At 68.8% G+C, this 56335-nt stretch carries 49 protein-coding genes (1 of these 49 running past the window's edge); 19 read left to right on the top strand and 30 right to left on the bottom strand.

All coding sequences use genetic code 11. The annotated features are described in order from the left end of the window. Positions 1 to 173 precede the first annotated feature (173 nt). The gene (locus ACT54L_RS04205) at positions 174 to 1670 is read right to left on the bottom strand and encodes a CoA-acylating methylmalonate-semialdehyde dehydrogenase (protein ID WP_476084272.1); all 1497 of its coding nucleotides are present in this window, start codon (positions 1668 to 1670) and stop codon (positions 174 to 176) included. A 130-nt stretch (positions 1671 to 1800) separates the two neighbouring features. Between ACT54L_RS04205 and ACT54L_RS04210 the strand changes: the two genes are divergently transcribed. Continuing rightward, on the top strand, positions 1801 to 2724 hold the full coding sequence (locus tag ACT54L_RS04210) for a LysR family transcriptional regulator (RefSeq protein ID WP_476084273.1): 924 nt from the start codon (positions 1801 to 1803) through the stop codon (positions 2722 to 2724). Here the strand turns inward: ACT54L_RS04210 and ACT54L_RS04215 are convergent. Next, entirely contained in the window at positions 2657 to 3313 is a 657-nt protein-coding gene (locus ACT54L_RS04215; RefSeq protein WP_476084274.1) for a TetR/AcrR family transcriptional regulator, read from the bottom strand. The two genes, ACT54L_RS04210 and ACT54L_RS04215, sit on opposite strands and share 68 nt — an antisense overlap. 111 nt (positions 3314 to 3424) lie before the next feature. Between ACT54L_RS04215 and ACT54L_RS04220 the strand changes: the two genes are divergently transcribed. The 3 genes from ACT54L_RS04220 to ACT54L_RS04230 all read left to right on the top strand — a co-directional run bounded on the left by ACT54L_RS04220 (position 3425) and on the right by ACT54L_RS04230 (position 5244). Next, on the top strand, positions 3425 to 4177 hold the full coding sequence (locus tag ACT54L_RS04220) for an SDR family NAD(P)-dependent oxidoreductase (RefSeq protein WP_476084275.1): 753 nt from the start codon (positions 3425 to 3427) through the stop codon (positions 4175 to 4177). Between the two features lie 171 nt (positions 4178 to 4348). After that, positions 4349 to 4648: a 50S ribosomal protein L28 gene (gene rpmB / locus ACT54L_RS04225; protein ID WP_476084276.1), complete on the top strand. Its 300-nt coding sequence runs from the start codon at positions 4349 to 4351 to the stop codon at positions 4646 to 4648. Positions 4649 to 4716: 68 nt separating this feature from the next. After that, positions 4717 to 5244: a queuosine precursor transporter gene (locus tag ACT54L_RS04230; protein ID WP_476084277.1), complete on the top strand. Its 528-nt coding sequence runs from the start codon at positions 4717 to 4719 to the stop codon at positions 5242 to 5244. Positions 5245 to 5248: 4 nt separating this feature from the next. On the opposite strand, the gene ACT54L_RS04235 is transcribed toward ACT54L_RS04230, so the two are convergent. The 3 genes from ACT54L_RS04235 to ACT54L_RS04245 all read right to left on the bottom strand — a co-directional run bounded on the left by ACT54L_RS04235 (position 5249) and on the right by ACT54L_RS04245 (position 10235). Next, complete coding sequence (locus ACT54L_RS04235) at positions 5249 to 6823, bottom strand: AMP-binding protein (RefSeq protein ID WP_476084278.1); 1575 nt, start codon at positions 6821 to 6823, stop codon at positions 5249 to 5251. A 192-nt stretch (positions 6824 to 7015) separates the two neighbouring features. After that, positions 7016 to 7543 (bottom strand): CAP domain-containing protein, encoded by a 528-nt coding sequence (locus tag ACT54L_RS04240; protein ID WP_476084279.1) that lies wholly within the window; start codon positions 7541 to 7543, stop codon positions 7016 to 7018. A 61-nt stretch (positions 7544 to 7604) separates the two neighbouring features. Beyond that, positions 7605 to 10235 carry a DUF3772 domain-containing protein gene (locus tag ACT54L_RS04245; protein ID WP_476084280.1) on the bottom strand — a complete coding sequence of 877 codons (2631 nt, stop codon included), beginning with the start codon at positions 10233 to 10235 and terminating at the stop codon, positions 7605 to 7607. A 130-nt stretch (positions 10236 to 10365) separates the two neighbouring features. Between ACT54L_RS04245 and dapE the strand changes: the two genes are divergently transcribed. The 3 genes from dapE to ACT54L_RS04260 are packed head-to-tail and all read left to right on the top strand — an operon-like array spanning position 10366 to position 12831. Next, the gene (dapE, locus tag ACT54L_RS04250) at positions 10366 to 11553 is read left to right on the top strand and encodes a succinyl-diaminopimelate desuccinylase (protein ID WP_476084281.1); all 1188 of its coding nucleotides are present in this window, start codon (positions 10366 to 10368) and stop codon (positions 11551 to 11553) included. 15 nt (positions 11554 to 11568) lie between these two features. Further along, positions 11569 to 12342 (top strand): alpha/beta hydrolase, encoded by a 774-nt coding sequence (locus ACT54L_RS04255; protein WP_476084282.1) that lies wholly within the window; start codon positions 11569 to 11571, stop codon positions 12340 to 12342. Positions 12343 to 12381: 39 nt separating this feature from the next. Next, positions 12382 to 12831, top strand: a complete 450-nt coding sequence (locus tag ACT54L_RS04260) for a DNA polymerase III subunit chi (RefSeq protein ID WP_476084283.1) — start codon at positions 12382 to 12384, stop codon at positions 12829 to 12831. Between the two features lie 15 nt (positions 12832 to 12846). Here ACT54L_RS04260 and ACT54L_RS04265 read toward each other — a convergent pair whose 3' ends face one another. After that, the gene (locus ACT54L_RS04265) at positions 12847 to 13308 is read right to left on the bottom strand and encodes a phage holin family protein (RefSeq protein WP_476084284.1); all 462 of its coding nucleotides are present in this window, start codon (positions 13306 to 13308) and stop codon (positions 12847 to 12849) included. Continuing rightward, positions 13305 to 13649, bottom strand: coding sequence for a hypothetical protein (locus ACT54L_RS04270; RefSeq protein ID WP_476084285.1), 345 nt, complete (start codon positions 13647 to 13649; stop codon positions 13305 to 13307). The genes ACT54L_RS04265 and ACT54L_RS04270 overlap by 4 nt, the downstream gene beginning before the upstream one ends. Before the next feature lie 373 nt (positions 13650 to 14022). On the opposite strand from ACT54L_RS04270, the gene ACT54L_RS04275 reads away from it, so the two are divergent. Together ACT54L_RS04275 and ACT54L_RS04280 are read left to right on the top strand one after the other, a co-directional pair. Next, entirely contained in the window at positions 14023 to 14652 is a 630-nt protein-coding gene (locus ACT54L_RS04275) for a DsbA family protein (protein ID WP_476084286.1), read from the top strand. Between the two features lie 95 nt (positions 14653 to 14747). Further along, the gene (locus tag ACT54L_RS04280) at positions 14748 to 15230 is read left to right on the top strand and encodes a hypothetical protein (protein WP_476084287.1); all 483 of its coding nucleotides are present in this window, start codon (positions 14748 to 14750) and stop codon (positions 15228 to 15230) included. A gap of 8 nt (positions 15231 to 15238) precedes the next feature. Here the strand turns inward: ACT54L_RS04280 and ACT54L_RS04285 are convergent, their stop codons facing one another. Continuing rightward, positions 15239 to 16189, bottom strand: a complete 951-nt coding sequence (locus ACT54L_RS04285) for an alpha/beta hydrolase (RefSeq protein WP_476084288.1) — start codon at positions 16187 to 16189, stop codon at positions 15239 to 15241. Between the two features lie 94 nt (positions 16190 to 16283). Between ACT54L_RS04285 and ACT54L_RS04290 the strand changes: the two genes are divergently transcribed. From ACT54L_RS04290 to ACT54L_RS04300, 3 genes are all read left to right on the top strand, one after another. Beyond that, positions 16284 to 16754, top strand: a complete 471-nt coding sequence (locus tag ACT54L_RS04290) for a secondary thiamine-phosphate synthase enzyme YjbQ (protein ID WP_476084289.1) — start codon at positions 16284 to 16286, stop codon at positions 16752 to 16754. A gap of 87 nt (positions 16755 to 16841) precedes the next feature. After that, the gene (locus ACT54L_RS04295) at positions 16842 to 17516 is read left to right on the top strand and encodes a response regulator transcription factor (protein WP_476084290.1); all 675 of its coding nucleotides are present in this window, start codon (positions 16842 to 16844) and stop codon (positions 17514 to 17516) included. 142 nt (positions 17517 to 17658) lie between these two features. Continuing rightward, entirely contained in the window at positions 17659 to 19014 is a 1356-nt protein-coding gene (locus tag ACT54L_RS04300) for an AmpG family muropeptide MFS transporter (RefSeq protein ID WP_476084291.1), read from the top strand. A 21-nt stretch (positions 19015 to 19035) separates the two neighbouring features. Here the strand turns inward: ACT54L_RS04300 and ACT54L_RS04305 are convergent, their stop codons facing one another. From ACT54L_RS04305 to leuS, 4 genes are all read right to left on the bottom strand, one after another. Beyond that, positions 19036 to 19488 (bottom strand): hypothetical protein, encoded by a 453-nt coding sequence (locus ACT54L_RS04305; RefSeq protein WP_476084292.1) that lies wholly within the window; start codon positions 19486 to 19488, stop codon positions 19036 to 19038. A gap of 145 nt (positions 19489 to 19633) precedes the next feature. Next, positions 19634 to 20659, bottom strand: a complete 1026-nt coding sequence (gene holA, locus ACT54L_RS04310) for a DNA polymerase III subunit delta (RefSeq protein ID WP_476084293.1) — start codon at positions 20657 to 20659, stop codon at positions 19634 to 19636. 5 nt (positions 20660 to 20664) lie between these two features. Continuing rightward, complete coding sequence (locus ACT54L_RS04315; protein ID WP_476084294.1) at positions 20665 to 21210, bottom strand: hypothetical protein; 546 nt, start codon at positions 21208 to 21210, stop codon at positions 20665 to 20667. Further along, complete coding sequence (leuS, locus tag ACT54L_RS04320) at positions 21197 to 23815, bottom strand: leucine--tRNA ligase (protein WP_476084295.1); 2619 nt, start codon at positions 23813 to 23815, stop codon at positions 21197 to 21199. Before leuS ends, ACT54L_RS04315 begins: the two co-directional genes overlap by 14 nt. Before the next feature lie 197 nt (positions 23816 to 24012). Between leuS and ACT54L_RS04325 the strand changes: the two genes are divergently transcribed. After that, positions 24013 to 25431 carry a sodium:proton antiporter gene (locus ACT54L_RS04325; protein ID WP_476084296.1) on the top strand — a complete coding sequence of 473 codons (1419 nt, stop codon included), beginning with the start codon at positions 24013 to 24015 and terminating at the stop codon, positions 25429 to 25431. Positions 25432 to 25519: 88 nt separating this feature from the next. Here the strand turns inward: ACT54L_RS04325 and ACT54L_RS04330 are convergent, their stop codons facing one another. The 4 genes from ACT54L_RS04330 to aztA all read right to left on the bottom strand — a co-directional run bounded on the left by ACT54L_RS04330 (position 25520) and on the right by aztA (position 29423). Next, positions 25520 to 26590, bottom strand: a complete 1071-nt coding sequence (locus ACT54L_RS04330; protein ID WP_476084297.1) for a CobW family GTP-binding protein — start codon at positions 26588 to 26590, stop codon at positions 25520 to 25522. A 102-nt stretch (positions 26591 to 26692) separates the two neighbouring features. Next, the gene (locus ACT54L_RS04335) at positions 26693 to 27655 is read right to left on the bottom strand and encodes a metal ABC transporter substrate-binding protein (protein ID WP_476084298.1); all 963 of its coding nucleotides are present in this window, start codon (positions 27653 to 27655) and stop codon (positions 26693 to 26695) included. A gap of 108 nt (positions 27656 to 27763) precedes the next feature. Beyond that, positions 27764 to 28636: a metal ABC transporter permease gene (locus tag ACT54L_RS04340; protein WP_476084299.1), complete on the bottom strand. Its 873-nt coding sequence runs from the start codon at positions 28634 to 28636 to the stop codon at positions 27764 to 27766. A 46-nt stretch (positions 28637 to 28682) separates the two neighbouring features. Further along, positions 28683 to 29423, bottom strand: coding sequence for a zinc ABC transporter ATP-binding protein AztA (gene aztA, locus ACT54L_RS04345; protein WP_476084300.1), 741 nt, complete (start codon positions 29421 to 29423; stop codon positions 28683 to 28685). Between the two features lie 524 nt (positions 29424 to 29947). Between aztA and eda the strand changes: the two genes are divergently transcribed. Continuing rightward, on the top strand, positions 29948 to 30595 hold the full coding sequence (gene eda, locus ACT54L_RS04350) for a bifunctional 4-hydroxy-2-oxoglutarate aldolase/2-dehydro-3-deoxy-phosphogluconate aldolase (protein WP_476084301.1): 648 nt from the start codon (positions 29948 to 29950) through the stop codon (positions 30593 to 30595). Between the two features lie 35 nt (positions 30596 to 30630). Here eda and ACT54L_RS04355 read toward each other — a convergent pair whose 3' ends face one another. The 6 genes from ACT54L_RS04355 to ACT54L_RS04380 form a co-directional block, all read right to left on the bottom strand. Beyond that, complete coding sequence (locus tag ACT54L_RS04355) at positions 30631 to 31554, bottom strand: sugar kinase (protein WP_476084302.1); 924 nt, start codon at positions 31552 to 31554, stop codon at positions 30631 to 30633. A gap of 150 nt (positions 31555 to 31704) precedes the next feature. Beyond that, a complete protein-coding gene (locus ACT54L_RS04360) occupies positions 31705 to 32367 on the bottom strand; it encodes a lysozyme inhibitor LprI family protein (protein ID WP_476084303.1) in 663 nt (220 codons plus the stop codon). A 109-nt stretch (positions 32368 to 32476) separates the two neighbouring features. After that, on the bottom strand, positions 32477 to 33661 hold the full coding sequence (locus ACT54L_RS04365) for a pyridoxal phosphate-dependent aminotransferase (protein WP_476084304.1): 1185 nt from the start codon (positions 33659 to 33661) through the stop codon (positions 32477 to 32479). Between the two features lie 64 nt (positions 33662 to 33725). Then, positions 33726 to 34136 carry a PIN-like domain-containing protein gene (locus ACT54L_RS04370; RefSeq protein ID WP_476084414.1) on the bottom strand — a complete coding sequence of 137 codons (411 nt, stop codon included), beginning with the start codon at positions 34134 to 34136 and terminating at the stop codon, positions 33726 to 33728. A gap of 5 nt (positions 34137 to 34141) precedes the next feature. Then, complete coding sequence (locus ACT54L_RS04375) at positions 34142 to 34837, bottom strand: hypothetical protein (protein ID WP_476084305.1); 696 nt, start codon at positions 34835 to 34837, stop codon at positions 34142 to 34144. A gap of 95 nt (positions 34838 to 34932) precedes the next feature. Next, entirely contained in the window at positions 34933 to 35655 is a 723-nt protein-coding gene (locus tag ACT54L_RS04380; protein WP_476084306.1) for a GntR family transcriptional regulator, read from the bottom strand. A gap of 133 nt (positions 35656 to 35788) precedes the next feature. On the opposite strand from ACT54L_RS04380, the gene ACT54L_RS04385 reads away from it, so the two are divergent. The 3 genes from ACT54L_RS04385 (at position 35789) to ACT54L_RS04395 (ending at position 39405) form a co-directional block, all read left to right on the top strand. Beyond that, a complete protein-coding gene (locus ACT54L_RS04385) occupies positions 35789 to 36775 on the top strand; it encodes a Bug family tripartite tricarboxylate transporter substrate binding protein (RefSeq protein ID WP_476084307.1) in 987 nt (328 codons plus the stop codon). A 93-nt stretch (positions 36776 to 36868) separates the two neighbouring features. Continuing rightward, positions 36869 to 38608 (top strand): L-arabinonate dehydratase, encoded by a 1740-nt coding sequence (araD, locus tag ACT54L_RS04390; RefSeq protein WP_476084308.1) that lies wholly within the window; start codon positions 36869 to 36871, stop codon positions 38606 to 38608. A 29-nt stretch (positions 38609 to 38637) separates the two neighbouring features. Continuing rightward, positions 38638 to 39405: an aldolase/citrate lyase family protein gene (locus ACT54L_RS04395; protein WP_476084309.1), complete on the top strand. Its 768-nt coding sequence runs from the start codon at positions 38638 to 38640 to the stop codon at positions 39403 to 39405. An 81-nt stretch (positions 39406 to 39486) separates the two neighbouring features. Here the strand turns inward: ACT54L_RS04395 and ACT54L_RS04400 are convergent, their stop codons facing one another. From ACT54L_RS04400 to wecB, 3 genes are all read right to left on the bottom strand, one after another. Further along, on the bottom strand, positions 39487 to 41598 hold the full coding sequence (locus ACT54L_RS04400) for a glycosyl transferase family protein (RefSeq protein WP_476084310.1): 2112 nt from the start codon (positions 41596 to 41598) through the stop codon (positions 39487 to 39489). Between the two features lie 115 nt (positions 41599 to 41713). After that, positions 41714 to 44083 carry a hypothetical protein gene (locus tag ACT54L_RS04405; RefSeq protein WP_476084311.1) on the bottom strand — a complete coding sequence of 790 codons (2370 nt, stop codon included), beginning with the start codon at positions 44081 to 44083 and terminating at the stop codon, positions 41714 to 41716. 122 nt (positions 44084 to 44205) lie between these two features. Then, a complete protein-coding gene (wecB, locus tag ACT54L_RS04410; protein ID WP_476084312.1) occupies positions 44206 to 45351 on the bottom strand; it encodes a non-hydrolyzing UDP-N-acetylglucosamine 2-epimerase in 1146 nt (381 codons plus the stop codon). Positions 45352 to 45418: 67 nt separating this feature from the next. Between wecB and ACT54L_RS04415 the strand changes: the two genes are divergently transcribed. Continuing rightward, positions 45419 to 46435 (top strand): DUF4434 domain-containing protein, encoded by a 1017-nt coding sequence (locus tag ACT54L_RS04415; protein WP_476084313.1) that lies wholly within the window; start codon positions 45419 to 45421, stop codon positions 46433 to 46435. On the opposite strand, the gene ACT54L_RS04420 is transcribed toward ACT54L_RS04415, so the two are convergent. The 4 genes from ACT54L_RS04420 to ACT54L_RS04435 all read right to left on the bottom strand — a co-directional run bounded on the left by ACT54L_RS04420 (position 46429) and on the right by ACT54L_RS04435 (position 53906). Next, a complete protein-coding gene (locus ACT54L_RS04420) occupies positions 46429 to 48831 on the bottom strand; it encodes an NfrA family protein (RefSeq protein ID WP_476084314.1) in 2403 nt (800 codons plus the stop codon). The genes ACT54L_RS04415 and ACT54L_RS04420 overlap by 7 nt on opposite strands. 137 nt (positions 48832 to 48968) lie before the next feature. Continuing rightward, a complete protein-coding gene (locus tag ACT54L_RS04425; protein WP_476084315.1) occupies positions 48969 to 50681 on the bottom strand; it encodes a peptidoglycan L,D-endopeptidase MepK in 1713 nt (570 codons plus the stop codon). A 314-nt stretch (positions 50682 to 50995) separates the two neighbouring features. Then, the gene (locus ACT54L_RS04430) at positions 50996 to 52990 is read right to left on the bottom strand and encodes a L,D-transpeptidase family protein (protein ID WP_476084316.1); all 1995 of its coding nucleotides are present in this window, start codon (positions 52988 to 52990) and stop codon (positions 50996 to 50998) included. A 247-nt stretch (positions 52991 to 53237) separates the two neighbouring features. Beyond that, on the bottom strand, positions 53238 to 53906 hold the full coding sequence (locus ACT54L_RS04435) for a response regulator (RefSeq protein ID WP_476084317.1): 669 nt from the start codon (positions 53904 to 53906) through the stop codon (positions 53238 to 53240). 200 nt (positions 53907 to 54106) lie between these two features. On the opposite strand from ACT54L_RS04435, the gene ACT54L_RS04440 reads away from it, so the two are divergent. After that, positions 54107 to 55954: a M3 family oligoendopeptidase gene (locus ACT54L_RS04440; RefSeq protein WP_476084318.1), complete on the top strand. Its 1848-nt coding sequence runs from the start codon at positions 54107 to 54109 to the stop codon at positions 55952 to 55954. A gap of 96 nt (positions 55955 to 56050) precedes the next feature. On the opposite strand, the gene ACT54L_RS04445 is transcribed toward ACT54L_RS04440, so the two are convergent. Further along, on the bottom strand, positions 56051 to 56335 hold the 3' end of the coding sequence (locus ACT54L_RS04445) for an invasion associated locus B family protein (protein ID WP_476084319.1). It continues 396 nt past the right edge of the window; 285 of the gene's 681 nt are visible here — the last part of the coding sequence; its start codon lies off the right edge, out of view; its stop codon occupies positions 56051 to 56053.

Below are 56335 nucleotides of genomic sequence, written 5' to 3' on the forward strand. Positions count from 1 at the left end.
CCCTGGGGTTTTACTTCGCGGGAAAAATGGTTGCCGCCCGGTCCGGGACGTTGTTTGGTGTTGGGGGCCTGGGGGGGGGGCGCGCCCGATTCTCTGGGCGGCGGGCGCGCTCGGGGCCTTGCCGCGCCCGGGGGCGGCCCCGCACCGCGATTGTCCGTCTCCGAAGGAGACCGTCAGTTCATGGTGGGGATGACGAACTCCGCCCCGTCCTTCACGCCGGAGGGCCAGCGCGAGGTCACGGTCTTGGTCTTGGTGTAGAAGCGCACGCCATCCGGGCCATGCTGGTTGAGATCGCCGAAGCCCGAGCGCTTCCAGCCGCCGAAGGTGTGGTAGGCGATCGGAACCGGGATCGGCACATTGATACCCACCATGCCCACCTGCACCTTGGAGGCGAAGTCGCGGGCGGCATCGCCGTCACGGGTGAAGATGGCGACGCCATTGCCATATTCATGCTCGGTGGGCAGGCGCAGCGCTTCCTTATAGTCCTTGGCGCGGACCACCGAGAGCACCGGGCCGAAGATCTCTTCCTTGTAGATGCGCATGTCCGGCGTCACATGGTCGAACAGGCAGCCGCCCAGGTAGAAGCCATTCTCATAGCCCTGGAGCTTGAAGCCACGGCCGTCCACCAGGAGCTTGGCGCCTTCCTGGACACCGATGTCGACATACTTGGTCACGCGCTCCAGCGCCTCGCGGGTGACGAGGGGGCCGAAGTCGGCGGTCACGTCGGTGGAGGGGCCGATCTTGAGGCTCTCCACGCGGGGCACCAGCTTCTCGATCAGCCGGTCGGCCGCCTCCTGGCCCACGGGCACCGCCACCGAGATGGCCATGCAGCGCTCGCCGGCGGAGCCGTAGCCGGCGCCGATGAGGGCGTCCACGGCCTGGTCCATGTCCGCGTCGGGCATGATGATCATGTGGTTCTTGGCGCCACCGAAGCCCTGGCAGCGCTTACCCGTCGCGGCAGCACGGGAATAGATGTACTGGGCGATGGAGGACGAGCCCACGAAGCCCACCGCCTGGATGTCCGGATCGTCCAGGATGGCGTCGACCGCTTCCTTGTCGCCGTTCACCACGTTCAGCACGCCCGCCGGCAGGCCGGCCTCGATCATCAGTTCGGCGAGGCGCATGGGCACGCCGGGGTCGCGCTCGGAGGGCTTCAGGATGAAGGCGTTGCCGCAGGCGATGGCGGGGCCGAACTTCCACATGGGAATCATGGCGGGGAAGTTGAACGGCGTGATGCCGGCCACAACGCCCAGCGGCTGGCGCATGGAATAGACGTCGATGCCGGGGCCGGCACCGTCGGTGAACTCGCCCTTCAGCAAATGCGGGATGCCGCAGGCGAACTCGATGACTTCCAGGCCGCGCTGAATGTCGCCCTTGGCGTCGGGAACGGTCTTGCCATGCTCGCGGGCCAGCAGGTCGGCCAGCGCGTCATAGTCGCGCTGCACCAGTTCCAGGAACTTCATGAGCACGCGGGCGCGGCGCTGGGGATTGGTGTTGGCCCAGCCCACCTGGGCGGCCTTGGCGTTCTCAACGGCGGCGCGCATCTCGGCGGTGGAGGCCAGCGCGACGCGGCCCACCACTTCGCCCGTCATGGGCTGCCACACATCCGCATAGCGTCCGGACGTGCCGGGCACATGCTTGCCGTTGATGAAATGTCCGATCTCGCGCATGGGCGCCTCCTAAGGGGTTCTTGATTACGGTCCGCTTGTTGGCCGGCACAATGGCTTATGGTTTTTTGCACATAAAGGCGAATTCGCGCACCATGCGCGTGCATTTTTTCGCACATCGGAGCCCTCCCCCATGGCCGCTGGCGAGTTCGAGTGGTCGGACCTGCGCTATTTTCTCGCCGTCGCCCGCGCCGGCAAGCTCACTGTGGCGGCGCGGCAGATCGGCGTCGAGCATTCCACGGTCGGCCGGCGCATCGGCGCGCTGGAACAGAGGCTGGGCGCGAAGCTGTTCGACCGCCAACCGCAGGGCTATGTGCTCACCGCCCCGGGGGAACGCCTGCTGGGCACGGCCGAAGCCATGGAGACGCTCGCCTCCGCCGCCCAGCAGGAGATTGGCGGGGCGGACCTGGGGGTTGCCGGCACCGTGCGCATCGGCGCGCCGGATGGCTTCGGCACCTTCTTCCTCGCCCCGCGCATGGGGCGGCTGGCGGCGGGGCATCCGGAATTGGAGGTGCAGTTCCTGGCCATGCCGCGGGTGTTCAACCTCACCAAGCGCGAGGCGGACATCGCCATCTCCCTGAGCCGGCCGAAGCAGGGGCGGCTTCACGCCCGCAAGCTCACCGACTATCGCCTGCGCCTTTATGCCTCGCGCGACTACCTCTCGGCCCACGGCCCCATCGAGACGCGGGCGGCGCTGCTGCGGCACACCTTCATCTCCTATGTGGACGAGCTGCTCTATGCGCCCGAGCTGGACTATGCCCCGCTGGTGGCCAAGGACTTGCGGCCGCGCGTGCGCTCTTCTTCTCTCGTGGCCCAGTTCATGGCGGTGAAGGCGGGCGCCGGCATCGCCGTGCTGCCGCGCTTCATGGCGGATGGGGAGGACGACCTGCTCCCGCTACTTGCCGACGAGGTGGAAATCACCCGCACCTTCTGGCTCATCACCCATGCGGACACCCGCACCCTGGCGCGCATCCGCGTGGCGGCGGACTTCATCGTGCGGGAGGTGCAGGAGGCGCGCACCCTGTTCCTGCCGGAGGAGCCACGCCCCCGCCGGTGAGCACCGGCCAGGCGGACAAGGCGCAGCGGGCGATGGCCTCGAGCTTTTGACGATCGGCACCGTCGCGCGCCTCGATGGACATGCCATGCTGGACGCAGGCGTAGAAAGCAGCGAGGGCGGCAATGTCGCAGCCCGGCGAGAGCTCCCCCTCCGCGACAGCACGGCGCAGGCGCGCCGCAATCATGGTCTCGCCCTCTGCCCGCGCCTGCGCCACCACTTCGCCCAGCCGCGCACAGCCTTCCTGGCCGGCGGTGGAGAGCGTCACCATGCAGCCGGGCGGCCGGTCCGCACCCGACAGGTTGGCGGCCGACGCCATCAAAAGGCCGGTGATGCTCTCCCGCGCGGTGGGAGCGGCCTCGAACGCGCCCCAGATGAGCGGCGATGCGGCGTGGGAATAATGCTGAAGCGCCGCCTCATAGAGCGCCTCCTTGCTGCCGAAGGCGGCATAGAGACTGGGCGCATTGATGCCCATGGCGGTGCAGAGGTCGGCCATGGAGGTGGCGAAGAAGCCCTTGCGCCAGAACAGCTCCATGGCGGCCTGCAAGGCCACGTCCCGATCAAAGCCCCTGGGCCGCCCGCGCGCCGCCATGTCCGGCTCCCGCTCCTCTTTCTGTATCGTCCATTAAATAATGCCTTGACGGCTGTTTGCGAGTCTATTTATGTAACGATCATTATATTAATCCTCCCACAGGAGAGCCCCATGCAGCACAACGGACAGGATCTCGCCGGCAAGAAAGCCCTTGTCACCGGCGCCAGCCGCGGCATTGGCGCCGCCATCGCCTTGACCCTCGCCAAGGCCGGCGCGGACGTGGCCATCACCTATGAGCGCTCCGCCGACCGCGCCGCCGAGGTGGTCAAGCAGATCGAGGCGCTCGGCCGGCACGGCCAGGCCATCCAGGCGGATGCCGCCAATGGCGCGGCGGCGGAGGCGGCCGTGAAAGAGGCCGCGAGCACGCTCGGCGGCCTGGACATTCTCGTAAACAATGCTGGCATCGGTCGCGGCGGCCCGCTGGAGACCATGAGCCTGGAGGACATCGACGCCCTCATCGGCGTGAATGTGCGTGGCGTGGTGCTCACCACCCGGGCGGCCATCCCGCTCCTCTCCGAGGGCGGGCGCATCATCAATATCGGCTCGTGCCTGGGCGAGCGCGTCGCCATGCCCGGCATCTCCGTCTATTCCATGACCAAGTCGGCCCTCGTCTCCTTCACGCGCGGCCTCGCCCGCGATCTGGGAGAGCGCAAGATCACCGTGAACGTGGTCCAGCCCGGCTCCACGAACACGGACATGAACCCCGCCGACGGCCCCGGCAGCGCGGTGCAGCTCGCCTCCATGGCGCTGAAGCAGTTCGGCACCCCGCAGGACATTGCCGACATGGTGACCTTCCTCGCCGGCCCCTCGGGCCGCCAGATCACCGGCGCCAGCTTCACTGTGGACGGCGGCGCCAATGCGTGAGACGAGGCGATGACGGAGCGCGTGCCGCCGCACGCAAGCGGCGCGCGCACCTTGACGATGGTCTCTTAGCCGCTTATACGAGCGCCTTCCCGATAAGACGGGTGGGCGACGAAGGGCCTTTCGGCCCTGGACACCCTCGTCTTCGCGCAACGAATTTGAAGGACTTCTGCCATGTCCCGGCGGTGTGACCTGACCGGCAAGGCGGTTCTGACCGGCCACCTCGTGAGCCACTCGAACCGCAAGACCAAGCGCCGGTTCCTGCCGAACCTGTGCAACGTGACGCTCCAGAGCGAGACGTTGAACCGTTCCGTGCGCATGCGCGTCAGCGCCAATGCGCTCAAGAGCGTGGATCACCGCGGCGGCCTCGATGCCTTCCTCAAGAAGGCCCGCGCCGAGGAGCTCTCTCCCCTCGCGCTCGAGCTGAAGCGTCAGATCGCCAAGGCTCAGGCTGAGGCCAGCGCGGCCGCCTGACCGGCGTGTCCAGGCTGATCTTCGCCAAAGGTTCTGAACCGCGGGCGTTCGCGCTCGCGGTTTTCTGCATGTGCACGGCGGTTCTTGCCGCCAATATCCTCGTGCAGTTTCCGTTCGAGCCGTTCGGCCTTGCGGACTATTTGACCTACGGCGCCTTCACCTATCCCGTCACCTTCCTGGTGAACGATCTGACCAACCGCCGGCTGGGTCCCAGCCGCACGCGGCGCGTGGTCTATGTGGGCTTTGCCCTGGCGGTGCTCCTGTCCATCGCCTTTGCGAGCCCGCGCATCGCCTTTGCCTCGGGCACGGCGTTCCTGTGCGCCCAATTGCTGGACGTGGCGGTGTTCGACCGGCTGCGCCGGCGCGCCTGGTGGCTGCCCCCGCTCATGTCCGGCTTCGTGTCGAGCGCGGTGGACACGGTGCTGTTCTTTTCCCTGGCCTTCGCCGGCACGGACCTGCCCTGGCAGAATTGGGCCCTGTGCGACTATGCGGTGAAGCTGGCCATGATCGCCCTGTTCCTGGGGCCCTACCGGGTGCTGATCGCCCGCATGCCGATCTGGCAGCCGCGCCTCAACGGGGCGACCGCCTCATTCTGAAGGATCAGCCGCGCGCGCGCAGCTGCCGGCGGATGACCTTGCCGGTGGTGGTGAGCGGCAATTCCTCCACGAAGGCCACCTCGCGCGGATATTCGTAGCCGGCGAGCGCATTGCGCACCAAGTCCTGAAGCTCGCCCACAAGGCCCTCGCTCGGCGCGGCGCCCGGCACCAGCACGATGAAGGCCTTCACGATTTCCGTGCGGACCGGGTCGGGCTTGCCCACCACCGCCGCCAAGGCCACGCTGGGATGGCGCAGCAGGCAATCCTCGATCTCACTCGGTCCGATACGATAGCCCGCCGAGGTGATGACATCATCATCCCGCCCGAGGAAATGGATGAAGCCGTCGCCATCCCGCCGGGCCAGATCCCCGGTGAGCATCCAGGGGCCGCGAAACTTGTCGGCGGTCGCCTCCGGGCGGTTCCAATAGCACAGGAAAAGGGAAGGATCGGGCGTGCGCACGGCGATCTGGCCCATCTCGTCCACGTCAGCCGCGCTGCCATCCTCGCGCAGAACCGCCACCTCATGGCCGGGCACCGCCTTGCCGGTGGCGCCGGCGCGGGCGACGCCCAGGCGGGCATTGGAGCCGATGACATAGTTGCATTCGGTCTGGCCGTAGAATTCGTTCACCGGCACGCCCAGCGCCTCCCGCCCCCATGCGAAGGTCTCGGCGCCCAGCGCCTCGCCGGCCGAGCCGACGGTGCGCAGCGAAAAGCCGAACCGCTCACGGGGCCGCGCCACCGCCCGCATCATCTTCAGCGCGGTCGGGGGAATGAAGACGTTGCGGACCTCCGCCTCCGCCAGAAGCGCGAAGGCGGCCTCGGGGTCGAACTTGCCGGGCGGCTGCACCACCACCGGCACGCCATGGGCCAGCGCCGGCAGCACGGTGTTCAGGAGCCCGCCGGCCCAAGCCCAGTCCGATGGCGTCCACATGCGGTCGCCCGGCTGGGGCAGGTCGTCATGGGTGAAGACCTGTCCGGCCACGTGCGGGATCAGCACCCGATGGGCGTGAAGCGCCCCCTTGGGCTGGCCCGTGGTACCGGAGGTGTAGATCATCAGCGCCGGATCGTCCGGGCCGGTGGTGATGTCGAGCGGGGCCGGGCTCGCGTCCGCCACCAACGCGTCGAAGCCTTCCAGTCCGCCGCCCGCACCGTCCATGCAGATGCGAACCTCAAGGCCAGGCAGCCCCTCCCCCACCTTGGCGAAGCCTGCCGCGTCGGCGATCAGGCCCTTGGCGCCGGAATCGGTGAGGCGATAGGCAATGGCGTCGGAGCCGAACACGGCCGCCAGGGGCACCGCGATGGCGCCAAGCTTGTAAAGTGCGAAATGGCTGATGAGCACCTGCGGACATTGCGGTGCAAGAATGCCCACCCGGTCACCAGCGCCGATGCCGCGGGCCGCCAGGGCGCGGGCCAGGGCATTGGAGCGGGCCGCCAGGGTGCCGTAGCTCAAGGGGGAAAACCCATCCCGCCCCTTCAACAGCAGCGCCGGGCGCTCGGGCTCACGCGCCGCCCAGCCGTCGCAGGCATGGACGGCCATGTTGTAGCGGGCGGGAATCTGCCAGCGGAACGCTGCGCGCATCCGCTCATAAGGGTCCGAGGCGGGAAACGCGGTGAGAAGCAATCCGGCATGTCCTGCTTAAAGCTTAGGCAGGAAACAAGCTAGATCGCGCGCGCGCCCTCGTCCACTTCATTTCGCGCGTGCGAGATGAAGGTAACACGCTTTTTGCGGTGCCGAGCACCGGTGCAGCCCCGGGGGCCGCACCGGCGGACCTCAGCGCGACTTCTCGTCGGGCTGGGCCAGGACCAGCGCCCAATAGACCTTGTACTTGGACTTGGGCGCAAAGGCGGTGGCGATCCCCATGCGGGTCACGCCGGGGGTCAGCATGTTCTTGTTGTGGGGCGGGGAATCGCGCCAGCCGGAGAAGGCCTCGGCCAGGGTGTGATAGCCCGCGCCCACATTCTCCACCGCGATGGCCGGGGAATAGCCCGCCGCCTTCACGCGGGTGACGAAGGTGCGCCCGCCCACCTCGTGGGAGAGGGTATCGGCGGCGGCCATGGCATTGGCCTGGTCCTGCGCGATGCGCGTCAGCGTCGGGTCGATGGTGACCTGTGACAGGCCCTTGGTGGCGCGATAGGAATTCAGCAGCGCCGCCGCGGCCTCCGGATTCACCGGCTCACCGGTCTTGGCGAGGTTGTCATAGAAGGCCGGCTTGGCATCTTCCGTAGGCGCCGAGCTGCAGGCCGCAAGGCCCAGGGAAAGGCCGAGCGACAGGAGCACGAAAAGGGGCGCGAACCGCATGGCGGCCTCCGCGTGTGGGAACAAACTGGCGCCATGTGACGCCGGCCTGGTTGAGGAAGCGTTAGCGCGCCGCCTTTGCCGCCTTCTCCTCCGCCCCCTTGGTGGGCGGCATGTCCAGATCCTCGGTGGTGGGCGGGGGCGGCTCGTCCTCCTCGGAGGGGGGAACGAGGGCGGACGGTGCCCGGGCCAGGGCGGCCCAGGGCTGGCAGGCCATGCCAATGCCGGCCTTGCGGAAGCGCGTGAGAATGGAGAAGTGGAGATCGGACTTCACGGTGAGCGCATAGTCCACGTTCGCCACCACGCAGCGCAGCTCGAACACCATGCCCCCCTCCACGAACTTGGACAGGAAGACGCGGGGCGGCGGGGTCTGGAGCACCTGCGGATGGTCGCAGGCGCATCCCACCAGAATGTCGCGCACCTCGTCCACGTCCGCGTCATAGGTGGCGTTGATGGAGACGATGACCCGGCCCGTGGTGTTGGAATGGGTGAAGTTCTTCACCATCCCGGTGATGAGATCGGAATTGGGCACGATGACCGTGGACCGCTCGAAGGTCTCGATCTCCGTCGACCGCACGCTGATGCGGCGGACATAGCCCTCCTCGCCCTTCACATTGATGGTGTCGCCCACCCGGATCGGCCGCTCCGCCAACAGGATGAGGCCGGAGACGAAATTGGAGACGATGGACTGGAGGCCGAAGCCGATACCCACGGAGAGCGCGCCGGCCACCAGGGCGATGTTCTCGAGGTTAAGCCCGATCTCGCTCATGGCCACGGCAATGGCGAGGATGGTGCCCACATAGCCGATGACGGTGGAGATGGAGCTTTGCAGGCTCGGCTCCAGCCCGAGGCGGGGGAGCACCTGGCTCGACATCCACCGCTGCACCGTGCGCGCAACCACCACGCCCACCAGCAGCAGGATCACGGCATACAAAACGTTCCACAGGGTGATGGTGGTGTTGCCGATGCGGACGCCGAACGAAACGCGCTCGATGGTGTCCAGCACATCGGCGCTGGAGGCGCCCCAGCTGCCCGCCACCAGCATGAAGCCCAGGATCGCCGCCGCGATCTTGAGGATCGCGCCCAGGAGAATGGCGATCAGCTCCAGCTTGGTGGGCCCAAGGCCCAGCGTCTTGGCGAAGACCTTGGCTTGGTGGGTGTCCGGCCGGATGCTGGCGAGGAAGGAATCCACCAGGTTGAAGAGCAGATAGAGCAGTCCGAAGACCGCCGTCGCCAGAACCATGCGCGCGGCGATGAAGGCGGCAAAGCTCACATAGCCGGCCACCAGCGCGCCTAGCAGCACCACCAGGACAACCCAGACCAGGAAGCGCGCCCAGGGTCGCAGAACGGACCCCTTGGGGCTGCCCGCGGCCGGATCATAATTGGCGGGTGTCTCGTCCTCGTCGTCCGGCGCCTCCTGCGCCAGCAGGATGAGGCCGCGGGCGATGAAGACGGAGATGAGCAGCGCCATGATGGCGCTGGTGGCCACCGTCAACGTCACCGGGGCAAAGAGCGACCGGTGCATGCCGTTAAGGAAGACGGCGATGGACAAGGTCCACACCGTCCATGAAAAATACCGGTGGGTGACGCGCGCGCTCTCATCGGAGACCGGCGGAAGGCGGCGCCAGGGCTCGTAGGGCGCCAGAACGGCGCGCGACATGGCCATGGCTACGGACTGGATGCACACGGCGATCACCAGTCCGTTCAGCACCTCCCCCACCCGGGGCGGTACCAGCTCGAAGCCGGTCAGGAACGCATAGGCACCCACCGTGGCGGCGGGCGTGATGAGGGCGTTGAAGAAGGCGATCTTCAGCGCCTCCCGGGTGGCGCGCAGCCGATGATAGGTCTCGCCGTCGGCCGGTGCCGGCCGCCGCAGCCGCGTGCGCAGCTTGCGGCCGATCAGATAGATCGCGAGGAAAATGGCGATGGCGCCGCCCGCAATCGCGGCGATGATCGGCCCGTCCTGGCGCTGGCGGGCATAGCCCAGCCAGTCCGAGGCCAGATAGCTCATGGAGCGCCATTCCACGGACAGCGCCGAGGCGGCATCGCTCCACAGGCGGGGATCCAGAATGCTGGCGGACCGATCGAACAGCTGGCCCGCGAACAGGATGCGCCGGCGGCTGGCGATGGTGTCGGAAACCTGGTCCGCCCGGGCCGCCAGGGCCCGGTTCTGCTTCAGCGCGGCTTCAAGCTGGGCGTTCAGCGCGTCCAATTGCTGGCGGTCGGCGGTGACGGTGGCGCTTTCCGCCGGCGCCCCCTCCTTCGGCGCCGGGCCGAGCTCGGTGAGGCGCGACTTGGCACTGTTGAGGCGGGGCGCCAGGTCATCGGCGAGGCGCTGCACATCCTTGCGCACCGGATCAAGGCGGGCGCGCAGGTCATCCAGATCGTTGGCCCGCAGGCCTTCCACGCGCAGGGCGGCCTCGAGGCTGTCGAGCACCACCCGCAGCGACTCGGCCTTTTCCCGCGCCGACTGCGCCACCGGATCCACAGGCGCGGGCGCCGGGGCGGCGGCCGGCGGGGCGGCGGCCGCGGCGGGGGCCGGGCTGCCCTGGGCAGCCGGGGCGGCGGCAGGCGGCGGGGCGGGCGTTTGCGCGTTCACCTGAAGCGCGGGCGCGGCCGCAAGGACCAGGGCAATGGCGAGGCTCGCCACGAGCCCCCCGACGGGGCCGGCCCGGCGCGCGAACAAACGGATCATGCAAGGTCCTCCTGCCGGCCTTCCAAGACGTCAAACGCGGCGCATCCAAGGCAGCCCGCCCGGGGCGCATTTCCCTCCGGCGCGAAAGCGCTCTAAGAACGGCGCGACCTCGGTACGGAATATGCTTTCCATGAGCACCCCCACACGCCCCGTCAAGAGCAAAGACACCCTTGCCGACGAAGCCCTCGCCCTGACCCAGGCGCTGCTGCGCACCCCCTCGGTGACGCCTCATTCCGGCGCCGCCGTGGAAGTGGTGGCCCAGACGCTGGAGGCAGCGGGCTACACGGTGGAACGGCTGACCTTCGACACCGGCGGTCCTGCCATCGCCAATCTCTACGCCCGCATCGGCGAGGCCGGCCCGAACCTGTGCTTCGCTGGCCATGTGGACGTGGTGCCGCCCGGCGATGCCGCCCACTGGCGCCATGGCCCCTTCTCCGGCGAGGTGGTGGACGGCCAGCTTTACGGGCGCGGTGCGGTGGACATGAAGGGCGGGGTCGGCGCCGCCCTCGCCGCGGCGCTCGCTCACGGCCGGCCTGCCCAAGGCTGCCTGTCCTTCCTCATCACCGGCGACGAGGAAGGCCCTGCCCTCGACGGCACCATCAAGGTGGTGGAGTGGCTGAAGGCGAAGGGCGAGCGCATCGATCATTGCGTGCTGGGCGAGCCCACCAATCCGCAGGCGCTGGGCGATGCGGTGAAGATCGGCCGGCGCGGCTCGCTGTCGGGGGTCATCACCGTCACCGGCCGGCAGGGCCATGCGGCCTATCCGCATCTCGCTGACAATCCCATCCCCAAGCTGGTGCGCCTCGTCGGCGCGCTGCTGGCCACTCCGCTCGATGCCGGGACCGCGCACTTCCAGCCCTCCAACCTGGAAGTGGTGTCCATCGACGTGGGCAATCCGGCCTTCAACGTCATTCCCGCCGAAGCCACCGCGCGCTTCAACGTGCGCTTCAACGACACCTACAGCCTCGCCAGCCTGGAGGCGGAAATCCGCCGCCGCCTCGCCGAGGTCGGCGAGGGCATCGCCTACAGCTTGGAGATCCGCGCCGGCGGAAGCGAGAGCTTCCTCACGGCGCCTGGCCCCTTCGTGGACCTGGTGAGCACCGCCATCGCCGAGGTGACGGGCCGCCAGCCCGAGCTGTCCACCTCCGGTGGCACGTCGGACGCCCGCTTCATCAAGGACATCTGCCCGGTGGTGGAATTCGGCCTGGTGGGCAAGACCATGCATGCGGTGGACGAGGCCACCCCCGTCGCCGACCTCGTGGCGCTGGCGCAGATCTACGCCCACATCATCGACCGCTATTTCGCCACCCCCGCCTGAGCCAGAGGGCAAGCCATGACACCGGGAGCCGAGACGCAAACCCATCTGGATGTCGACGGCCGCCGCATTGCGGTGCGCGCCATTCCCGGCCAGGGGCCGGGGGTGATGTGGCTGGGCGGCTTCAAGTCCGACATGACGGGCAGCAAGGCCGAGGCACTGGCCCATTGGGCGGCGGAGCGTGGCCGGGCCTATGTGCGGTTCGACTATTCCGGCCACGGCGCCTCGGGCGGCCGCTTCGAGGACGGCACCATCTCGGACTGGCTGGCGGACGCCAAGGCGGTGTTCGAGCAGGCGACGCAGGGCCCGCAGATCCTGGTGGGCTCGTCCATGGGCGGCTGGATCACCTTGCTGCTGGCCAAGGCCCTGGCGGCGCAAGGGGGCGCGGCAGCGGCGCGGCTGAAAGCCCTGGTGCTCATCGCCCCCGCCCCGGACTTCACCGAGGACCTCATGTGGGCGCGCTTCCCGCAGGAGGTGAAGGACGAGATCCTGGCCACCGGCCGCTATGCCCGCCCCTCCGCCTATAGCGAGGAGCCTTATGTCATCACCCGCGCCCTGATCGAGGACGGGCGGCGGCACAGCCTGCTCGGCGCGCCCTTCGCGGTGGGCTGCCCGGTGCGCATCCTCCAGGGCGCGCGCGACGAGGACGTGCCGTGGCAGCATGCCATGCGCCTCGTCACCTGCCTTGCCGAGGACGACGTGGTGTTCACTTTGGTGAAGGATGGCGATCACCGTCTCTCGCGCGAGGAAGACCTGGCGCGGCTCGTGGATGTGCTGGACGGGCTTGTATAAGCTCCCATAGGGCAGGGTCTGCCCCAACGGGGATCACGCGTGACGGAAGTGCTCTTCTACCACCTGGAGCGGCGCCGGCTGGAGGACGCCCTCCCCCTGCTCCTGGAGAAGAGCCTGGAGCGGGGCTGGCGCTGCGTCGTTCAATGCAGTTCGGCCGAGCGGCGCGATGCGCTGGATGCGCATCTGTGGACCTATGACGACGCCTCCTTCCTGCCCCACGGGACCGATGCGCAGCCGCAGCCGGAACGCCAGCCGGTGCTGATCGCGCTTGGTTCCGCCAATCCCAACGGGGCGCAGGTGCGCTTCCTGGTGGACGGGGCCGGGATCGAGGATGCGTCCGCCTATGTGCGGGTGGTGCACATGTTCGACGGGCGGGACGACGATGCGGTCGCCGCCGCCCGCGACAAATGGCGGGCGGCCAAGGCGGCCGGTCACACCCTGACCTACTGGCAGCAGGATGAGAACGGCCGCTGGGTGCGCAAAGCCTGAGCGGGGGCGAGGGCCCTATTTGTTCCGCCGCAGGGCCTTCAGCACCATGCCGAGCACCGGCACCAGCATGCCGGAGAGGGCCGAATCCAGCGGATTGCGCACGATATTGGTGAGGCCCCGCACGTCCTGCTCGACGGTCTTCAACTCCACCGTCAGGGCATCCATGGCCGACTGGTTGATTTCATTGGCCAGTTCCAGGTCGCGACCCGGCTTCACCTGGGCGGCGATCAGGGCGAGAATGACGGCGAACACCACATTGCCGCCGCCCACCGCCACCGCGGCCCAGACCGGCCCCCAGATCTGCTCCAGGGCGAAGAACAGGCCGATCCCCAGCATCAGCAGGCCGAAGGCGGCGATCAGACCGGCGAAGGCATAGATGCCCGCCCGCGCCATGGCGTTGCGCAGGTAGATGTCGGCGATGATGGTATTGGCGCGCAGAAGCACCCGCAGGGTGCGCACCACATTGTCCACTTTCATCTGTCTCGTCCCCATCCCCGGCCCAGAACGAGCCCGATGACGAATGCCACCGCCACCCCCGCCAGGGGGCGGGCGATCACGGCGGTTTCGATCCTGTGGCGGGCACCGGCAACCGCTTCACCGGCCTGCTCGGTCACCCGCGCCTTGGCATCGGACACCGCCTCCGCCGCCCGATCCGCCAGGGCGGCGGCCCCCTCGGCGGCGAGATCGGCGAGGGCGAGCGCCTCGGCTTCCGCCGCGATCTGTTCCGCCGGCTCGGCCAGAGGCGGGGCCGTCACGGGCGTGCCGCGCAATTCCGCCTTGAGCGCATTCAATTCGGCTTTCCGGCTCTGCGCCGCCATCGCCAACTCCTGACTGATATGAGCCACCCCAAAAAGGCGACCGCGTTCAGCGCCTGCGAGACTGCAACAGGCCGAGGCCCCTGTCACCCGTCGCACGGGGATGAGCGACGCCATGCCCGATCCCCCGGACAAAAGAAAGGGCGCGGAACGATTGTTCCGCGCCCAGTTTGAAGGGAGGACCCACCAAAGGACCGGAGACGTCCGCTCTTTCGAACAAACCATCCCGATGAACGAACTGTGCGCGAATTTTGAATTCAGGTCAACTAACGAAATTATATCGATATATTTTATTAAAAAATGACCAGTCTCCTTTCGCCCCGGCCGGCCGTTTCCTCCGCGCGGCCCCACAGCTAGAAGGAGGCGGGAGGCGCACATGAACCGCACCATCGACTATTTCTTCTCGCTCGCCAGCCCCTGGTCCTTTCTGGGCCACGCGCCCTTGATGGAGGTGGCACAGCGCCACGGGGCGGAGGTGCGCCTGCGTCCCGTGGAACTGGGCCCCGTCTTCGCCGAGACCGGCGGCCTGCCGCTGGCGAAGCGCGCCCCGGAACGCCAGCGCTACCGCCTCGTCGAACTGCAGCGCTGGCGCGTGAAACGCGGCGTCGACTTCCATCTCCATCCCCGCTTCTGGCCGTTCGACGCGACGCTCGCCGACCGCACCGTCATTGCCGCCCTTGATGGCGACCTGTCCGTGGACCGCTTGCTGCCGCGCCTGTTTTCCGCCGTGTGGCAGAAGCAGGAGAATCTGGCGGATGCCGGCGCGCTGGCCGGCATCGTGTCGCAGGTGGGGCTGCCGGGCGCGGAGCTGGTGGAGCGCGCGCTAAGTGCGGACATCACCGCTGCTTATGCCGAAAACAAAACGCTCGCCCTGGCCAGCGACGTGTTCGGCGCCCCCTCCTATGTGCTGGACGGTGAGGTCTTCTGGGGCCAGGACCGGATCGACCTCCTGGACGATGCGCTTGCCTCCGGCCGCTCCCCCTTCCGCTTCGTGCCCCCGGACTGAGGCCCGCACCAGCACGCGCCCTGCCGCGCTTCGGCCCCGATCGCCGGCCATGCTTCCATCCAAGCCTGGCTCTTGAAGCCCCACGGAGATGTCCGATGCCCCGCATTCCGGCTCCCGCGCGTGCCGCCTGCATGGTGCTGGTCCTGATGGCCGCGCCCGCCCTGGCTGCGCCCGCCTTGGCCCAGCCCGCCGTCGCCCCGCCCCCGCCGCCGGCCGGAGGGCCGCCACCCCCGCCGCCGCCCGGCCCACCGGCCCGTTATAATTTCGTGCCGGTGGATGGCGGCGCGCTGAAGCTCGACACGGTCACCGGCCGCGTCTCCTTTTGCGGTCGCTCCGGCGGCAATTATGTGTGCGAGGCGGTGCCGGACACGCGGGACGCCTATGAGGCGGAGATCGGCCGGCTCCAGCAGCAGGTGGACGCGCTCCAGGGCGGCAAGGCGCCCACGGCGGGGGCAAAGCCTCCTCCCCCCGACGAATCGCAGATCGACGCCGCCATGGATTATGCCGAGCGCGTCATGCGCCGGCTGAAGCAGATGCTGGACAATCTGCGCGCCGGCGAGCCCGCCAATCCCACCTGAGGCGGGGCCTAAAGCCCGGCCAGGAAGGCGTCGAAGCGCGCCATGGCCTGGTCGGTGAGGCTGCCGGGGAAGTGGGTGAAGACGTGGCATCCGCCCGGCGCCACCATCAGCTCGGCGGCATTGCCCGCCGCCAGCCAGCGGCCGGCCATGAAGAGGGTGTCGTCCAGCAGCGCGTCCCGGGTGCCCACCAGGAACAGCGCCGGCGGCAGGCCCACAAGATCGGCCAGCAGCGGCGAAACATCCGCCTCCTCGGCGCTTCCCCCCGCCGACAGATAATAACGCACGAAGCGATGGATATCGGCCGTGTTGAGCACCAAGGGCGTGTCGCCGAACTGGCGGGCACTGGGGGTGAGGCGCAGGTCGAAGCAGCCGGCGGTGAGGATCGCACCGGCAAACGGCATCAGGCCGTGCCGGTCGCGCAGGCGCACCAGGGTGACGGCGGACAAATGGCCGCCGGCCGATTCGCCCCCGATGGCGAGGCGCGTGGTGCCAAAGCGCGCCTGCGCCTCCCGCGCCAGCCATAAGGCGGCGGCCTCGCAATCATCCGGGGCGGCGGGATAGGGATGCTCGGGCGCCAGGCGATACTGCACCGAGACCACCGCCCAGCCGGTGCGCGTGACGATGCGATCGTTGGAGCCGTCATTCTCGCGCGGGGAGCCCAGCGTCCAGCCGCCGCCGTGAATATGCAGATAGACGCCGGCGGGCGCGGCGGCCGGCATATAGATGCGCAGCCGCACCGGCCCCGTCGGGGCCTCAATGTCCAGCGTGCTGGCGTGGGGGCTTTCCGGCGGCAGCGGGAACGGGCCCTTGCCCTCCAAGCGGGCCTTGCGGATCACGGCCGGGGGCAATTCGCCGCGATTGGGAATGGCGCCGAGCGCCTTGATGATGGCCTCGTTGACCATGCGCGTGCCCACATCCACCGCCCCGCGCGCGAACGCTTCTTCCCTAATCTCGATCATCTTCGCTTACTCTCCCACGCCCCGCACACCCGGTGCGGGCCAGATTGAGACGGGATGCGGCGCCGTCAAGACCATGCCGCCGGAAGGACGTGGAATGGCTGACCTCTCCCGCACGCCCGCGCGACGGATCGCCGCGCCGACCGCCGCACAGGCGGTGCTCACCGTCCAGACCCGCGGCGAGGGATTTACCGACCTCACCCGCGAGTTGCGGGCCTTCCTCACCGAGATCGGCGCTCAGACCGGCCTGGCGCACCTGTTCTGCCGCCACACCTCGGCATCGCTCACCATCCAGGAAAATGCCGACCCGGACGTGCGCACCGACCTCCTGACCGCGCTGCGCACCCTCGCGCCCCGCTCGAACCGCTGGGTTCACGACCTGGAGGGGCCGGACGACATGCCCGCCCATATCCGCACCCTGCTCACCGACAGCGGCGTGAGCGTGCCGGTCGCGCAGGGGGCGCCGCTGCTGGGCACCTGGCAGGCGGTCTATCTCCTGGAGCATCGCGACCGGCCCCATGCCCGCGAGGTGGTGCTGTCCTTCCTGGGCGAGTGCGCGGCGCCTTGATCGGCTTGCGTGCGGCGGACGGGCGAATCAAAATAGAACGGTTCAGAATTGAAGTGGACCGCCGATGCGCGGCCGGGGGAGGTCTCGTTGGGAGAAACGGCCGAAAACGCCATCCGGCTTGTCATTGCCGATGACCATCCCTTGTTTCGCGGCGCATTGCGCGAGGCCGTGACCGCCCTCTACCCCACCGCCGAAATCGTCGAGATGGGCACGTTCGACGACCTGCATGCGGCGCTGGAGAAGGATTCCAACTTTGACCTCGTCCTCCTGGATTTGACCATGCCCGGGGCGCGGGGCTTCTCGGGCCTGATCTATCTGCGCGCCCAATATGCCGGCGTGCCCGTGGTGGTGGTCTCCGGCAATGAGGAGCCAGCGGTGATCCGCCGCTGCCTGGATCTGGGCGCCTCCGGCTTCATCCCCAAGACGCTGGGCACCGCCGGCATGCGGGACGCCATCGCCGCCGTCATGGCGGGCGGCGCCTGGTCACCGCCGGACGTGGACCTGGCCGGCCGCTCCGACGCCGAGACGGATGCCATCATCGCCCGCCTGTCCACCCTCACGCCCCAGCAGGTGCGGGTGCTAATGATGCTGTCGGAAGGCCGCCTCAACAAGCAGATCGCCTATGAGCTGTCGGTGTCCGAGGCGACCGTGAAGGCCCATGTGTCCGCCATCCTCCAGAAGCTCGGGGTGGAAAGCCGCACCCAGGCGGTGATCGCCGTCTCCAAGGTGGAATCGGGGCTGTGGAGCCAGGGCCAGGCGTGACGCCCGGCCGCCGCCCCGCGGCTACGCATTCTGAACCAAATGGCGCCATGCTGACGCGGCCCCTTTCCGTTTCGGCGCGCGCCGACCGCGCGCCGGGGGCGCACCTTCGACCGTCCGCGCCCTCCCGGAGCCGCAACAGCCCATGAGCGAGCCCACCGTCTCTCCCACCGCGCGTCCCCCCTGGCTGGAGGCGGTGGCGGTCTATCTCCGCCCGAGCGTGCTGGTGGTGATTCTGCTGGGCTTTTCCTCCGGCCTGCCGCTGGCGCTCACGGGCACCACGCTGTCGGTCTGGATGACCGAATCGGGGGTCAATCTTTCCACGATCGGGCTGTTCTCCCTGGTGGGGCTTCCCTACACGCTGAAATTCCTCTGGGCGCCGGTGGTGGATGCCCTTGATGTGCCCCTGCTCTCGCGCTGGCTCGGCCGGCGGCGGGGCTGGCTGCTGGCCACCCAATTGCTGCTGGCGGCGGCGATTCTCTTCCTCGGCTTCCAAGACCCGGTGGCGGCGCCGCTCATGGTGGCGGCTGGCGCGGTGGTGGTGGCCTTTGTCTCGGCCACCCAGGACATCGTGGTGGACGCCTTCCGCGTGGAACGGCTCGACACCTCCGAGCAGGCCGCCGGCATGGCCGGCTATGTGGCCGCATATCGAATCGGCATGCTGGTGTCGGGCGCCGGGGTCATCGCCCTGGTGGCCGCGCTGGAATTAAAGGGCGTCCCGCGCGGTGAGGTGTGGATGTGGGGCTATGTGGCGGCGGCCGCCTGCATGGGCCTTGGGCTGTTCGCCACCTTCCTGGCCCGCGAGCCGGAGGGCCCTGTGCGCCATGACGGCGTGGAGAGCGGGCGGAAGGCGGGGGCGCTTCAGCGGGTGGTGGCGACGGCGGTCAGTGCCTTTACGGAATTCCTGAGCCGCCCCCAGGCCATCGCCGTGCTGGCCTTCGTGCTGCTCTACAAATTCTGTGACGCCTTTGCCGGCGTGCTGACGGCCCCCTTCGTCATTTCCATCGGCTTCGACAAGGCCACCTATGCGGGCATCGTGAAGGGGGTGGGGCTGATCGCGGCCCTGGCGGGCGGCTTTGCCGGCGGCGCGTTGGCGCGCACACGGCCGCTGGTGGCCTGCCTGTGGATCGGCGGCATTCTCCAGACGCTCTCCAACCTGGTCTTCACCGTCCAGGCGCTGATCGGTCCCAACGTGCCCTTCCTCACCGCCGCCATCGTGGTGGAGAATTTCACCGGCGCCATCGGCACGGTGATCTTCGTGGCCTATCTGTCGGCGCTGTGCGGCGCGCGGGCGCACACGGCCACCCAATATGCCCTGCTCACCGCCCTGACCGCCGTGGGCCGCACCTTCCTCGCCTCGGGGGGCGGCTTCATCGCGGAAGCCACGGGCTGGCCGCTCTTCTTCGCCATCACGGTGCTCACGGGCATCCCCGGCCTGGCGCTCCTGGCCTATCTCCAGATGCGCGGGCATTTCGGCGAACTGGCCAAGGCGAAGGGCTGACCGCCCTCCGCCAGAGGGGTGTCAGGAGCGGGCGAAAGCCGGGCGGCTGAAATATAGCAGCACCACCGACAACGGGATCATGATGTGGTCCAGGATCTTGCCGGGCGGGGCATGGGTCACGTCCAGCGGGCGCACATGGCCGAGGGTGAAGCGGCCGAAATATTCCAGGAACATCAGCACCAGCAGCAGCGGGATGAGCGCGCGGTAGCGCGCCAGGGCGACCACATAGACAAGGCCCATCATCAGCTGAGACAGGCCCCACAGGGCGAACACGAAGATCACAGCCTGTCCGGCCTGGACGGGCGAGAAGGTATCCAGCGGGATGTGCGCCACCGACTGCGCACCGCCATCGGGCGCCAGGATGTGGAAGAAGCTGCGGCCGAGGGTCACCAGTGTGATGGCCGCAAACACCGCCACCACGGCGCGATGGCCGGGAAAATGGTTGTCGATGCGCTCCGGCAAAATCCAGTTCATGCGGCGCTCCTGGCAATCAGGGGACAAGCCGGCCCGGATCGTCGGTGCAACCACCGTTCCCCCGAGCCGCACGGCCAAGCTATTAGAGGCCACGGGCGCAGCTTCCCCATGGCAAAAAGTGGCCTTGAGCCGAGCCGGCGCAGGATCAGCCCAGGTCCCGCCGGCGCAGGGCGATCTGGAGGACGCAGCGCTCGGCGATCACCTCGCCCATCTGCGCATTGCGCCGGGCAGCGAGGATGGCATCGTCCGCCATCAGCAGCGCCCGGAGGCACTGGTCGGCGGACAGGCCCCGCAGGGCGCGCTCCAGATAGGGCTTGCGCGAGAAATGCACCGCCGGCTTCTGCTGATCCAGCACCCGGTCGATGCTGGTGCCGCCCTGCACCGCCAGGGCCATCTGGTGCAAACTGGTGAGGCCGCGCAGCAGAGCGCCGAGAATGGCGTCCGGGCGATTGGCTGCGCCCCAGGCCTTCGCCAGCGCCGCCGCCGCGGAGGGGGCATCCCCCGCCAGCGCCGCATCCACCACGTCGTCGAGGGCCAGCGCCGAGGCATCGCCCACGGCCTGGCGCACATCCTCGGCCGTCACCCGCCCCTGCCCTTTCGCATAAAGGGCGAGCTTGGCGATCTCCCCGCGGGAGGCGAGACGGTCGCCGCCGATGAGAGAGACGAGCAATTCCTTGGCGTCCCGGTCGATGGTGAGACCGGCCTCGCCCAGCATGGTGTCCACCAGGCGGGCGAGATCCCGCTCGCCGTCCGCGTAGCAGGCGATGGCGAGGGCGGCTTGGGAGTTCTCACACAGGCTGCGCAGGGGCGCGCCGCGCTTCAGGTCCCCCGCCTCCACCACCACCAGGGCATCGCAGGGGGGCGAGAGGGCCGGCTCCAAGGCCGGGACGATGTTGCGGCTGCCGGCCTTCACCCAGATCACGCGCTGGCCGCCGAACAGGCCGATGGTGCGGGTTTCGTCGATGAGGCGGCGGGGGTCAGAGGCCAGTTCGTCGCCGTCCAGGCGGACCACCGCGAAGGGGTCGGCCATGTCCGGCACGGCGCGCCGCACCAGACCCTCGGCGCGCTCGCGCACGAGGCCGGTGTCGGGGCCGAACAGCAGGACGACCGGGCGCTTGGGATCGCGCCGGGAAAGCGCGGTTTCCGCGTCCCCGGCTCGCACCGCCACCATGGGGATCAGGACCCGGGATTCTTGACGAAATAGGCGGCGAGCTGCGCCTTGATCATCTCGGACAGGGTCAAGGCCGCACGGGTCTCGGCATCGCGGGTGGCACTGTAATTGGCGAAGCGCTCCACGCTGACATCGATGGAGGAAGAGGCCGCGGCCGAGCCGCTGGCCACCGGCGGCTTGTCCTCCTCGCCCGACTTCAGCAGCTTCCAGTCGCCCTGCACGCGCACCGTCTTGGCTTCCGGCAGGCCGGACGAGGTGTCGACGATGGCATAGGTCGAGGACGACTTCACCGTAATCAGCATCTTGTACGGCGCGTTGGTGGGGTTGCCGCTGCCGCCGGTGAGATTGAAGATCAGGTCGTTGCGCAGGTCGTTGCCGAGCCGCCCCTCGATCTTCACGATCTCGATGTCCTTCAGCTTGTTCTGAAGGTTCGGCCCCGCCACCGTGGTCCCGGTGGCGTACATGGGCTGGAAGCAGCCGGCCAGCGCCGCGGAAGCGGCACCGACGAAGGCGAGGCGGGCGAGCAGCGCGGCGCGGTCAAGCGACAACATTCACGATCCTCTGTGGCACCACGATGATACGCTTCGGCGGGCGTCCGTCGAGGGCGCGCTGCACAGTTTCCATGGCAAGCACGGCGGCCTCGATCTCGGCCGGGGAGGCGTCGCGTGAGACTTCGATGTCGTCACGCTTGCGGCCATTGATCTGGATCGGCAGCACGATGGTGTTGCGCACCAGCAAGGCCGGATCATGCTCGGGCCAGGGCGCCTCGGCGGCAAGGCCGTCCTTGCCGAGCGAGGCCCAGCATTCCTCGGCCAAGTGCGGCGTCATGGGCGCGACCACCCGCACCACAATCTCGGCTGCCTCGCGCAGGGCATAGGCAAGGCCGCCCTCGGTGCCCGCACGGGCGGCGGACACGCCCTGCCCGAAGGCATTGGCGAATTCGTGCACATGGGCCACGGCCACGTTGAAGCGCAGGCGCTCCACATCGTCAGCGACGGTGGCGGCGAGAGCGTGCGACGCGCGGCGCAGGGCCAGCGCCTCCGGCCCGAAGCTTTCGGGCGCGGGGCCTTCAGAGCCCAGTTCCTTGGCCTCGTGCACCAGGCGCCAGATGCGCTGCACGAAGCGCCAGGCCCCTTCGATGCCGGACTGGGTCCATTCGCTGTCGCGCTCCGGCGGGGTGTCGGAGAGCATGAACCAGCGGGCGCAGTCCACGCCATAGGTGTCCGCCACCACTTCGGGGGGCACCACATTCCTCTTGGACTTGGACATCTTCTCGGGCGGGCCGACCACCACGTCCTCGCCGGTGTCCATCTTCACGGCCTTGCCATTGCCGAGGAGCTTCACCTCCTCGGGGAACAGCCAGCGGCCGGCCTGGTCCTTATAGGTCTCGTGGACGATCATGCCCTGGGTGAACAGGCCCGCGAAGGGCTCGCTCACATCCACCCGGCCGCACGCCTTCAGCGCCCGCGTGAAGAAGCGGGAATAGAGCAGGTGCAAAATGGCATGCTCGATGCCGCCAATATACTGGTCCACCGGCAGCCAATGGGCGACCGCCGCCTTGTCCAGCGGGCGCTCCACAGTGTCCGAGGCGTAGCGCAGATAATACCAGGACGAATCCACGAAGGTGTCCATGGTGTCCGTCTCGCGCCGGGCGGGGGCGCCGCATTTGGGGCACGGCACGTCGCGCCAGGCCTTGGCCCGGTCGAGCGGGTTGCCGGGACGGTCGAAGGTCACGTCATCCGGCAGTTCCACGGGAAGCTGCTCGCGCGGCACGGGGACGACGCCGCAGGCCTCGCAATGGATGACCGGGATGGGGCAGCCCCAATAGCGCTGGCGGGAAATGCCCCAGTCGCGCAGGCGGAAATTCACCCGCCGCGTGCCCTGCGGCTCGCCTTCCACCCGGAAACGCTCCAGCTGGCGGGCCACCGCTTCCTTAGCGGCGGCCACATCCATGCCGTCCAGGAACTGGGAATTGAACAGCGTGCCGTCGCCGTCATAGGGCTCGTCGCCGAGCGCGAAGGTTGCGGCATCCGCGCCCGGCGGGAGAACCACCGGGGTGATGGGCAGGCCATATTTGCGGGCGAAGTCGAAGTCGCGCTGGTCGTGGGCCGGGCAGCCGAAAATGGCGCCGGTGCCGTAGTCCATCAGCACGAAATTGGCCACATAGACCGGCACGGTGCGGCTGGCATCCAGGGGATGCACCACCTTCAGGCCGGTGTCGAAGCCCTTTTTCTCCTGCGTCTCGATGGCCTCGGCGGAGGTGCCGCCGGTCTTGCACTCGGCGATGAAGCCGGCGAGCGCCTTGTCCTTGGCGCCGAGCATCTGGGCCAGCGGATGGTCCGCCGAGAGCGCCAGGAAGGAGGCGCCGAACAAGGTATCGGGACGGGTGGTATAGACCTTCACCGCGCCGACGCCGGGGGCGCGGTCGCGGGCGGAGGCCTTGTCCAGCTCGAACAGGACTTCCAGGCCCTCCGAGCGGCCGATCCAGTTGCGCTGCATGAGGCGCACGCGGTCGGGCCAGCGGTCCAGCGTGTCGAGGGCGTCCAGCAGGTCCTGCGAGAAGTCGGTGATCTTCAGGAACCACTGGGCGAGCTTGCGCCGCTCCACCACGGCGCCCGAGCGCCAGCCGCGCCCGTCAATGACCTGCTCGTTGGCGAGCACGGTATTGTCCACCGGGTCCCAATTGACCTCGCTCTCCTTGCGATAGGCGAGGCCGTGCTCCAGGAAATCCAGGAAGATGCGCTGCTGCTCCACATAATAGGAGGGGTCGCAGGTGGCGACCTCGCGGTTCCAGTCCAGCGACAGGCCGAGCAGCTCCAGCTGCTCCTTCATGGAGGCGATGTTCTCGTAGGTCCAGGACTTGGGATGGATGCCGCGCTCGATGGCGGCATTCTCGGCCGGCAGGCCGAAGGCGTCCCAGCCCATGGGATGGAGGACATTGTAGCCGCGCATGCGCTTGTAGCGCGCCAGCACGTCGCCCATCACATAATTGCGCCCATGGCCGATATGGATGCGCCCCGACGGATAGGGGAACATCTCCATGACGAAGAATTTCGGGCGCGGATCGTCGTTGCGCGTGCGGAAAATGCCGCGCTCCTTCCAGATCTTCTGCCAGCGGGGTTCGGCTTCGCGCGCGTTGTAACGGTCTGTGCTCATGTCTTCTGCGGATCCAAAGGCGCGCGGACTAGGACATGAAAGCGGCGTCGGGGTCAACCTTCAGCGCGACGCGCGCCCTCGCCGGCGCCCGGCGACCGAAACTCCTATGCAGGGGGCGCGGGATGGGGCATCGTCCGGCGCATGAAGGCGGGTTGAGGAACGGGAGGGGTCGGGTGCTGGCATCGCGTTGGACACGCATGGGTTTCGGCTCCGCGGCGATGGCTGCGGCGCTGCTTCTGCCGCTGGCCGCGCAGGCCGCCGCGCCGGGAGCGCCGGGGCTGGACGGGTCCGCGCTCTCGCCGCTCTGGGCCATCCCCTTTGCGGGCATGCTCCTGTCCATCGCCCTGTTTCCGCTGCTCGCCGGGCATTTCTGGCACCATCATTACGGTAAGGTAGCGCTGTTCTGGGGCCTCGCCTTCCTGGTGCCGTTCGCGCTCCTGGAGGGGCCGAGCCTGACCGGGCATGAAGTGGTGCATGCCGCGCTGCTGGAATACATCCCCTTCATCATCCTGCTGTTTGCCCTGTTCACCGTGTCGGGCGGCATATTGGTGGTGGGCAACATCCATGGCAGCCCGGCCACCAACACCGCCATCCTCGCCTTCGGCACGGTGATCGCCTCGCTGATCGGCACCACCGGTGCCTCCATGGTGCTGATCCGGCCGCTGTTGCGCGCCAATGACAACCGCCGCCACAATGTCCACACCGTGGTCTTCTTCATCTTCCTGGTGTCCAACATCGGCGGCTCGCTGACGCCGCTGGGCGACCCGCCTTTGTTCCTGGGCTTCCTGAAGGGGGTCAGCTTCTTCTGGACCACCACCCACCTGTTTCATGACACGGTGGTGGTGGCGGGCATCCTGCTGGCGGTCTTCTATGTCCTCGACCGTTATTTCTACGCGCGCGAGGACGAGACGGTGCGCGATCCCACGCCCGACACGGAGCGCGTGACCGTGCGGGGGCTCCAGAACGTGCCGCTGCTGATCGGCATCATCGGCGCCATCCTGCTCAGCGCGCTGTGGAAGCCCGGCATCAGCTTCGACATCTACGGCACCCATGTGGAGCTGCAATGGATCGCCCGCGACCTGCTGCTGATCGCCATCGCCTTCCTGTCCATCGCCATCACCCCCAAGCTGGTGCGCGAGCGCAACGGCTTTGACTGGGAGCCCATCCGGGAAGTGGCCAAGCTCTTTGCCGCCATCTTCCTCACCATCATCCCGGTGATCGCCATCCTGAAGGCGGGCACGGCCGGCGCGTTTGCGCCGCTGGTGCATCTGGTGACGGGGCCCGGCGGTGAGCCGGTCAATGTCTGGTATTTCTGGCTGACCGGCGCGCTGTCCTCGTTCCTGGACAATGCGCCCACCTATCTCGTCTTCTTCAACCTGGCGGGGGGTGACCCGCACACGCTGATGGGACCGCTGGCGGTGACGCTGGAGGCCATTTCGGCTGGCGCCGTGTTCATGGGCGCCATGACCTATATCGGCAATGCGCCGAACTTCATGGTCCTGTCCATCGCCAAGCACCGGGGCGTGAAGATGCCGAGCTTCTTCGGCTATATGGCTTGGTCCTGCATCTTCCTGCTGCCCTGCTTCGCGCTCCTGACCTTCCTCTATTTCATCTGATCCCCGCCCCGCCGGGGGCCGGGACCGCACAAGAAAAAGGCCGGGCGCCCTGTGGGACGCCCGGCCTTTTCATTTCAGCGTGTCGCGGTCAGGCGACGCAGGACAGGAAGCCCTCTTCCAGCGCCTTCGCATCCAGCTTGCGGCCGATGAAGACGATGCGCGAGGTCAGCGCCTCGCCGGGCTTCCAGGGGCGCTGGTGGTCGCCGTCCAGGATCATGTGCACGCCCTGGAACACGAAGCGGTCCGGGTCGTCCTTGAAGGCCAGGATGCCCTTGGAGCGCAGGATGTTCGGCCCCTCGGTGGCGACCAGATTCTGCACCCAGGGGAAGAACTTCTCCGGGTCCAGCGGCTTCTCGCTGGCGAACGACACGGACTGCATGTCCTCGTCGTGGAAATGCTTCAGGCCGCCATGGGAATGGCCGTGATCGTGGTGGTGCCCGTGGTCATGATGGTCATGGCCGCAGGCGCAGTCCGGGCCATGCTCGTGGTCATGGTGGTGATGATCGTCCTCTTCCAGGAAGGCCGGCTCGATGCTCAGGATGCGGTCGAGGTCGAAGGCGCCGCGATTGAGCACCTCGCCCACGTCGATCTGCGACTTCTGCGTCCGGTGCAGCTTGGCATAGGGATTGATGGCCCGGATGCGGCCTTCCACCTCGGCCAGTTCCGAAGGGCTCACGAGATCGGTCTTGTTGAGCAGGATCACGTCGGCGAAGGCGATCTGGTTCTTGGCCTCGGGTGCGTCCTTCAGACGGTCGGTGAGCCATTTGGCGTCTGCCACCGTCACCACCGCGTCGAGCTTGGTGCGCGCGCCCATCTCCTCGTCCACGAAGAAGGTCTGGGCGACGGGGGCCGGGTCGGCCAGGCCGGTGGTCTCGACGATGATGCCGTCGAAGCCGCCCTTGCGGCGCAGCAGGCCGTCGATGATGCGGATGAGGTCGCCGCGCACGGTGCAGCAGATGCAGCCGTTGTTCATCTCGAACACTTCCTCGTCGGCGCCGACCACCAGGTCATTGTCGATGCCGATCTCGCCGAACTCGTTCACGATCACGGCGAACTTCTTGCCGTGCGGCTCGGACAGGATGCGGTTGAGGAGCGTGGTCTTGCCGGCGCCCAGGTAGCCGGTGAGCACGGTGACGGGAATCTTCTCGGAAGCGGCCATGGGGGTACTCCAGGGCGGGCGTTCCACCCGCGAGACGGTCGATGGCCGGCGCGGGGGGACCGCACCGGCCGGAAATCTGAGATGGCGCCCCCCGGCTCACTCTCAGGAGGACAGGGCCCCCGAAAGTTCGCGCAGGTTATAGCGCACCATGTCGATGTAGGTGGGCGCAGGGCCTTTGTCATCGGACAGGGCGTCGGAATAAAGCTCGCCGCCGACCTTTGCGCCGCTTTCCTTGGCGATGCGGTCCACCAGCTTGGGATTGGTGACATTCTCCAGGAACACCGCCGGCACCTTCTGCGCCTTGATCTGGCGGATGATGCGGCCGACATCCTTGGCGGAGGCTTCGGTCTCGGTGGACACACCTTCGGGGGCCAGCAGCTTCAGGCCATAGGCATCGCCGAAATAGCCGAAGGCATCATGGCTGGTGATGATGACCCGGTGGTCGGCGGGAATGGCGGAGATGGCGGCCTTGGCGTCGGCCTCCAGGGCGTCGAGCTTCTGGGTATAGGCGGCGGCATTGGCCTCATAGGTGGCCTTGCCGGCGGGATCGGCGGCGATCAGCGCGTCGCGGATGTTGGCCACATAGATCTTGGCATTGGCGATGGACTGCCAGGCATGGGGATCGATGGGGCCGTGGTCATGGGCGCCTTTCTTCCCCTTGCCCTTCTCGTCATCATCCTGCGGCTCGGTGGCGGTGCGCACGCGCGGGGTGATGCCCTTGGTGGCGACGATGACGCTCGCCTTGGAGCCGGACGCCTTGATGAGGCGGTCCATCCAGCCCTCGAACCCGAGGCCGTTGACGAAGATCAGCTTGGCGCCCGCCACTTTCTTCGCGTCGGCGGGGGTGGGCTGATAGACGTGGGTGTCGCTGTTGGGGCCGACGATGGTGGTCACCGCCACCCGGTCGCCGCCCACATTCTTCACGAAATCCCCGAGGATGGAGAAGGAGGCCACCACCGGCAGCTTGGCATCGGCGGCGGCCGGGGCGGGGCTGGTCTGGGCAAGGGCCGGAGCGCTGGCGAGCGCCAGCGCGGCGGCCAAAACGGCACGACGGGTCAAGGTCATCGGACGATCTCCGTGATCGGTCAGGACAGGAAGGGGCGTTCGGGCGCCCCGAGGGGCGTCCGGCGGGTGGTCACAGACGCGAGCGTGTGAGGCTCAGGCCTCCATGGTTCAGGCTTCGAGGTGACGCCGCGGCCAGCGCCGGGGCAGCAGGCCGCCGGCGGGGCCGAGCACGACCGAGACCGCATAGGCGAACCCGGCAACGAGAATGATGGAGGGGCCGGACGGGGTGCCCAGATGGTAGGACACCAGCAGCCCCAGCACGCCGCTGACAAAGGCGACGAGGGTCGCCACCACCACCAGCGGGGTGAGATCGCGCACCCAGAAGCGCGCCGTGGCGGCGGGCAGCATCATCAGCCCCACCGAGAGCAGCGTGCCCAGCGCATGGAAGCCGCCCACCAGGTTCATGACCACCAGCGCCAGGAAGATGATGTGGCTTGGCCCGCCCGCCCGGCTCACGGAGGAGAGAAAGGCGGGGTCCACGCATTCCAGCACCAGCGGCCGCCAGATGAAGGCCAGCGCCACCAAGGTGAGCGTCGCAATGCCCGCCACCAGGATCAGAGTGGGGTCGTCGAGCCCTAGCACCGTGCCGAACAGCACGTGCAGGAGATCCACGTTCGAGCCCTTCAGCGAGACGATCATGACGCCCAGCGCCAGGGAGATCAGGTAGAAGGCCGCCAGCGAAGCGTCCTCCTTGATTTCGGTCGCCCGCGCGATCACCCCCGCCCCCACCGCCACCACCACGCCGGCGGTCAGCCCGCCCAGCGTCATGGCGAAAAGGTCGAGGCCCGAGAACAGGAAGCCCACCGCCGCGCCGGGCAGGATGGCATGGGCCATGGCATCGCCGGTCAGGCTCATGCGGCGCAGCATCAGGAACGCGCCCACGGGTCCCGCGCCGAGCGCCAGCGCGAACACGCCCACCAAAGCGCGGCGCATGAACTCGAATTCCGCAAACGGAGCGATGAGCGTGTCGTAAGGGTTCATCACAGATCCAGGCGGCCGGGTCGAGGTCCGGCGGGGAGGCGGCCGGTCAGGCCGCCACGCAGGGGGTGGCGTCCTCGTCCCAGGCTTCGCCCATGCGGCGGGCCTTCAGGAGGTTTTCAGGCGCCAGGACATCACGGGTCTCGCCCCAGGCCACCGGGCCGCGGGCGAGCAGGAGCGTCTGCGGGAAATGCGCCCGCACCAGCTCGAAATCATGCAGCACGGCCAAGACCGTGCGCTTCTCCCCATGCCAGCGCCGCACCAGGTCCACGAGGTCGGAGACGGTCTTGGCATCGAGCGCGGTGAAGGGCTCGTCCAGGAGGATCAGGCGGGCGTCCTGCAGCAGCAGGCGCGCGAACAAGGTGCGCTGCATCTGCCCGCCGGACAGCGTGCCGATGGGGCGGGCCTCGAAGCCTTCCAGGCCCACGGCGGCCAGCGCCTCGCGGATGCGCGCCCGATCGGCCCGGCCGATGCCGCCGAACAGGCCGCGCTTGCGCCACAGGCCCATGGAGACGAGGTCGTAGACATTGATGGGGAAGGAGCGATCTACCTCCGCCCCCTGGGGCAGATAGGCGATTTCGCGCGGGCCGATGCCCGCCCGCTCGATGGAGCCGCTGAGCGGCCGCAAAACGCCGGCAATGGCCTTCATGAGGGTGGACTTGCCGGCCCCATTGGGGCCGCACACGGCCAGCAGCGCCCCCTCTTCCACCGCGCCATCCAGATGATGGACGGCGGGATGGCGCTCATAGCCGAGCGTGAGGTCACGGAAATGCAGCACCGGAGCGCTCATGACACCACCCACACAATGGCCGTCCACATGATCCCGCACAGCACGGCCACCACGGCCAGCCGCGCGCCGAGCGAGGCCCGCAGCGCCGAGACCGCCGGCACCTGAGGTCCGCGCCGGGGCCCGGCTCCATGGGGGTGCCCATGGGAGCCTGAATGGGCGCCCTTATGCGCGCCCCGCCCGGCCTTGGGGGCGGGGTGGGATGGCTCGGCGGGACGGTGGGCGACAGACGACATGCAGGCATTGATACAGAGTATCATTTTCACTGTCCAGCGCTGTTCCTGCATGACCAAGGGACAGGCGTGCAACCGGTTCGGCCGCCCGGGACTTTTTGAACGAAAGCCTCGACACGGGCGCACGGGTGCGCTTCAACACCCCCGCCGCGCCGCGCCGCGCGCGGGAGTCGGGTCGGGTGCGATTCAATCGATTTAGCCCGGACGCCCGCCTCTGTTATTGTGACGTGAGACGTCTTCAGGCCGTATGGGACGGGTCCTTTCGGCCGGGACGTGCTGCAAGGGAGAAGCCCCATGAGCCTGCCCGATCCATTCCCGCTGGTGGCCCGCGCGCCGGTCATTCCGGTGGTCGTCATCGAGCGTGTGGAGGATGCGGTGCCGCTCGCCAAGGCCCTGGTGGAGGGCGGCCTGCCCCTCATCGAGGTGACCTTGCGCACCCCGGTGGCGCTGGAAGCCATCCGCCACATCGCCGCCGAGGTGGACGGCGCCATTCTCGGCGCCGGCACCGTGACCGAGAACGCCCATGTGGAAGCCGCGCTGGAAGCGGGCGCCGCCTATCTGGTGAGCCCCGGCACCACGCCGGACTTCGCCCGGCATCTCGCCCAGGCCCCGGTCCCGGTCCTGCCCGGCTGCGCCAGCGTCAGCGAGGCCATGGCGCTCTCGGCGCTGGGCTTCCAGGTGCTGAAATTCTTCCCCGCCGAGGCGGCCGGCGGCGTGCCGTTCCTGAAATCCATCGCCGGCCCGCTGCCGGGCCTGCGCTTCTGCCCCACGGGCGGGATCGGCCCGGCCAATGTGGAAAGCTATCTGGCCCTGCCCAATGTGGTGGCGGTGGGCGGCTCCTGGGTGGTGCCGGCCGATGCCATCCGCGCCGGCGACTTCGCTCGGGTCCGCGACCTCGCGAAGGCGGCCTCGGCGCTGAAGCGCACGGCCAAGTTCGCCTGAAGGGACGACCCGGGCCCCGCGCCCGGGTCTTTCCCTCAGTGGGCGCTGACCCCTGCCTGGATGGCGCGGGGAATGATGGCGCCGCGATGCATGATGACCTCGGCGGCCAGGCGATGGCCGGCGAGCGCCGCGTCCAGCGGGCTCTGGCCCTTCAGGCGGGCGGCGAGATAGCCGGCATTGAAGCTGTCGCCGGCACCCGTGGTGTCCACGGGCATCACCTCCCGCTCCACCGGCACCTCGATGGTCTGGCCGTCCGCATAGACGAGGGCGCCGCCCGGACCGTTCTTCACCACCACCTCGGACACGCCATAGGTGGTGATGCGCTCGATGGTGGCGCGCGGCGAGGCATCGCCCCACAGGGCCACCTCATCCTCGAAGGTGGGGAGCGCCACCGAGGCCCGCTTCAGCGCCTCCGCGAACACCGTGCGGGCCCGCCCGAGATCCCCGCCCCAGCCGCGCGGGCGGAAATTGCCGTCGAATACCCGCCAGGCGCCGCGCTCGCCGGCCATTTCCAGCGTGGCCAGGAAGCGCCCGAGGCCGGTATTGGTATAAAGCGACAAGGTGATGCCGGAGAAATAGACCGCCTTGGCCGCCACCAGTTGCTGGGCGATCTCCTGCCAGCCGTCCAGCTCGAACAGGCTGCGGGCGGGGGCGCTGTCGCGCCAGTAATGGAAGGTGCGCTCGCCCTTGTCGTCGGTGGTGATGAGATAGAGGCCGGGCACGCGCCCCTTGGCGATGAGGACGGTGCGCCCCGCCAGCCCCTCGGCGGCGGCAAGGTCCAGGATCTGGCTGGAGAAGGCATCGTCCCCGAGCGCGGTGGCATAGGAGGTCTCGATGCCGGCGCGGGAGAGATAGACGGCGGTGTTGAACGTATCGCCGCCAAAGGCGAGGCCGAAGCGGCCATCGGCGCCCCGCGCCAGCTCCACCATCACCTCGCCCACGGAAACAACCTGAACCATTCTCTCTCCCCAGTGCGCGCCGGAGCCCGCCCTTATGGTGCGTGAGGCCGACACGAAGCGGCCGGATCTGGAGGCGCACCTTTGGCCAAGCGGACGGGCGGCGCAAGCCCTTGGCGGGCGAAACTGAACCGTTTCAAATGGCTGATAGCCTCAATCCACCGGCGGCGCGGTGCCCTTCAGCCAGGTGGCGGGGCGCAGGCCCACATTGGCGGCGGGCGCCGCCGCCACCGGCGTGGGCGGGGTGGCCGGCACCTCGCCATAGCGCAGGCGCAGATCCGCCGCGCGGCGCTCATTGGTGACGATCAGGCAGAGCGAACGATGCTCGAAATTGCCGATGGCCCGGCCGCCCTCGAAGGGGGCGACCGCCTGGCAATCCATGTTGCGGAACAGGAGGAAGCGCGAATGGGTCTCCTGCAATTGCCCCTTCCAGCGGGCCCGTTGGGTGCCCATGAGGTCGGCGCGCGCCTCGATCACCGCGATGGCCGTGTCGAGCGTCGCCTCCAGCACGGTCTCGCTGAGATGGACCGCATCATAAAGGCAGCGGTTGAACTCGCGCGGGGACAACTGGCCGCGCGGGCAGCGCGCGCCCAGCGGCCAGGCGGCCCCCACGTCCGGCGCATCCTTTCCCTCACCCAGGCTCCCCGCGCGCTGCGGCGCGGGGGCGAGCTGGTGGGTGAGAACCTGTGCCGGCGTCGGCCCGGCGCGGGAGGGACCGCCCTCCGGCGAAAGCGTGGCCCCGCCCAGATCCGCCATCCAGCCGTGCACCGCGGTGGCCCAGCGCGGCTGCGCCCACAAGGTCAGCGCAACGCCCAAGGCTACCCCCAAGGACAGGCCAAGGCTCAAGCCCAAGGCCAAGCCAGAACCCCACGCGCGCCCGGTCCGCCGCCCGCCCTGTGACGTTCGGGCAGCGCTCATCCGCCCGTCAGGCCGCGTCGCGGCGGGCGAGGAAGGCGCCCATGCGGTCGAGGGCGATGCGGATATTGTCCGCCGAATTGGCATAGGACAGGCGGATATAGCCCTCGCCATGGATGCCGAAGTCCGGCCCGCCGATCACCGCCACGCCCGCCTCCTCCAGGAGCGCGGAGGCCAGCGCCTTGGCCGAGCGCCAGCCGGTGCCGGACACGTTGGGGAAGGCATAGAAGGCGCCCTTGGGCGTGGCGCAGGAGACGCCCGGCAAGGCGTTCAGGCCATCCACCACAATGCGGCGGCGGGCATTGAACTCCGCCACCATGTCCGCCACCGGCTGCTGCGGCCCCTCAAGGGCCGCGATGCCGGCATATTGGGTGGCCGCGTTCACGCACGACCAAGCATTCACCGAGAGCTTGCGCACCTGGTCATAGAGCGCCTGCGGCCAGATGGAATAGCCGAGCCGCCAGCCGGTCATGGCATAGGTCTTGGACCAGCCATTGAGCAGGATCAGCCGGTCGCGAATCTCGGGATAGGCCAGAAGGGTCTGGTGCTGCTCGCCGTCGAAGACGAAATGGTCGTAAATCTCATCCGACATGAGCGCCACATGGGGATGGGCGGCCAGGCCCTTCACCAGCTTGTCGATCTCGGCCTTGGGGGTGACGCCCCCGGTGGGGTTGGCGGGCGAGTTGATGATGAGGAGCCGCGTCGCCGGCGTGATGAGCGCCAAGGTCTCCTCCGCCGAGAAGGCAAAGCCGTTCTCCTCGCGGATCGGCACCGCCACCGGGGTGGCGCCCGTATGCTCGATCATGGAGCGATAGATGGGGAAGCCGGGATCGGGATAGAGGATCTCCGCGCCGGGCTCACCGAACAGGCGGATGGCCGCATACATGGTGACCTTGCCGCCGGGCACGATCATGACGAGCCCGGGGTCCACCTCCACGCCATAGCGGCGGTTCAGATCGCGGGCCACCGCCTCGCGCAAAGGCAGGATGCCCACCGAGGGCGTATAGCCGTGCTGGCCATCCTGAAGCGCCTTGACCGCCGCCTCGACGATATGCGCAGGCGTGCGGAAATCCGGCTGGCCGATACCCAGATTGATGATGTCCTTCCCCTGCCCCGCCAGCACGGTCGCCCGGGCAAGGACGGCAAAGGCATTCTCCTCGCCGATGCGATCGAAGGCGGCGACGGTGGTGAGCATGGCGGTTCCTCCCGGCGGTGCGTCCGCCTTGAACGGGTTTATGTAAGCCTGGGTTGGAATAGACCTAGAGCGGCAATTGTCTCAAGCGCGTCGTTTTTCCGATGGGAATTTCATGCATGCTCGGCGGCGCAATCAGCTTTGTCACCTGCTCGATCTCCGGCCACTTCCAGACCAGAGTGGCGGCGACCTGGTGAAGCGGCGTCTTCTGATAGGACGGGGCCAGGACAAAGCCGTGAAGTCCGGCAGAGCGAAGGGCCAATCGCTCGGCGGGATTTCTGAGAACCCGCGTGTCGCCGGTGATGAAAATCCAGACATGCGGCGAACGGTGGAGATGACCGATCCACTCGACGTCGGAGGCATTCCTCCCCCGTTCCAAGCCTGGAACATCCTTGATGTGAAAAGCGCGGTGACCGTCGATCGAAATAAAACCATCAAGCGTCGAAGCCAGCACGGGAGCTGTGCAATTGTCGAACATCACGTTCAAGCAGCGGCCCTCAGTTCGAGGTCGGCCTCGAACTCCAGGGCACGCTTGACCGAGGCGCGCGGCACCTCAAAGAGCCGCGCCGCGCGGTCCAGGCCCTCGACACGTGCTGCGTTGGCGAGAGTGGTTGTCGGAACCCCGGAGACGGCCTCTATGGGCTGGCCGAAGGACCGGTCGGGGTCGATGACGATCTGACCCTTACGTCCCTTCGGCCACCAAAGGGCCGGCTTGCCCCCGCTGTCGAACTCGACGCCCTTAAGCGAAGGATGCAGCACTTCCGCGAATGCATATTGTCGGCGCAAGGTATCGAGCAGCTTCTCGGACTGCGGGTCTGTTCCTTCGCCCTCGATCACGCGAATGAAAATGTCCTTCCCATCTGTGCGGAAGCGATCCGACGATAAGGGATGGTCGAGACCATAGATTTCGCGGGCCACTTGAATGGCCGACCTGACGCGCTGGGGAGAGATACCAAAGGCGATGAAAGCGGATGCGACGCGAACTTCCATCAGATCGTGGAAGCCCAAGCAGAGCTTCTCATCAGCCGTGGTTTTCACCTGGGGCAGCCAAAGCGGCTCGTAGACCTTGCCGTTCGCCGTGTGGCCGCGCAGCCAACGCGCAATCTTGGCCGCAGAGACCCCAGTCAGGCGCTCTGCCTCCGTCGGAGTGTACAAGCCTATGCCCACGAACTCGAACATGCATCCTCCAAACACCTTATAGCAGGCGTCGTTCTCCCTGGACTGTCAAGAACTGAGGCGCCTGCAAACTGCGCGCTCTCCTTCGGCCTTTCCCCTCAATCCCTGAAATAGTCCGGATGGGTCCGCCGCATGCCCTCGGCGGAGGCGAGCGAGCGGGAGAGGTGGTCGCGGACGGCGGCCTGGGCGGCGGGGGCATCGCCTTGGGCGACGGCGTCGACGATGGCGGTGTGGTCGCGGACGATCTGCGGCGCCTTGCCGGCGATGGGCAGGTTGAGCCGCCGCAGCCGGTCGATATGCCCGCTCCAGCGGCGCACCAGGGCCCAGAGCTCGGCCGCGTCCGCCGTCTCGCACAAGGTGGCATGGAAGGCCCTGTCCTCGCCGTCGAAGGCGTCCAGGTCCCCGGCCTCCAGGAAAGCGGACTGGCGGAAGAGCACCGCGCGCAAGGCGGCCACTGCCTCGTCCCGCTCCTCCTGGGCGCACAAAAGGCGCACCGCCTCCTGCTCGATGGAACGGCGCAGGAATTGGGCACGGCGCGCCTGGGAGAGGTCGATGGGGCTCACCCGCGTGGCATGCTGGGGGAAGACATCCACCAGCCCTTCTTCCTCCAACCGCATCAGGGCATCGCGCACGGGGGTGGAGGACACGCCGAACAAATCCTGGAGCGCGGCGCGCGGCAGCACCGTGCCGGGCGGCAACACCAGCGTGACGATCTTTTCCCGCAGATAGTCGAACACCTGCGGCGCCGCCTGCCGCGAGCGGTCCCGTGCGGGGCGCGGCAAGTCGGGGGGCAGGGTCTGCGGGTCCAAGGGGCGGTTCATGGCCTTCCTGTTAGCACAGATGCGCCTTGACGCGCTAATGCATTAGTGTTTCAGTTTCGCCAGACCCGCCTCAGACGGGCATCCATGCGCCCTGCAAAAAGGGCGCGCAGGGAAACGCCAGGGGAGTCCCCCAATGCCACCGTTCAAGCTCTTTTGCGCGACGCTTCTCGGCGTTGCGCTCGCCGCGCCGTGCCTGACCGCGCCGGCCCTTGCCGCCGGCTATCCCGACCGCCCCGTCACCGTGGTCGTGCCCTTCCCGGCCGGCGGGGCTTCCGACAGCACGGCCCGCTTCATGCAGCCCAAGATGAGCGAGACCCTCGGCCAGCCGGTGGTGATCGACAATCGCGCCGGCGCCAATGGCGCCACCGGAGCCATCCATGTGGCGAAGTCGCCGGCCGACGGCTACACGCTGCTGGTGGGCTCCATCGGCGTCTTCGCCATCAATCCGGCGCTGATGCCCAATCTCGGCTACAGCCCGCAGAAGGAGTTCGACCTCCTGACGGTGGCGGTGCGCACCCCCAACGTGCTGGTGGCGAACCCCAATTTCCCCGCCAATACGGTGGCCGAGCTGATCGCTTATATGAAGACCAATCCCGGCAAGGTGACGTTTGCCTCCTCCGGCATCGGCTCCTCCGATCATCTCACCGCCGCGCTGTTCTGGCAGAAGACCAAGACCGAAGGCCTGCACGTGCCCTATAAGGGCGGCGGCCCGGCCATCACCGATCTCATCGGCGGCCATGCGGACGTGTCGTTCCAGAATCTGGGCTCGGTCGCCAATCAGGTGAAGGCCGGCAAGCTGAAGATCCTCGCCGTCACCGCCGCCGACCGCACCTCGCTCTTCCCCGACACCCCCACCATGGCGCAGGCCGGCGTGCCAGCGCTCGAGGTCTATTCCTGGCAGGCGGCCGCCGGGCCCAAGGGCCTGCCGGCGGATGTGAAGGCCAAGCTCGTCGCCGCCTTCAAGGCGGCCCTCACCGACCCCGAGGTGATCCGCAAGTTCAACGATATCGGCTTTGAGGTGGTCAACAGCACGCCGGCCGAGTTCGAGGCCTTCCAGGCCAAGGAGCAGACCATGTGGAAGGGCGTGATCGACGAGGGCAAGATCAGCCCCTCCCAGTGAGCCGCACCTGCCGCAGGGCCACCGCCCCCCTTTTTCCCCGCCCGGGTCGCCAAGGCCCGGGCGGGGCTGTCTCCCCTCCCCTCAGGTCCCGTCATGCCAGAGCATAAGAAGACACCGCAGACCCTGCGCAGCGCGCGCTGGTTCTCCGCCGACGATCTGCGCGGCTTCGGCCATCGCTCGCGCATTCTCCAGATGGGCTATGCCCATTCGGACTTCGTGGGCCGCCCCGCCATTGCGATCGTCAACACCTGGTCCGGCATCAATCCCTGCCACGCCCATTTCAAGGAGCGGGTGGAGGATGTGAAGAAGGGGGTGCTCCAGGCGGGGGGCTTTCCCATCGAGCTGCCGGCGCTCTCGCTGGCCGAGAATTTCGTCAAGCCCACCACCATGCTCTACCGCAACTTCCTCGCCATGGAGACGGAGGAGCTGATCCGCTCCCATCCGGTGGACGGCGTGGTGCTCATGGGCGGCTGCGACAAGACCACGCCCGCCCTCATCATGGGCGCCATCAGCGCCGGCCTGCCGGCCATCTTCGTGCCCGCGGGGCCCATGCTGCGGGGCAATTGGAAGGGCAAGGTGCTGGGCTCGGGCTCGGATGCCTGGAAGTTCTGGGACGAGCGCCGCGCCGGCAACATCACCGACCAGGACTGGAAGGACATCGAGGGCGGCATCGCCCGTTCCTACGGCCATTGCATGACCATGGGCACGGCCTCCACCATGACCGCCATCGCCGAGGCCATCGGCTTCACCATGCCGGGCGCCTCCTCCATTCCGGCGGCGGATGCGGGACACATGCGCATGGCGGCGGACGCCGGCCGGCGCATCATCGACATGGTGTGGGAAGACCTGAAGCCCTCGGACATCCTCACCCGCGACAGCTTCGAGAATGCCATCGCGGTGGCCATGGCCATGGGCTGCTCCACCAATGCCATCATCCATGTGCTGGCCATGTCCCGCCGCGCGGGCTGCCCGGTGACGCTCGACGATTTTGAGGCGGCCAGCCGCAAGGTTCCGACCTTGGCCAATGTCCGGCCCACCGGCGACACCTACCTGATGGAGGACTTCTTCTATGCGGGCGGCCTGACCGCGCTGATGAACCGCATCGGCGGCCACCTGCACCTCGACGCTCTCACCGTCTCCGGCCGCACCGTGGGCGAGAATATTGCGGGCGCTGAAGTCTATAATGACGATGTCATCCGCACGCCCGACCGCCCCGCCACCGACCAGAGCGCCCTTGCGGTTCTGAAGGGGAATCTGGCGCCCGAGGGCTGCGTCATCAAGCCGGGCTGCTGCGAGCCGCGCCTCCTGAAGCATGCCGGCCCCGCTTTGGTGTTCGACGACTATCCCGCCATGAAGGCGGCCATTGACGACGAAAACCTGGAGGTCACGCCCGACCATGTGCTGGTGCTGCGCAATGCCGGGCCGCTGGGCGGGCCGGGCATGCCGGAATGGGGCATGCTGCCGCTGCCAAAGAAACTGGTGAAGCAGGGCGTGCGCGACATGATGCGCATCTCGGACGCCCGCATGAGCGGCACCTCCTATGGCGCCTGCGTGCTCCATGTCTCGCCCGAATCCTATCTGGGCGGGCCGCTCGCCTTGGTCGAGACCGGCGACATCATCGCGGTGGACGTGGAAGCCCGCAGCATCCACCTTCAGGTGGACGAGGCCGAACTGGAGCGCCGCCGGGCCGCCCTCGCCCCGCCGCCGCCGCGCTATGAGCGGGGCTATGGCTGGATGTTCTCCCGCCACATCAAGCAGGCGCACGAAGGGTGCGACTTCGACTTCCTGGAAACCAGCTTCGGCCCCTCCGCGAGCGAGCCGGACATCTTCTGACCGACCTTTTTTTTCACCGGGAGTGAAACGTGGAATTGCCCGTCAACACCTTCAAGGCCGCCATCCATGCCCGCCGCCAGCAGATCGGGCTGTGGTGCTCCATCCCGTCCAACTTCACCGCCGAGATCCTGGCCAATTCCGGCTTCGACTGGCTGCTCATCGACACCGAGCACACCCCCAACGAGCTCGCCAATGTCTACAGCCAGCTCCAGGCGGTGAATGGCGGCACGGCCCATCCCATCGTGCGCATTCCCTGGAACGATGCGGTGGTCATCAAGCGCTATCTGGATGCGGGCGTGCAGACCTTCCTCATCCCCATGGTGCAGAATGCGGAAGAGGCCCGCGCGGCGGTGGCCGCCACGCGCTACCCGCCCAAGGGCATCCGGGGCTTTGCCTCGGCGGCGCGGTCTTCCCGCTTTGGCCGGGTGAAGGACTATTATTCCAAGTGCGAGCAGGAATTGTGCGTGCTGGTGCAGGTGGAGACCCAGACCGCCCTCGACAATCTGGAAGAGATTTGCGCGGTGGAGGGCATTGACGGGGTGTTCATCGGCCCCGGGGACCTGTCCGCCTCCATCGGCTATCTCGGCCGGCAGGGAGAAGAGGCGGTGGTCACCCTCATCGAGGGCGCCATCGGCCGCATCACCAAGGCCGGCAACCGGGCGGGCATCCTCACCCCCGACGCCACGCTCGCCCGCCGCTACATGGCAGCCGGCTGCGTGTTCACGGCGGTGGGTTCGGACAGCGGCCTGCTGGTGCGCCATTCGGAGGCGCTGGCGGCGTCCTTCAAGGCGGGCTGACGCGATCCAACGCTTCGCCCTGGCGCATGTCCCTCACGCGCGCCAGGTGCCCGTTCGCGGACATGCCAGGGAGCGCCGGCCTCAGGCGGCTGACCGCTCCCGCTGCACCTCCAGCCCCCGCCGCAGGGCCTCGGCGGAGACGACACCGCGATGGAGGAGATGCTCGCCGATGCGCCCGTCGCGCTCGGGCTTGTAATCCTCCATGGCGGCCTCGAAGGCCTGCCGCTGCACCAGCCCGAGGGCGATCAGAATGTCGCCCAGAAGCGGCGGCGCGGTCTGCGCATCGAACGTCTCGACCGCGCCGGTGAGCAGGCGCAGGCCGGCGGCGATCTCGCTCTCGCGGGCGACGCACTGGATGGGCGGCTGGCCGAGCGCGTCCGCCAAGGCGACCACCGCATCCCCCCGCAACGGACCGCCCACCGCCACGCGCGGCGCCCCGTCCGCCGCAGGTCCGATGGGCACGCAGCGATAGCGCACGCACAGCTCCACCGGCAGATCGCGGCCGTGCTGCGTCAGCATGTCCGCCGTCAGGAACACGCGGGGCAAGTCCTCCTGGGCGGCAATGGCTTCGGCCAGCGTGTCGTCGTCCAGCCAGCCTTGCGCCACCAGAAGGCGGCCGAGCGGCAATTGGGTCTGGGCCTGCTGCTCCAGGGCCGCGTCCAGCTTGTCCTCCTCCACCACCTGCCAGGAGCGCAGCAATTCCCCGAGCCGGGCGCGGCGCTTGGCCAGCTGGGCCGTGGTGGGAAAGGCGTGGGTGGTCTTGTCCCAGGTCACCCGCGTGCCGAACAGCAGCGAGCCGATGAACAGCTTCCAGGCGCGCGCCGCCGCCATGAAGTTCACGGCGTTGGAGATGACCATGCGCGGCAGCGAGAGCAGGCCCTGCTGCCAGCCATAGAGCAGCCCGACGAAATACATGCGCTGCACCACCCGCAGCGTGAAGGCGATGAAGTTGAAGAACAGGACGAAGATCATGAAGTCGTTGTTGACGAACATGGGCGGGAAGCGCTCGCGCCCAAAGCCCAGCTCGGCCGCAATGAAGAAGCCCAGGAAGTTCAGCAGCACGAAATAGGCGAGGATGGAGACCAGCGAGGTGACGATGGACTTGCGGTCGCGGAACAGGAGGTATTTGGTCGCCCAGGAGCCCGGCCAGCCCAGTTGCACCCAGCTCTGGAGGGCGATGCCCAAGGTCCAGCGCGCCTTCTGGCGATAGGCGGCGCGGAAGGTGTCGGGAAAGAACTCACGCACGCACAAGGGCATGGTGATGGTCGTGGGCTTGTCGGCGGCGCCGAACCAGCTCTTGCGCACCACCCGGTAATGGACGGGGAAGCGCACGAAGATGGACTTCATGTTGCGGCGCGTCAGGCGCAGGCCAATGTCATAGTCCTCGGTCAGGCTGTCGGTGTTGAAGGGCTGGTTGTTGGTTTCCTCGCACAGCGCAAGGAGCGCCTTGCGGGAGAAGCAGGTGCCGACCCCGGCCGAGGGCACCATGCCGGACAGGCTCTCGCGCACCGGCAGGTCCTTGGCATGCCACTCGGCGAACTCGTCCATATAGGTGCCGGCCACCAGTTCGTACCAGTCGCGCTCCAGCGACATGACCGGGATCTGGACCAGCTCCTTGCGATGCACCAGATAGTTGAAGAGGTGCAATTCCAGCGGATGGATCACGTCCTCGCAGTCGTGCAGCACCACGCCAGCGAACTCCACGTCGTGCTGCTGCTCGTAGAGGAAAATGGCCTGCACCACCCAGTTCAGGCAGTCCGCCTTGCAGGTGGGGCCGGGGTGAGGCACCTCCACCCGCTGAAGCTGCTTGAAGCGACGCTTCATGCGCTCCACCTCGGTGATGGTGGCCTCGTCGTTGGGATAGGTGCCGACGAAGATCTGGTAGTTGCGATACTCCAGCGTGCCCACCATGGTGTCGAGCATCACCGCGATGACATTGGCCTCCATCCAGGCCGGCACCATGATGGCGATGGGCTTTTCGGGCGCCTCCCGCAGCCCTTCCGCCGTCAGCGGCTTGTAATGGGGCGCGCGCTTGATGGTGAGGGCGCGGACGATCTCCCGCACCCAGTAATAGGCGTCGATGAACAGGTCATCGAGGCTGGAGATCATGATGAGCACGGCCACCACGGCCGCGATCCATTCCACCGCCGCATAATAGAAGGCGACGGGATAGAGGAGGACGGCGCTCAGCATGGCCGGGCCTTCCCCGCCCGGGAACCGCGGGCCGGCGCGCACCCCTGCCCGGCAGACGGCCGAAGCACCGCCGTCGCAGGAAGGGGGCGGCGCGCCCGTTGTCCCAGCGTGGTCATCAATGGCCCGTCCGGTTCCGGCGGCGCATGGCGCGGGCGGCCAGCAGCAGCACGAAGAACAGCACGATGGCGACGCCGGCGGCGATCGGCCCCCAGGTGGCGCGCTCGCGCCAGGCCATCATCACATAGTCCCAGGGCCGCTGCGCCACCGCCTCGGCGGCACTGGTGGTGTTGATCTGCGCCACCGTCCCCTTGTCGGAAATCACCGCCACATCGCCGGTGCCGAGCTGGAAGGTGGCCGCGCCCGGTCCCGCCCCCAAGGCCCGATAGTCCAGGCCCACCCGCTCACCGGAGGCCATGGCCTGCACCACCGCGACCCGGTCGAGGCCGGTCAGGTCCAGCAGCGTGCGCTCCCCCTCGCCCAGCAGGACGAGCCGGTCGCCGTCGAGGCGCACCTTGCGGGCCGCGCCCTCCACCGGGGCGTCGAAGGCGAGGAAGTTGGCCGTCGGCTTCACGGCGCCGGAGGCCGGCGCCACGACAAGCCGGCCCTGCTCGGGGGAGACCCCGGCGGCCACCATCAGCGAGACCACGCGGGGCAGGCCCTGCAGGGGCGCCTGGAGATAGGCGGGCGGCACGATCACATCCAGCGGGCCGGACAGACGCGCCAGCACGCCGACGAAGTCGGTGGTGGTGGCCTGGTTGTCCGAGACCAGGCGACTCGAAGGCAGCACCGCCACCGGATAGGGCTGCGGCGTCTCCCGGCAGCGATCCCCCATGGGCTGGCGCTGGAACGACACGCGCAGCACGTTGACGGGGGCGAGCGCATAATAGGGCACCTCCACCGACAGGCGCTCCGCCCCGCCATTGCCGCCGAGGCTGCGGGCGCCCAGCAGATAGTCATTGAGGAACACCGAGGCCACCGGCTCGGACGCGGCGGCACTGGGGGCCGCCGCCAGGTCCAGGTCCAGGCGCGAGGGCAGGCCGCCGGCGGTCACCGCCTTGCCGATGTCGAAAGTGGCGCTCCAGTCGCCGCGCACGAGCACGTCGAAGGAGGCGGAGAGGCCGCCGAGGCGGGACAGGGGAATGCCGCGGGCATCGCCGGGGGCATGGGCCAGCGCCGCATCCACCTTCACGGCGGGCACCTGCAGCGTGCGGCGCCAGGTGTCGGAGAGCACCCCGGAGGCGGGGCCGGCGGCGGCGGCATCCACGGCGATCACCGAACGGCCGCCCAGCATGGCGATGTTCAGATTGCGGCCGCTGATCTCCCGCTCGGCGGTGAAGCCGGTGGCCCGCCAGGCATCGAAGGCCGCGAGGGCCTCCGGCCCGGCGGCCGCCATCTGAGTGCGCAGCGCGTCCATGGCCGCAGAAAGCGCGCCCCGCAGCGTGGCATCGCTGACCACCATGTCGGCCACCACCGGGCCATGGCCGGCCAGCATCAGCAGCGCCCCCAGCTCCGCCGCGTCCTTAAGGGTATGGTGCCCGCCGCCGGCCAGGCCGGCGAAGGCGGGGATCGCCCGCAGCGGCTCGGGAATGGTGAGGCCGGCAAGGTCCACCTCGCTTCCCACCGCTGGCAGGACCACGAAGGTGACGCGCTTGCCCCCGCGTTCCAGCACCGTGCCCAGGCGCCAGGCCGCATCGAAGCTTTCCTTCGGCAGGGCGCCGGGCGCCACCAGCACGCGGGTGCGGGCGGGCAGCGCGGTCCAGGCCGTGGTGAGGTCCTGCACCGCGTTGCGGTCGTAGCTGTAGGTCAGGCGGGTGGAGGGCTGCACCTCCAGCACATTGCCGATGGACCGGTCGTCGAAGCACACCTGCTCGGCCACCATGGAGGCCCAGGACACCGTCAGGTCCAGGAAGCCGGTGGCGCGCGGCTGGCCGGAAATGCGCATGGGCGTGGAGAATGTGCCCTCCGGGTCGGTGGGGGAGCTGGCCCATTGGGCGGTGCCGTCCACATAGGCCACCACCGAGGTGCGCCCGCCATCTCCGCGCAGATAGCGCGCGTCCAGCGTCACCACAGCATCCTTGAGGGGAATGCCGGAGGGCACGGGCAAATAGAGGCTGCGGCGGAAATCGGTGCCCGACAGATTGATGGGCCGGACAATGCCGAGATCCGACAGGGCGACGCTCACCTCCACGGTGCCATCGCTCAAGGCCTGGATGGCGGCCGCAAGGGCCGCGGGCGATGCCGGGGCGCGGGGCGCGGCCGGGAGGGCGGGCTGCGCCGGCGCCGGGATCTGCGCCTGGGTCTGGGCCTGGGTCTGGGCTTGGATCTGCGCCTGGCGCTGAAGGGGGGATGGGCGCTGGATGGGCGATTGGGCCGCGGCCGATCCGGTCGTGGCGCAGGCGAGGCCGAGCAGGGCAAGGCCCGCCAGCGCGCCGGCCGCGCGGCCCGGCGCACGAGGTGCGAGGGAGAGAGAATCTGTCTTGCCCACGGTCATGTCCTGCCTGTCAGGCCGCGTGTTTCCCCTGAAGGGACTGCGGCGAACGCCAACTTGGCTCAAATTCGGTTCAAATTGCGCCGGATCGCTCCCGACGGCCGGCCTTGCCATCACGATCATGCGCGCGCTCCCGGTGAAAAGGGCGCGCTGTCCCGCCCCTGCAGGGCCGCGACGATGCGGGCGCATGCCAGCCCGTCGCCATAAGGATTGTTCTGGCGGGCAAAGCGCGCATAGCGCTCCGGTTCGTCCAGCAGCGCACCCACCGCGCCGACGATGCGGTCGGCATCGGTGCCCACCAGTTCCACCGTGCCGGCCGCCACCGCCTCCGGCCGCTCGGTGACTTCGCGCATCACCAGCACCGGCTTGCCGAGGGAGGGCGCCTCCTCCTGCACGCCGCCGGAATCCGTCAGCACCAGATGGCACCGGCGCATGAGATAGACGAAGGGCAGGTAATCCAGGGGCGCGATGAGATGCACATTGGGCCGCCCGCCGAGCAGCCGGTGCACCGGCTCGCGCACCTGGGGATTGAGATGGACGGGATAGACGATCTCGATGTCGGACCGCTCGGCAAGCCGCGCCAGGGCCTCGCAGATGGCGATGAAGCCGGAGCCGAAATTCTCCCGCCGGTGCCCGGTCACCAGAATGAGGCGCCGTCCGGCATCCAGGAAGGCGAACTGGCCGGCGAGGGCGTGGCCCAGCGCGGCGTCGCCGTCGATCCGGGCGAGCGCCAGGAACAGGGCGTCGATCACCGTGTTGCCGGTGACATGGATGGCGCCCGCCAGCCGCTCGCCGCGCAGATTGTCCGCCGCCGCCGGAGTGGGCGCAAAGAGCAGGCCGCACAGACGGTCGGCCACTTGCCGGTTCATTTCCTCCGGCCAGGGCTGGGTGAGGTCATAGGTGCGCAGCCCCGCCTCCACATGGCCGAGTGGAATGCCGCGATTGAACGCGCACAGGGACGCCGCCAGAGCGGTGGTGGTGTCGCCGTGCACCAGCACCCGGTCGGGGCGCACCTCGTCCAGCACCGGATCAAGGGCGGCGAGCACGCGGGCCGTGAGGCCGTTGAGGGTCTGGTTGGGCACCATCACATCAAGGTCGTAATCGGGGGTGATCTGGAACAGGCCGAGCACCTGGTCCAGCATGGCGCGGTGCTGGCCGGTTACGCAGACAAGGGAGGTCAGTCCAGCTTCCGCTTCGATGGCTTTCACCAAAGGCGCCATCTTGATGGCTTCCGGGCGGGTGCCGAACACCGACAATATGCGCATGATCCCTCGCCTCCCCCCTTCCGGCCATCCGGCCGCGCCTCCCTAAGGCCGCGCTCGTGGATCTGACATGACACCAGCCGGCGAACCGCCCGCCCGCCCCGACGCCAGCCCCCGGCCGGTCGGACGGCGCGCCATTCTGGCCGCCGCAGCTTTCGGCACGCTTGCCCTGCTCTCCCGGACGACGCGCGATCCCAGCCATCCCGCCGGGCGGCTGGACGGCACCTTCATCCAGCCCTGGCGCGATGACCTCACCTTGTCCACCACCCAATGGGCGCAACGGGTGGCGGATGCGCGGATGCTGGGCTGCCGGAGCTTGATCCTGCAATGGACCAGCCACGGCACCGACTATGCCCTCGACGCCACGCTGATCATCCAGCTGCTCGACCTCGCCTTGGCGGCCGGCTGCCGCCTGCAGGTGGGCCTGCCCTATGACCCCGCCTACTGGCCGGTGCTGGAAGGACGCGGCGACAGCTCCCGCGCGACCTTCCTGGAGGGAGCGGCGGCGCGTGCCGTGGCCTTCCTGCAGGCCGCGCCCTTCGCCGGCCATCCCGCCTTCGCGGGCTGGTACATTCCCTATGAGCTGGACCAGGCGAGCTGGGCGCGCCCGGAAGAGATGGCGCTCCTCGTCCCCTTCCTGCGCCGGCTGCGGCAGGCTGGCAGGGCGAGCCCCATGGCCATCTCCTGCTTTCACAGCGCCAACGCCCCCGGCCGCACGCTGGTGGACCTGTGGCAAGGCCTGCCGGCCGACCTGAACCTGCGCCCGCTGGTGCAGGATGGGGTCGGCGTGTTCGGCCTCGCCAATTATCGTCACCTCGCCCCCCTCTTCGCCCATTTCCGCGCCATGGGCCGCCCCTTCGACTTGGTGGTGGAACTGTTCGCCCAGAAGCCGACGGACCTGCTGGAGCCCGGCGCCTTTGCCGCCGATGCGGCCGATGCCGTGCGCCTCGCCGCCCAGCTGGACCTTGCGGCGGCGAGCGGGGCGGTTCACCGCATCGCCTTCGCCCTCCACCCCTACATGACCGGCCCCGCCCCCGGGGCCGCCGCGCTCAGAGCCGCCTATGCCCGCGCGCGCGATCCTCAGTAGGATACGAAGGCGCTGGCGAAGACGCCCTGCGCCCGCTCGTCGCCGGCGAGCCGCCAGCGATATTGCAGCGTGAAGTCCAGGTAGGAGCGCGGCGCCGCATAGGCCCCCTCGCGGAACCAGATGCGCAGGTTGGCGCCCGGCCCCGCCCCGAGCGCGCCGGGCGTGGCGAGGACGGAATCATAGGCCCCGCCAATGGCCAGGAAGGGGGTCAGGACCACCTTGTCGGAAATGCCGTCCAGCCGGTAGGAGCGGCCGAGCCGAGCCTCGAAATTGCCGATGGTCTCCGGGTTCAGGGCGAAATAATCGCCCTCCCCATAGACCTGCCAATAGGTCCAGTCGGGCACGTCCACCCGCAGGTCGGAACCCTCGCCGGTGGAATAGGCCACCCGGAACAGCCAGTCGGTGCGCGCCGCGCTGCCGCCGGGGAAGAGATAGCTCGTCTCCAGGATCAGGTTCTGGTCCGAGAACGGCTTCCACCGGGCGCCCACGCTGAGCTGCACCGACGGCCAGCCCGTGGCCCCGTCATTCTGGTCATACAGCGTCTCGAACGCCCGGCCGAACACCTCGAACAGGGCCCCGTCCCGATAGCCGATGACGGGGGGCCGCCAATAGAGCTCCGCCCCCGCCTGCACCGCATGCCCGACGCCAGGTGGCGCCGCCATGACGGTGGTGGGCATGACGCCCACCGCGCCGTAGGAGACCGAGGCATAGGCGCCCCAGCTGCGCTCCATATCCGCCACTTCGCGCCGCACGCCGAAGACGGTCTGCGGCGGCAGCGACAGGGTGCCGGCGCGCACCTCGTCCAGGCTCTGCTGGAAGAATGCGATGGCCTGCGCATTCTCCGCCTGGCGCTTGGCCACATAGGCGGCATCCAGCGTCGCCGGACCGCGCAGCGCGCCGTAGGACTTGGCCTTGTCGAAATAGAGGAGGGCCTCCTTCTCCGCCCCCACCTGGTTGGCCAGATAGGCCACGTCCAGGGGCTGGAAGCTCTCGAAGGCGCCGGCGGCCAGAGCCGCCAGGAAGCGCTGGCGGGCCTCCTCCTTGCGGTTCAGCGCCACCAGTTCGCCGATGGCCCCACGCAGCATGGTGGCCCGCTCCGCTCCCGTCTTGGCGGTCGCCGCACCGGTCTCGAAGGCGTCGAGCGCTTCCGCATGCCGATTGAGGGTCTGGAGGGCGAAGGCCCGCCGGGCGGCCACCTCATAATTGCGCTCGCGGGCGAGCGGCGCCAGGGCGGCCAGGGCCTCGCCGGGCTCCTTGGCGGCGAGCGCCGCATCGGCCAGCGACACGCGCACTTCGCGCACTTGGGCGGAGGGGAGGCCGGGATCGCGCAGCGCGGCGGTGAAATCCCGCGCCGCCAGGGCCTGCCGGCCGAGCTTCTGATAGGCGAAGGCCCGCTGGAGGAGCAGTTGGGCCTTGTCCGTGACCCGCGTCAGCCCCTCGCCGGCGGCCTGCACGGCATCGGCAAAGCGCCCGGCGGCGGACAGGGCGGTCACCAGCAGCGCGCGATAGCCGCCATTCTGCGGGGCGGCCTCCACCGCCTGGCGGGCAGCGGCGACGGCAGCGGCATAATCCTTGGCGGCATAGGCCTTATAGGCGGCATCGGCGGCCCGATAGGCCACATCCTCCGTGGACGGGGAGGCCCCGGGACCGGTCGGCGGCGGCACCGGGGGCACCGCGGACGGGGAGAGGCGCAGGGCGGGCGGCGGGGCTGCGGGAGCCGCCGGAGCCGCTGTCCGAGGAGCCGTCTGGGGTGCGACCGCGGGTGGCGGGGCTTGAGGCGCCGTCTGGGGGACGGCGGGGCGCGTCGCCGCGGACGCCGCCCCTTGCGCGGGCGTTTCCGGCGCCGGGGCGCGAGCCGGGGCCGAAGAAGGAGAAGCGGGCGCGGCAGACGGTGCCGATGCGGCAGGCGCCACGGGTTGCGGCGGTGTGGGCTGAGGCGCCGCCTGCGCCGTCTCCGGGACGGGCGGCGGAAGCGGCCGGGTCTCGGCGGCCTTCAGGCGCTCGGCGATGATGTCAGCCCGTTCGGCCAGGCGGGGATCGGTGACGCCCATGGCCCGGGCGCGCCGCACTTCCGCGTCCGCCTCGGGCAGCCGGTTGGCGGCAATGAGGGCGTCGATGAGCAGCAGCCGCCAGCGCACCACGTCCGGCTGGAGGGCAAGCGCCGAGCGCACCTTGTCGGTCGCCTCGCCATAATCGCCGGCGGCGAAGGCCCGATAGGCCTGGTCGGCCAGGGACCAGGCGGCACCGGTGCCATCCTGCGCCATGGCATGGGGCGTCACGGCCGGTGCGAACGTGCCGAGCGCCACCGCCAGGGCCACCAGCGACGCGCCGGCCCGCCCCTTCCAGGGGGGCGTGCGGGGGGATCTGGATTGCGCAGGGCGAATCGGGACGGTCATGGAAAGACCGTGCGCCCGCAGGGTTAATCGGCCGTTAAGGTTAACCGCCTTTTCTTTTTGTTAACCAGCCGTTTAGCACGTCAGCGGCGACCCGCTGGCGCAGGACACGCGCCGCCCGGCGGGGCAGCGCGTGCAGGTCACTGGAAGCGCTGGGTCAGCCGGACGCTGGAGGGCGCGAAGGCATAGACCGGGATCGCCGCGATGGCGGGCCCCGAGAAGCGGGTGGTGGAGAGGCCGGCGGTGGGATCAGACGAGAAGCCCGTGGCCACCACTTCCTTCGGCGCGGTCATGAAATGGGTCAGCACGCGCATCTCGGGCGCCCGCATATAGGGCTCGAAGGCGAAGCTGTGCGCCGTGAACACCCGGCCGAACGGCACCTCCGCCGTGCGCGCCCGCTCCCGCGGCCGCTGGGGCATGGGCTGGAGGTTGGGGCTCAAGATGGTGTTGGGCGCGCCGCCGATCATGTCGCCGGAGGGGGCGAAGGACAGTGCACCTTCCGGCGCGCCGGTGCCGCGGGTGATGACGGCGGGCAGCGGCGGGATGGAGGCGGTCTGGATCGGGTCCGCCGCCTGGAGGCTGGTGTCGGCCACCGAGGGACGGCGCAAAGGCAATGGCGCGTTGGGCAAAGGCGCCAGCACCGCCTGGGCGGTGACGATGGCCGCCGCGATCTCCGCCGGGCGGGCGGAGGGCAGCGGGGCAGGCGCCAGCGCCACGGTGGTGACCTTGGGCTGCGGCGCGCGGATGGGGAGCGGAACCGGGGCCGCCGGGGCGCTGGACGCGGCACGGGTGCCGGCGCGCGCGGGAGCCGCGGCAGGGGTCGCGGGGGTGGCCGGCGTATCGTCGTCGTCGGCGCTCGCCACATAGGCGCCGCCCTGGGCCGGGCCGACCGAGGCCACCTGGGTGCCGCCCGAGCCGCCTCCCTTGGCGGCATTGCGCGCGGCCGCCTTCACCTCGGACGGGCTCATGTCCTGGGCGCCGGCGGCGTCGTCCGACTTGCGGCCACCGCCAAACAGAGCGGCGAAGAAGTTCTTGAGACCGGACCCCACATCCTCTTCCTCGGGCCCGCCGGCCGTACCGCCGCGCGCCTCAAGCTCCGCCAGGGCCACCTTGTAATTGGCCAGGGGCTTGCCGTCGGAGGGGATGTGGACGGTCTTCTCGTCGGGGAACACGCGCACCAATTGGTCGTGGGTCATGCGCGGCCAATGGCGCACGCCGCCCGTATCCATGTGCACGAAGGGGGTGTTGGCGGTGGGATAGAAGCCGACGCCGCCGCGCTGCATGCGAAGGCCCAGCACCCGAAGATCGGTGATGCTGACGCCGGGAATGTAGAAGTCCATGGCCTTGCCGCGCATGTGCTGGCTCTGCTCGGCCACCAGCTTGGAACGGGATCGCAGCATGGAATTGGTCTGGGGAGAGCGATAGCCGCTCACCACATGGATGCTCTCGGACGCCCCGACGTCGCGATAGACCTCCCAGACGAGGTCGAACAATTGGGGGTCCATATTGGTGGGCTCGTCGCGCCGCCAGTCGCGCAGGAACCAGTTCAGCTTCTTGAGGACCGCCTCGTCATAGCGGCCTTCCTTCTTGAAGGTGAAGGTGCCGCCCTCGCCCGTGTTCATGTTGAGCAGATAGAGGGTGCGGGTGTCGCCGTTGGCCACCGCATTTTGCAGTGCGGTGGTGCCGCACATGAAGAGGGTGATGGCGGCGAAGACCGCCCGCGCCCGCGCGCCCGGAACGAGGCGTTTGGACGGCGCAAAGCGGGCGGAAAGACGAAGAAGAGGCAATGTCTCGAACCCGAGGCTCAGATCGGACTTTGCCGCGCACAGACCGGCGCGCGGCGCGAAGCTCACTAAGAGTCTTGTCGGGTTCGGTTAAGGGCGTGTGTACGCCCCGCGCCCCCAGACCTCGGATCGCGGGGTCCCGCCCGCTCACCTCGGTCACGCGAGTGTGATTAATGACACAGTGTGGCGAAATCGTGCAGCGGAAACTTTGCGAGACAGCTCCACGCAAGCGTCGTTAACGGGCCGTTCATGCCCCAGCCCGCGCGCGCAAACGGCCCCGCCAGCCCTTGATTTCGCAGATGCGAAGGGCAGCTTGCGCGGGCCGGCGCACGCAAAAAACCCCGCGTGGCCAGGGCTGCGCGGGGCTTTGCATCGAGCGGGGATCAGCGGGTGGCGGCAGTGGGCTTGCCGGCGGCCAAGTGCTGGGGTGTGTCGAGATGCAGCAGCTCGCGCATTTTCGCGTCGATGCCGTAAATGTCGTCACGGCCGCGCAGCACCCCGGTCTCGTCCACCCAGACGGTGAAATAAACCACGTGGACGGGAATCTTCTGCTTGAACGTGAGGTAGCGCTCGGCGCCGCCGAACATCTTGCCGATGCGCTCCTGCGTCCAGGTGTCGTCGCGCATGGCGATGCCGAAGATCACCTCGCCGAAGCTCAGGGGGTCCTGCACCCGCATGCAGCCGTGGGAATAGGCCCGCTTCTCGTTGGCGAACAGGCGCGGCGAGGAGGTGTCGTGCAGATAGACCGAATGGTCATTGGGGAACATGAACTTGATGCGCCCCAGGGCATTGCGCTCGCCCGGCGGCTGGCGGAAGGAATAGCCGGAGGCGCCATTGGCCCAGTTCACCGTGGTGGGGTCCACCACCTTGCCGTTGCGTGTGATCTCAATGCCCTGGCGCGCCAGATAATAGGGGTCCCGCTGCAGATTGGGCACCATTTCCTTGCGGGCGATGGTGGGCGGGATGTTCCAATAGGGATTGACCACCGCATAGGTCATGTCGCGGGTGAGCAGCGGGGTCGGCGTGTCCGGCTTGCCCACGATCACCCGGGTCTGGTGGATGACCTTCCCGTTGTCCACGATGCGGACCATATATTCGGGAATGTTCACCATCACATAGGCGGTGCCCAGATCCCGCGGCAGCCAGCGCCAGCGTTCCATATTGACGATGATGTCGTCGGTCCGGCTGCGCGAACCGTCGAAGCGGTTCAGCACCTCCAGCGTGGCGGCTCCCACCACGCCGTCCGCCTCCAGCCCGTTGTCCGCCTGGAAGCGGCGGACCGCATCGGCAAGGGTGGAATCATAGGTCTGCGCCCCCAGCGGCGCGGAAGCCACATTCAGGCGGGCCCGCAGGGCGGAGACGCGGGGGTCCGCATCCCCCGGCCGCAGGGTCGGCCCGGGCGGCACATGCACGGACGGCGCCTTGGGCCGGGCGCGGGCATCGGCCAGCTTGGCCTTGAGCGCCTTGTAGCCGGGATGGGGCGGGTTGAAGGCGGCGAGTGCCGCGCCTGCATCGGGGGCGGAAGCCAGCGTGCTGAGCACCGCCAGCGGGTCGGGGATCTGCCGCACCGGCGTCAGCAAGCCGGAAATGCGCTCGGGATCGAACCGCCCCGCCTGGGCATGACGGGCATAGAGCAGAGCGGTGGAGGCAAATTTCAATTCGTCCCGCGCCAGCCCGGCGGCGTCCGACGGCGCGGACAGCCGGGGCAGACCATAATCCTTGGCATCCAGGCCATCCTCATCCGCCCGCGCCAGGCGCAGGGCCACGGCCTGGCCGCGCGGCGTGAGACCGCGGTCGCCCACGAACACCGGCGCATAAGAACGGGCGGCATAGAAGGCGGCCATGGCCTCCCGCTCCCGCTGGGCGCTGGCGGAGCCGGTGACGGGTTGGGCGAGCAGCGCAGCCAATTCCGCCGCCACCGGCGAGGCCTCTGGCCGGGCGGCCACGGCGGGCGCGGGGGCAGGGCCGGCGGGATTGGCGGGCGTCGCCGCAAGGCCGCTCGGGGCGGCGGCCGGCGGGGGCGCAGCGGGGAAGTCCGCCTGCGCCCGGCTGGGGGCGGCGGGCCGGGGGGCGGTGCCGTCCACATGGGCATGGGGAACCAGCGGCACGGCGGGCGTCGCGGTTGCGGCGGCGCGTGCACGGTCGGCGGGCGCCACCGGCGTGGTGGCGGTGGCCGGGCCACCGGCGCCGCTCGCCTCGCCCGGCGCCGGGGCCTCGCCCAGCAGATGCTGGGGCGCGCCGTCGCCGGCGGACGGGGCGGCATTGACCGCCGTGCCCATGCCGGCATTGCCGGTGGGTGGGGCGACCTGCGCGAGGACGGGCGCCACGCTCGCCATGAGGGCGGCGGCGAGCACCGACAGAAGAGGTCCGGCTTTCATGCAACTCCCGGCCATCGGCCGCTCCATTCTACGCCCCGGCTCCGCCCATCGCCGGTTTTCCAGAGCGCGCCCCTCAGTGTGAACCCAACTGAGGGGTGCGCGCCCAATCCTTTTGTTCCAAGACGGATGGACCGGGCACCCCGGCTCGCGCCGCCAGGGCCAGTGCCCGGAACCGCCTCTACCATGCGGCCGGCCTCGTTCCGTTCAAGTCACAAGGCACGGCGCCGGTTCACTTTTCATGACCCTGTCACTCAGCCGCAACCGCCAGCGCAGCCAAAGGTTCCTCGGCGGCGAGGCCGAGCGCTGCCATGCGGCGGTAAAGCGTCGAGCGGCCGATGCCGAGCCGGCGCGCCACCTCGCTCATGCGCCCGCCATAGAGCGACACTGCCGCGCGGATGGCTTCCGCCTCGATCTGCCCCAGCGCCCGCACATGGCCTTGCCGGTCGGTGAGGCTGAGGGCCTCCGCCGGCTCCTCCTCCACCGGGCGGGCGGTGGGCAGGGCCACCACATTGGAGGCGCTGGCCCGGCGGGCCTCCGCCAGCGCCATGGCATTGTCGAGCGCCACCTTCAGGCGCAGCGCCCCGGCCGGCTTCACCACGAAATCGCTCGCCCCCACCTTCATGGCCGAGGCGGCGGCATCGAGCCCGGCGGCGGTCACCGCCGCCACCACGGGCGTGTCGTCGCCGCGCCGGCGGAGGGCGCCAATGAGGCCCATGCCGTCGAGGCCGGGAATGACCAGGTCCGTGAGCACCGCATCGAATCGCTCGCCCACCAGCCGCGCCCAGGCGGCATCGCCGTCGCCGACGCTCTCCACCACATAGCCGAGGCTGGCGAGCACGCCCTCCAGGCGCCGCCGTTCGAGGGGATCGTCTTCCACGAGGAGGATGCGGGGGGCGGACGTGCGGCAGGTCATCATGCGACGGGACGCTCGGCGGGAGGGGGCGCAAGGCCGGAAGGGTGATTCTCCACAGAGCTTGGCGTGCGATGGTTAAGACCTATCTAAGGAATGCGGACGTGCTCTTGCCACCGCAGCCGGTGCCGGCGCCGTTGAAGCGGGCCCGTCTGGCGCGCTAGAACCGGCAGGGGGAAAAGTCCGCCCCAGATTCCGGAGGTCTCATGTTCGGTTCCGCCCTCTTTGCCCATGAGCTGTTCGCCCATGAGCTGGCCGCCGCCGCCCGCACGGCCGAGGCCCTGCCGGAATGGAACCTCGCCGATCTCTACCCGGCCATGGAGTCCCCGGCGCTGGCCGCCGACCTCGAAAAGGCGGACGTGGAGTGCAAGGCCTTCGAGGAGGCCTACAAGGGCAAGCTCGCCGACCTGCTGGCCGGCCCCGATGCCGGCGCGGCCCTCGGCGCGGCGGTGAAGCGCTACGAGGCCATCGACGACCTCCTGGGCCGCATCGCCTCCTTTGGCAGCCTGATCTATGCGGGCGACACCTCCGACCCCGTGCGCACCAAATTCTATGGCGACATCCAGGAGCGCCTGACCGACGCCTCCACCCATCTTCTCTTCTTCACCCTGGAGCTGAACCGGCTGGACGACGCAGCGCTGGAGACCGCCATGGCGGACCCGGCGCTCGCCCATTACCGGCCCTGGGTGGAGGATCTGCGCGCGGACAAGCCGTTCCAGCTGGACGACAAGATCGAGCAGCTGTTCCACGAGAAGTCCAATCCCTCGCGCGGGGCCTGGAGCCGGCTGTTCGACGAGACCATGTCGAGCCTGCGCTTCACGGTGAACGGCAAGGAACTGGCCATCGAGCCCACCTTGAACCTGCTGCAGGACCCCAATGAGGAGGTCCGCAAGGCGGCGGCGCTCGCGCTGGCGGAGGTGTTCGGCAAGAACATCCGCCTGTTCACCCTCATCACCAACACCCTGGCCAAGGACAAGGAAATCTCCGACCGCTGGCGCGGTTTCACCGATGTGGCCTCCTCCCGACACCTGGCCAACCGGGTGGAAAAGGAGGTGGTGGACGCCATGGTGGAGGCCATCCGCGGCTCCTATCCGCGCCTGTCCCACCGCTATTATGCCTTGAAGGCCAAGTGGTTCGGCAAGGAGAAGCTGGAATTCTGGGACCGCAACGCGCCCCTCCCCAAGGTGGAGAGCCGCGAGATCGGCTGGGCCGAGGCTCGTGACACCGTGCTCGGCGCCTACGGCACCTTCTCGCCGCGCATGGCGGACATCGCCCGCACCTTTTTCGAGAAGAACTGGATCGACGCCCCCGTGCGCCCCGGCAAGTCGCCCGGCGCCTTCGCGCACCCCACTGTCCCGTCCGCGCATCCCTATGTGCTGCTCAACTACCAGGGCAAGCCGCGGGATGTGATGACGCTCGCCCATGAGCTGGGCCACGGCGTCCACCAGGTGCTGGCGGGCCGGCAGGGCGCGCTGATGGCGCCCACCCCGCTGACGCTGGCGGAAACCGCCTCGGTGTTCGGCGAGATGCTCACCTTCCGCCGGCTGCTGGCCCAGGCGGAAACGCCCCGCGCCCGCAAGATCATGCTCGCCCAGAAGGTGGAGGACATGATCAACACGGTGGTGCGCCAGACCGCCTTCTACAATTTCGAGCGGCTCGTCCATACCGAGCGGCGCAATGGCGAACTCACCTCCGACAAGGTGGGCGAATTGTGGATGCAGGTGCAGACCGAGAGCCTCGGCCCGGCCATTCACCTCGGCCCGGGATATGAGACCTACTGGACCTATATCCCCCACTTCATCCATTCGCCCTTCTATGTCTACGCCTATGCCTTCGGCGACTGCCTCGTGAACTCGCTCTATGCGGTCTATGAGAAGGCCGCCGACGGCTTTGCCGAGCGCTATCTGGAGATGCTGGCGGCGGGCGGCACCAAGCACCATGCGGAGCTGCTCGCCCCGTTCGGCCTCGATGCCCGCGACCCCGCCTTCTGGCAGACCGGCCTTGGCCTCGTGGACCGCATGATTACCGAGCTGGAGGAGATGGACGGCGTCTGACGCCCCATTCCTGAGCGCACAGACTGCGGAGCGCAAAGAAAAGGCCCCGTCCACCGGCCGGTGAACGGGGCCTTTTCATATCGGCTGCGCCGCAGCTCACATCTTGTCGCGGGCCACCAGCGCGGCGGACAGGCCCTTCAGCGACACCGGGATGGAAATGGGCTGCTGATTGCGGTCCTGGAAGGTGATGGCGGCATTGGCCGTGGCGGTGGACAGGCTCGCCGCCTCCTGCGCCGAGAGGTCCACGTCCGCGATGCAGGCGCGGATGCAGAATTTGAAGCCGGCGGAAATGGGCTTGGCAGTGTCGCCCACCACCAGCTGGGCGCCGGCCGGCAACCACACGCCCACGGGCAGCTGGAGCACCAGGCGCAGCGGCGCGTC

It is taken from the genome of Aquabacter sp. DMC10, assembly GCF_056314145.1.

What these genes read in the sequence shown, in the direction of transcription:
- ACT54L_RS04205 (WP_476084272.1), bottom strand. Translation starts at nt 1,670, where the DNA reads ATGCGCGAGATCGGACATTTCATCAACGGCAAGCATGTGCCCGGCACG.
- ACT54L_RS04210 (WP_476084273.1), top strand. Translation starts at nt 1,801, where the DNA reads ATGGCCGCTGGCGAGTTCGAGTGGTCGGACCTGCGCTATTTTCTCGCC.
- ACT54L_RS04215 (WP_476084274.1), bottom strand. Translation starts at nt 3,313, where the DNA reads ATGGCGGCGCGCGGGCGGCCCAGGGGCTTTGATCGGGACGTGGCCTTG.
- ACT54L_RS04220 (WP_476084275.1), top strand. Translation starts at nt 3,425, where the DNA reads ATGCAGCACAACGGACAGGATCTCGCCGGCAAGAAAGCCCTTGTCACC.
- rpmB (WP_476084276.1), top strand. Translation starts at nt 4,349, where the DNA reads ATGTCCCGGCGGTGTGACCTGACCGGCAAGGCGGTTCTGACCGGCCAC.
- ACT54L_RS04230 (WP_476084277.1), top strand. Translation starts at nt 4,717, where the DNA reads ATGTGCACGGCGGTTCTTGCCGCCAATATCCTCGTGCAGTTTCCGTTC.
- ACT54L_RS04235 (WP_476084278.1), bottom strand. Translation starts at nt 6,823, where the DNA reads ATGCGCGCAGCGTTCCGCTGGCAGATTCCCGCCCGCTACAACATGGCC.
- ACT54L_RS04240 (WP_476084279.1), bottom strand. Translation starts at nt 7,543, where the DNA reads ATGCGGTTCGCGCCCCTTTTCGTGCTCCTGTCGCTCGGCCTTTCCCTG.
- ACT54L_RS04245 (WP_476084280.1), bottom strand. Translation starts at nt 10,235, where the DNA reads ATGATCCGTTTGTTCGCGCGCCGGGCCGGCCCCGTCGGGGGGCTCGTG.
- dapE (WP_476084281.1), top strand. Translation starts at nt 10,366, where the DNA reads ATGAGCACCCCCACACGCCCCGTCAAGAGCAAAGACACCCTTGCCGAC.
- ACT54L_RS04255 (WP_476084282.1), top strand. Translation starts at nt 11,569, where the DNA reads ATGACACCGGGAGCCGAGACGCAAACCCATCTGGATGTCGACGGCCGC.
- ACT54L_RS04265 (WP_476084284.1), bottom strand. Translation starts at nt 13,308, where the DNA reads ATGAAAGTGGACAATGTGGTGCGCACCCTGCGGGTGCTTCTGCGCGCC.
- ACT54L_RS04270 (WP_476084285.1), bottom strand. Translation starts at nt 13,649, where the DNA reads ATGGCGGCGCAGAGCCGGAAAGCCGAATTGAATGCGCTCAAGGCGGAA.
- ACT54L_RS04275 (WP_476084286.1), top strand. Translation starts at nt 14,023, where the DNA reads ATGAACCGCACCATCGACTATTTCTTCTCGCTCGCCAGCCCCTGGTCC.
- ACT54L_RS04280 (WP_476084287.1), top strand. Translation starts at nt 14,748, where the DNA reads ATGCCCCGCATTCCGGCTCCCGCGCGTGCCGCCTGCATGGTGCTGGTC.
- ACT54L_RS04285 (WP_476084288.1), bottom strand. Translation starts at nt 16,189, where the DNA reads ATGATCGAGATTAGGGAAGAAGCGTTCGCGCGCGGGGCGGTGGATGTG.
- ACT54L_RS04290 (WP_476084289.1), top strand. Translation starts at nt 16,284, where the DNA reads ATGGCTGACCTCTCCCGCACGCCCGCGCGACGGATCGCCGCGCCGACC.
- ACT54L_RS04300 (WP_476084291.1), top strand. Translation starts at nt 17,659, where the DNA reads ATGAGCGAGCCCACCGTCTCTCCCACCGCGCGTCCCCCCTGGCTGGAG.
- ACT54L_RS04305 (WP_476084292.1), bottom strand. Translation starts at nt 19,488, where the DNA reads ATGAACTGGATTTTGCCGGAGCGCATCGACAACCATTTTCCCGGCCAT.
- holA (WP_476084293.1), bottom strand. Translation starts at nt 20,659, where the DNA reads ATGGTGGCGGTGCGAGCCGGGGACGCGGAAACCGCGCTTTCCCGGCGC.
- ACT54L_RS04315 (WP_476084294.1), bottom strand. Translation starts at nt 21,210, where the DNA reads ATGTTGTCGCTTGACCGCGCCGCGCTGCTCGCCCGCCTCGCCTTCGTC.
- leuS (WP_476084295.1), bottom strand. Translation starts at nt 23,815, where the DNA reads ATGAGCACAGACCGTTACAACGCGCGCGAAGCCGAACCCCGCTGGCAG.
- ACT54L_RS04325 (WP_476084296.1), top strand. Translation starts at nt 24,013, where the DNA reads ATGGGTTTCGGCTCCGCGGCGATGGCTGCGGCGCTGCTTCTGCCGCTG.
- ACT54L_RS04330 (WP_476084297.1), bottom strand. Translation starts at nt 26,590, where the DNA reads ATGGCCGCTTCCGAGAAGATTCCCGTCACCGTGCTCACCGGCTACCTG.
- ACT54L_RS04335 (WP_476084298.1), bottom strand. Translation starts at nt 27,655, where the DNA reads ATGACCTTGACCCGTCGTGCCGTTTTGGCCGCCGCGCTGGCGCTCGCC.
- ACT54L_RS04340 (WP_476084299.1), bottom strand. Translation starts at nt 28,636, where the DNA reads ATGAACCCTTACGACACGCTCATCGCTCCGTTTGCGGAATTCGAGTTC.
- aztA (WP_476084300.1), bottom strand. Translation starts at nt 29,423, where the DNA reads ATGAGCGCTCCGGTGCTGCATTTCCGTGACCTCACGCTCGGCTATGAG.
- eda (WP_476084301.1), top strand. Translation starts at nt 29,948, where the DNA reads ATGAGCCTGCCCGATCCATTCCCGCTGGTGGCCCGCGCGCCGGTCATT.
- ACT54L_RS04355 (WP_476084302.1), bottom strand. Translation starts at nt 31,554, where the DNA reads ATGGTTCAGGTTGTTTCCGTGGGCGAGGTGATGGTGGAGCTGGCGCGG.
- ACT54L_RS04365 (WP_476084304.1), bottom strand. Translation starts at nt 33,661, where the DNA reads ATGCTCACCACCGTCGCCGCCTTCGATCGCATCGGCGAGGAGAATGCC.
- ACT54L_RS04370 (WP_476084414.1), bottom strand. Translation starts at nt 34,136, where the DNA reads ATGTTCGACAATTGCACAGCTCCCGTGCTGGCTTCGACGCTTGATGGT.
- ACT54L_RS04375 (WP_476084305.1), bottom strand. Translation starts at nt 34,837, where the DNA reads ATGTTCGAGTTCGTGGGCATAGGCTTGTACACTCCGACGGAGGCAGAG.
- ACT54L_RS04380 (WP_476084306.1), bottom strand. Translation starts at nt 35,655, where the DNA reads ATGAACCGCCCCTTGGACCCGCAGACCCTGCCCCCCGACTTGCCGCGC.
- ACT54L_RS04385 (WP_476084307.1), top strand. Translation starts at nt 35,789, where the DNA reads ATGCCACCGTTCAAGCTCTTTTGCGCGACGCTTCTCGGCGTTGCGCTC.
- araD (WP_476084308.1), top strand. Translation starts at nt 36,869, where the DNA reads ATGCCAGAGCATAAGAAGACACCGCAGACCCTGCGCAGCGCGCGCTGG.
- ACT54L_RS04400 (WP_476084310.1), bottom strand. Translation starts at nt 41,598, where the DNA reads ATGCTGAGCGCCGTCCTCCTCTATCCCGTCGCCTTCTATTATGCGGCG.
- wecB (WP_476084312.1), bottom strand. Translation starts at nt 45,351, where the DNA reads ATGCGCATATTGTCGGTGTTCGGCACCCGCCCGGAAGCCATCAAGATG.
- ACT54L_RS04415 (WP_476084313.1), top strand. Translation starts at nt 45,419, where the DNA reads ATGACACCAGCCGGCGAACCGCCCGCCCGCCCCGACGCCAGCCCCCGG.
- ACT54L_RS04420 (WP_476084314.1), bottom strand. Translation starts at nt 48,831, where the DNA reads ATGACCGTCCCGATTCGCCCTGCGCAATCCAGATCCCCCCGCACGCCC.
- ACT54L_RS04430 (WP_476084316.1), bottom strand. Translation starts at nt 52,990, where the DNA reads ATGAAAGCCGGACCTCTTCTGTCGGTGCTCGCCGCCGCCCTCATGGCG.
- ACT54L_RS04435 (WP_476084317.1), bottom strand. Translation starts at nt 53,906, where the DNA reads ATGATGACCTGCCGCACGTCCGCCCCCCGCATCCTCCTCGTGGAAGAC.
- ACT54L_RS04440 (WP_476084318.1), top strand. Translation starts at nt 54,107, where the DNA reads ATGTTCGGTTCCGCCCTCTTTGCCCATGAGCTGTTCGCCCATGAGCTG.